The organism is Flavobacterium sp. Sd200, assembly GCF_009826935.1.
Taxonomy (GTDB): domain Bacteria; phylum Bacteroidota; class Bacteroidia; order Flavobacteriales; family Flavobacteriaceae; genus Flavobacterium.
Map to the genome: position 1 here is coordinate 115,343 of NZ_WUMN01000005.1, position 57,671 is coordinate 173,013.

A 57,671-nucleotide genomic window follows, 5' to 3' on the forward strand; every position below is an offset into this window, starting at 1 on the left:
CTGTATCGGCACACAGGCGTAGAGTTCCTTCATCAATCAAATCAATCATCATCATCAATCCGCCGTCTGTTGTGCCGGCAGCAGGCAAAATCATCATCAATCATCAATTCATCAATCAAAAAACGAACAGTTATGAAACAATTTTTTATTGCAGCATTTGCAGGCCTCATCAGTCTGGGTGCACAGGCACAGATAACCGAAGCAAGAACTGCACAGGCAGTAACAGCCATAGAGGTTAAGAACGGCATTGAAGTAGTGTTTACACAAAGCGACACTTTAGGACTGAAAGTAACGACAGATAAAACTGTAAATTTGGCTAACATTGTAACAACATATAAAAACGGTACGCTTAAAATAACCCTGCGGGACAATGACGATCAGGCAATAACACAAACCGTAGCAAAAGTATTTGTATCTCAAAAAAATGTAACCCATTTTACAGCCTCTACAGGTGCAGCAATACGGGTTGCAGGCAAACTCAATTTGACAGAGGCAGATATTAATCTATCATCGGGTGCTACATTTAGTGCTATTTTATCTACAACCGGCAGGTGCAGTATAGAAGCACAATCGGGGGGTGGTTTTAGAGGCATTATTAACAGTAAAGATTTTCATGCCAAGATAGTTAATGGCGGATATATAAGAACAGGTGGCAGTACTGATACTGCAAAGATTACATGCAGCAGCGGATCATTAAATGCCGGGAAATTTATATGTCATGAAGCCACAATACAGGCACAAAAGGCATCGTCAGTAAGCATTTATGCAAACAGCTCTATTAAAACCGAGGTAGATGCCTCATCATCGGTTACCTATTATGGAGAACCAATTAAAACAGATTTTGGCAGCAATGCCTATGCTGTAAAAAGGGACAGCTATAAACTGAACCTAAATTAATTTTAAATTTTGAGAACCTATGAATATTGAGAACACCAAAGCCCAGATGCGTAAGGGCGTTTTGGAATTCTGTATCCTCTCTGTATTAAAAGAAAAGGACGCTTATACATCTGAAATACTCGACACGCTTAAAAATGCTAAGCTACTGGTAGTTGAGGGTACTGTTTACCCACTGCTGACACGCTTAAAGAACGATGGTTTTCTTACCTACAGATGGGAAGAATCTACATCGGGGCCACCAAGAAAATATTACGGGCTTACCGATGAAGGACATATATTTTTAAAAGAACTTAACAACACCTGGACAGAACTCTCTGACGCAGTAAACATAATAACCAGCCAAAAAGCATAGCCATGAACAAAACAGTAAGTATAAATTTAGGAGGTTTCTTTTTTCATATCGATGAAGATGCCTACCAAAAGCTTAATCGCTACTTTGATGCAATAAGGCAGTCGCTTACACCAGACGGACGCGATGAGATTATGGGCGATATTGAGTCCAGGATCGCAGAGCTTCTCAGCGAAAAGCTTAAGAACGAAAAACAGGTAGTAAGCCTTCGTGAGGTTGAAGATATTATTGCCGTAATGGGCCAGCCGGAAGACTATCGTATAGACGATGAAAAAAATGCTGAAAATACCGGAGCGAAAAGCAGTTCTAACTTTAATTATAATTATAACTACGGTTACACTAAAACCAGGAAATTTTTCAGGGATACCGACAATGGAATGGTTGGCGGTGTATGCGCAGGCCTTGGTCATTATTTTGGTATCGACCCATTATGGATAAGGATAATTGCAATACTATCTCTATTCCTGTCGTTTGGTACCAGCCTGCTTATTTACCTGTTGCTTATGGTGCTTATACCTAAGGCCATAACAACATCTGAAAAGCTTGAAATGACCGGCGAACCTATAAATATTTCTAACATTGAAAAAAAAGTTAAGGAAGAGTTTAGCAACCTTAGCGATAAAATAAACAGTGTAGATTATGATAAACTGGGCAATAATGTAAAAAACGGTGCCGAAAAAGTTGGCACGGGCATCAGCAAATTGGTTTTAGGCATTTTTAAAGTATTTGCAAAAATAATAGGAGCTATCATTACTGTGTTTAGCGCCCTTATACTGGGTGGTCTTTTAATAACTCTAATACTAATGCTGTTCTCCTCTACTATGGTTTCTCCTTCATGGTATCCATACGTACTGAGTTATAACTACACGAATGTTCCTATGTCTATATTGTGCCTCATAGGGTTCTTTTCGATCGGGATACCGTTATTTGTCTTGTTTCTTTTAGGTTTAAAAATACTGGTAGACAACCTAAAACCTATAGGCAATTTAACAAGGCTAACACTATTGGCATTATGGTTAATATCATTAGCCGCAGCAATTTATTTAATACTGCTTCAGTCATCTCAGTTTGGAGTTGAAGGCAAAATGGTTAACAAGCAGGAAATAAACCTGAAAGAAGGTGATGTACTGGAAATAAAGTTCAAAAATAACGAGTTCTTTTCTAAATCGTTGCGCCGTGATTATTCTGATTTCAAAATACAGCAGGACAGCTTTGGCAATGGGGTTATGTACAGCAACCGTATACATTTTCAGGTACTAAAGACAGATGAGGCAAAACCTTACGTACAAATTGAAAAAGTTGCTGAGGGAGCTTCAATCTCTGATGCAAGAAAAAGTGCCGAAAACATTAAGTACAACTTTAAAATTGAGGGAAATACACTAACATTAGACAATTACCTTATTATGGGTATTGTAGGTGCGAATGCCAAATATCATGCACAGCGTGTGGAAATATTTTTGTACCTTCCCGAAGAAACTTTGTTCAAACCTGATGGTAGCCTGAAAGACTATGACGACACTGACAATGAGTTTTTTGACCTGTGGTTTGACGGCGAAGACTATATATATAAAATGGGCAACACAAAGGTAGACTGCCTTAACTGTATAGAAATGGCTGAGGCAATGGATATACCGGAGCCACCGGAGCCGAACATGTCTGACGCTGAAATAGAAGCTATGGACAGGGAGCTTGAAGCCCAGGAAAAAGAGATAGAAGCCAAAAGCAGGGAGTTTGAACTAAAAATGAAGCGAAAAGCCAAAAAAGATCAGGAAAAGATATTACAAAAACTTGATGAGGCAACTAAGGAGTAATTAAATAAACTAAAGTCAACTACTATTATGATAAAACTTATTGTACAAATTTCGCAAATAATAATTACCATCATAGCAACACTGTTATTTGCTTCATGCGGTTTTAACACTAAAACCATAGATGGTAGCGGCAATGTTATAAAACAGGATCGAAAAATCGAAGGTGCTTTTACACAGGTTACTGCTGAGGGCGGCCTTGAGGTTTACATTGTTCAGGGCAGCACAAGCACTGTAGTTGTGGAGGCAGACGACAACCTGCAGCCGCACATTAAAACCGAGCTAAAAGGCAGCGAATTAAGAATATCTACCGATGTTAATATTGGTAATGCCGAAGCCCGTATGGTAACCGTAACTTTGCCCAAAATAGAAGCTCTTGTGGCAAATGGCGGCAGTACTTTAAAAAGCAAAACAATGCTAAAATCTGACGATATAGATCTTTCTTCGAGCAGTGGCAGCAATATTGAAGCTAGTGTAGATGCAAAAAATGTAAGCCTTGAAACCAGCAGTGGAGCATCTTTAAGGGTAAGCGGCAAAACCACCATGTTAAAAACCGAATCAAGTAGTGGCAGCTCTTTAAATGCCGAATCTTTATTAGCTAAAGATGTAAAAGCCGATGCCAGCAGCGGAAGCACAACAACGGTTAATGCATCTGAAAGCCTTAGTGCCGATGCCAGTAGCGGGAGTTCTATCAATTATGTAAACACACCTAAAAAACTTTCAGCAGAAGAAAATTCGGGAGGTAGTGTGAGCCAGGAATAAAATCAACGAACAAGGGCAGTCTAAAAAGACTGCCCTTGTTCGTTGATAAAGATAATTCAAAGTTTATTCTGCTGCCGGTGTTGAGGCACTTTTAGTAAACTCTACCTTTTTAGATTTTGGTATTTTGGCAATGCAGTAGGGCGTTGTTAAAACCATAATGGCCATATCTTGTGGCGCTGTAGTAATTATCTGTACAGTAGCAACATCATCTGTAAGATTAACAGCTCCTACATCAATACTGTATCCTCCTGTATTTTTTTGTCCCATAAAAAGAGCCACCACATTATTTGATTTAAAATCAATCTCAGGTACATCACTAAGATTAAGTTCAGAATAAAGTGCGTTCAATTGACTTTGAGAAGTAATTACATCATTGCCCTGCTTCTCTCTTCCTCCAATGCTTTCCTTTTTCAAAACATCAAAAGTTCCTTCTCCGCCAATTTGAGGAGCGGCCGTTTTGCATGCCGCAACAACTATGGCAAATAAACCTATTGCTAAAAATCGTTTCATACAAATTGCTGTTTTAAAGCCCTGCGGTAAATGTTTTCGTATAGCGGAATTATTTTTTGAATATCAAACTCCTGTGCTACCTTAAGGGCATTTTGTTTAAACTGTGCTAATTTTATATCGTCTGATAAAATTGAAACTGCCTTTTGCGCCATGCCTTCAACATCTCCTACATTGCCCATATAACCGGAATAACCATCACGGTTAACCTCCGGCAATCCTCCGGCATTTGTAGATATAACAGGCACACCCACAGCCATAGCTTCTAACGCTGCAAGACCAAAACTCTCGGTTTGCGACGGGAGTAAAAACAGATCAGAGAAACAAAGTATCTCATTAATTTCATGACTATTGCCAAAAAACACAACTTTATCAGTAATTCCAAGTTCATCAACGAGGCTTTCGGCGGCAGCTTTTTCTGGTCCATCCCCTACCATCATTAATCGGGATGGTACTGTTTTTTGTATCTCAAAAAATATCTTTATAACATCGGGTATGCGTTTTACAGGCCTGAAATTGCTTATATGCGTTATTATTTTTTGATTGTCTGTAGCCATCATGGAGCGCTTGCAGGGATTTCCGGCTAATTTATCCTGGCTAACCTCAATAAAATTAGGCACTACAAAAATTTCGCGTTTAATGTCGAACAAACGATAGGTATCATCTTTAAGATCTTGAGATACTGATGTCACTACGTCGCTATGGTTAATACTGAAACTTACAGCAGGCTTATAGAATGGGTGGTTACCCACAAGTGTAATATCTGTACCGTGAAGCGTAGTTACCATTGGTATGCGTATGCCCTGCTCTTTCAGCATTTTTTTGGCCATATAGCCTGCATAGGCGTGAGGTATTGCATAATGTACATGTAACAGTTCAATATTATGAAGCTTTACCATATCTACCAATTTGCTGCTCAACGCCAGCTCATAAGGCTGATAGTGAAACAACGGATATTCAGGAACGTGTACTTCGTGGTAATGTATATTTGGATTTAAGGTAGCTAAACGGACAGGCTGCCTGTAGGTTATAAAGTGTATTTCGTGTCCGCGGCGCGCCAGTTCTAAGCCTAATTCGGTAGCCACAACGCCGCTACCTCCAAAAGTGGGGTAACATACTAATGCAATTTTCATGATGTGTTGTAATAAAGTAACGAAATTAACGAAAAAAAACGGCCAAAACCGTTTTTAAAGTATAATTAACGTAATAATTGCCCCGTTAAATCAATGTCTTTTTAAGTTAGATTCATACAGCTCTACCCATTGCTGTACGGTCATTTTACTTACCAGTTGGGCTATTAATTCAAAAGGAATATTTTCAGGTTTTTTAAACCGGATACAGCTTTTACCCATATCAAGTTTTGTTTTTACATGATTAGGATATTCAGCCACAAACCAATCATGCAGTTTCTTATCGGCATATATGCCCATGTGGTAAAGGGCAATAAAATTCTTTTGGGAGGCAATCCCTAAAAAAGGCAATGGCTGTTCCGGGGTGCAATGGTAACCTGCCGGATAGGTTTCATGCGGAACAGACCATCCAAGCATACCATACCCCATACCTTCTTTGTAGCCTTGTGGCAAGTTAGCATTAATAATACTGCGAAGTTTTTGCATTGCCTCTCTTCTTTCGGCAGGCAACTCATCAAGGTATTTTTTGGGAGACAGAGCTGTAGATTGCATCACTATAATAATTTTACATCAAAAATAGGAAAAAGTAACACAAATCATTAAAGACAATAGAGTAACCAAACAAATGCATTGATAAATAATAATCTGCCTTGCAATCCATTATAATAGTTGAAAAAAAAATACCCTTTCCGTTTAGGAAAGGGTAAGTTTATTAATATTTGGTTTAAAAGAACCTTAGTAAACCACTTTTTTAGTTACTGTCTGGTTTGATTCTGTACCAACCTTTACAATAAGTACTTGCTGAGACATGCTGATACCTGATAAAGTAATTTCGTTATCATTGAATTTATCAGAAGTAAAAAGCAATCTGCCGTTAACATCAAATACGTTTACTGTTCGAACAGTTTCACCTAAAGATGATATAGTTAAAGCGCCATTTTGTTTATAAACCATTACCTCATTACCAGCAGCGTTTGGAGCGGCTGTTCTAAGGGCAAACCTTGCAGCTGCTGTAGTATTTGCTTCTATTGTATTAGAGTTTACGCTGGTATTACCTGCTACGGCTCTAACCCTGTAGTAGTATGTAGTGGCAGCGTTTAAGCCTGAAACTTCCTGAGAGGTGGCATTTACCAAAAGATCTTCATAGCCTGTTACAAATGATGGTGTCTGACCGGCATAGTTGTGTGCACCAAGAGATGTTACATCGTCCTGATCTAATACATCCCACTCTGTTTCAAGTGTAGGGAAGCCTGATACAGGGTTTACGGTTACACCTGCGTGTACTGTTGATTTTCTTACAAGAGTTTTATCTACTGTAGAGTGTGTAGCTGTAGACCATGCAGTACCCGGATCTTCGCCAATGTTTCCAAAAATGTCAACATTAGTTGCTGTAGATATTCTGTAAAGAACAATAGCATCGTCTCCGTTAAAGTTTACGGCAGCGTTAACAGTAGCAGTACCGGTATATATAGTAGCAGCACTGTTTCTTATTACAAGTACATCGTCGTTTTCTAATATACCGCTAAGCAATACATCATTTGTTGCAGTTGTATTTCCGTTAGCATATAGTCTTACCCTGTAGTCAGAAAGATCAACATCTGCACCTGTACCATTGTATATTTCAATGTATTTGTTAGATGCGCTTCCCTCAACATATTCAGAGAAGAAAAGATCTGTAGCAGCGGTAAGGTTACCAAACGTAGGCGACTCACTTACATCAAGCCTGTAGCTGTCGGCACCTGCAACAGCGTTCCAGTTTGCAGTAAAGCTAACAGAGTCTTCATCTGTAGCATCTATAGCAACAGGAGTACCTACAGACGGTGTAGTTATTGTAGTTTGTATACTGTATGAAATTCCGCCATCGTTAACAGAATAAGCCCTTACATAATAAACTGTACCAGATGAAAGGCCAGTTAAAGATATAGTGTAAGATCCTAAACCTGTTCCTGAAGTTTGGTTTAATACACCTGAGGCATTTAGTTGCGGGCTTGGAGTAAGGCCGTAAACTACACCTCTTTCTTCTACAGGGGTACATCCTTCTGTAGTAACTTCTGCAACAATTGAAGCAGTAGAAATGCTTAAGGCATCAGCCGAAGTAAGTGATACTGTAGAGCGTGTATTAACACCTGCACCTATAACATTTGCAGTAACATCGGCAGCGCCGCCACCCGCTACAGTCAAGGTATCGCTGTAAGTAATTGCATCTATTGGTTCAAAACGAACATATATATCTGCCAGAAGTGTTCCACCAGATTGTGCTAATGTTAGTGTAGGTGTATAAGTACCTTCTTCAGTTTCAGAGAATGTAAAACCGTCAACAGGGCCTACAGTAATATCGGCTGTTGTAAGATTATGTCCTGATATTGTTAGTAGAGCAGGAATACTTTCCTGATTGATACATATAGTGCCAAAACTTGCAAGTTCTGATAGTGTAAGTTCAGGAGCTGTACTGGCTAAAGTAGTTACAGATATTGTATTAGAATTATCTGAAACGCTGCTGCCAGCTGCTGCCCTAACCCTGTAATAGTAAGTAGTAGAATGGTTTAAACCATTTACAACCTGAAGTGTATCATTTACAGTAAGGTTTTCATAGCCTGAAAGATAAGATGAAGTAATACCTCCATAAGTATGGCTGCCTAAATGAGTTACATCGTCTATATTAAACACATCCCACTCTGTTTCCAGTGTAGGGAATCCGCTTGTTGGGTTAACGGTTACACCTGCAGATACACCCGGTTTTCTAACAAGGGTTTTATCAAGGGTCGTGTTAGAAGTACTTGTCCAGGCAACTCCCGGATCTTCGCCGATACGGCCAAAAATATCTACGTTAGAAGCCGTAGAAACTTTATAAAGTGCAATAGCATCGTCCCCGTTAAAGTTCACGGCAGCAACTACAGTAGCCGCACCTGTATAGGCAGAAGCAGTGTTGTTTTTAAGTACTATAGTGGCACCGTTAGCAATTGTTCCTGTAAGTGCCACATCGTTTGTAGGAGTGGCAGCACCATTAGCGTACAGTCTTACTTTATAATCTGTAAGGTTTATTGCAGCACCTGTGCCGTTATATATTTCAAGATATTTGTTTGTACCTGATCCTTCTACATATTCTGAAAAGAAAAGATCTGTTGTTGGAGATGAGTTAACAAATGTAGGCGACTCACTTACATCAAGCCTGTAGCTATCGGCACCTGCAACAGTTGTCCATCTCGCAGTAAAGCTATTGGTTGTAACAGCAGTAGCCAAAGCAGCCACAGGAGCAGTTAAAACAGTTGGAGCGCCCCATGACAGCGATACGTTATCAAGTGCAATACCGTCACGGCTGCCGGAACCGCCAAGCTCTGTATAGCTCCAACGTATCCATACTGTGCCTGCTGTATTATCTACCGAAGAAAGATCTATGTTTACATAAGGCGTAACCGTACCTTCTGCAATTGTACCCGATGCATAGGCTCCACCCACTACAGCTGTATAGCCCGTAGTAGCCGATGTAGTACTAACTTCAAGGTTAAAAGAGTTGCTTCTGCCCTGCTCTCTAATTTTAATAACATCATAAGACAGAGACAATCCTGCTTTACCTGTGGTGTTTGAAATAGCAAGAACGATAGATGATGTAGAAAAAGCACTGCCTGAGCCAAGAATACCTATTTTTGATCCATAATTGTAGTTAGCCCCGGCTGTAGATGTACCCGTACCTACGGTCATGGCATTATCTGCCGTAGTACCGTTGTAAGATACCCAACCTGCCGGATATGTTGTGCCTGCAGCACCCGGAGTGGTATCAAAATTTTCTGAAAAAGGAGAAGTTGCAGGTAACGAAACCTGTCCCCATGACGCTGTTGCAGCCATAAATAATGACATCGAAAAGGCATTACGTAACGCCTTGCGTAAGAATGTTTTCATAAGTAATAATTTGTTGGAATTTATTGTTATGCAATTGCTTAACAAACTTAGCCAACAAATTTTCCCCCTACACTTAAACAAGGTTGTGTTAATGTAAGTGTATAATTATACTTTCTTAAGCTAAAAGTTATGAATTTAAAACCTTCGTAAATTTACAGACAACAATCTGTAAATTAACCAAATACTAATTTTTATTAAGTATATAATAACTTATTTATTCAAATAAGGCATACTAATGTTAACAAAACTTTTTACAGTAAGGATTGGCACCGAAGACTTTTCTTTTAATTCTATATAGTTATAATAAATTGCTGTTCAATTATTTAAAATCATTGACATTATAGTTTTCCTTTAAAAAGCTCAATACGTCTTTAGGATTTCGAACCAAAAGGGCTTCCAGGTTTGTACTTTCCCCATTTAATTCTCCCTGAGCAACTGCGGCTGCAAAACCTGCAAGCATTAAAACCATTTTTCTTGGAGTACCATTGCCTACAGCACCATCAATATATCTGTCGTAATTGGCATTGGTATATTTTATTTCCCTATCTATAATTTTTGATAGAAAACCAGCTATTTCTGCAAATGTTACTCCATTGGCACACAAATCATAAGTTTTGTTTTTATGGCTGTCAGAAACCAGTATGGCAGCAGCGGCTTCGGCCAGGTCATTTCTTAATGTAAACGCTACCCTCCCCTCTCCGGCAGGTAAAAATATTCCTTTTGTAAGCACGTCAGTTCCTAAAAAGGTGGGTAACAGATCCATATACAAACCATTCCTTAAAATGGTATATCGCATTCCGCTCTTTTTAATAGCATTCTCAGTTTCCAAGTGCGAATTCACCACAAACTTAATAGGAGAATCCGGCCTGTCGGTTTTGTGCAACTGGCTTGTATATACAATATGGTTTACCCCTGCCTTTTTTGCCGCTTTTACCACCTGCTTATGTTGCCTTCCTCTGTTAGTGGTTGTAGTACCCGAAACAAACAGAAGTTTCTCTATTCCATCAAAAGCCGTAAAAAGCGAATCATAATCATCATAGTCTCCATAAACAGTTGTTATGCCAAGCCTTTCCAAATGATTAATTTTTGTGGTATCTCTTGCCATTGCACATATAAGGTTGGTTTTTACCCCCATTTTAATCATAGTATCAATAACTGCTTTGCCATATTCTCCGGTCGCGCCTGTAATAAGTATTTTTTCCATTTTAAATTAAAACAATTTGATAATTAAAAATGCCGACATGCTGATTGCACATGCCGGCATTCAACCCAAAAACAAATTATGAAACCCCTATTTATTGTATAACATAATCTCTTGTATCTACCTCGGCAAGCCTGAAATAGCCAAAAGCAAAATTGTTAAAGTTTGACTGGTTTACAATATTGCCACGAACTACTGAAGGTGTTGGAGGCCATGGCCCGGTATCTCCGCCCGAAGCAATAATAAGCTTGTTCATGTATTGATAATAACGTTCTGATATTCCGTAGAGCCTGATGTTTACAAGATCGCCGGGTTTCAAATCTTCGTGCGAATAGTATTCAGGAGTCATGTTGCCCTGGCTGTTCTCGTCATCTTCAATAGAAAGTTCCGGAAATGCCGAACGTGGCGAACTTATATTAAAAAGGTAATAGTTTGTGGCAGCCGGATCGTCCTGATAATAAAATGTAATTTCTATTTCATCGCCTCCCATACCACCTTCATTGTCCTGCTCAATAGTTTCTTCAATGTTTGGAGTGGCTGTTAGGGTTTCGGTTGCAGTGTATGTTTCTCCGTTTAAAATAATAACCATTTGATAGGTTTCACCAACTACCGGTATAAAGTTGGTACAAATATATTCTCCTGTTTCAGGGGTTTCAGTAAAAGTAAACACATTACCTGCACTGTTGGTTACGGTTATATTTGCACCCGATACTGTTGGAAAATCGGGGCTATAATAACCTGTAGTGGTTGACAGCACTATTTTTTGTTCGTTGCCTGGTGTGCCTTTAACCCAGTCTATAGAAGCATCTATAACCAGTCTTGGCGCGGCAGTATCCAGGTCTACGGTAATTACATCTTCGCACGAAATCATTGAAGATCCTATTATCAGCAGCAATATCATTTTATATATTTTCATATTTGATCTTTTTAATTTAAACAGTGGTTCTTTTAAAATTTAAAGTTGTAGGTTACGCTTGGCATAATGCCGAATATAGACATCCTCCTCGCCTCGTTTGCTCCGGTATCCTGATTTTGCCCAAAGGTGTATGAAGCGGCGTTGTTTCGTGCATAAGCATTGTAAATACTAAACACCCACTCTCCCTGCCAGCCTTTATCTTTGTCAGGCTTTGGAATGTATGTAGCCGAAAGGTCTAAATGGTGATAGGCCGAAAGGTTGTCGGCATTTCTGGTACCATAATTGGCAACCGTTATGCCCTGATACCTGTATTTTCCGTCAGGAAAGGTTGCTGCTTTGCCACTCTGGAATGTAAAAATGCCTCCGAAAGACCATTTTTTGTTGAACTGGTAAGCCCCTGTAACTGAAAGGTTGTGGGTTTTGTCGTAATTGGCACGATACCAATCTCCGTTATTAATTCCCGGGCCACCGGCTATACCTCCCGGTGTGCGCTGTTCTGCCCTCGATAACGTATAAGAAACCCATCCGGTAAGTTTGCCTGTGTTCTTTTTAAGCATTAGTTCAAGCCCGTAAGCACGCCCCTCTCCATTTAGCATTACCCTTTCAATAGCTTTATTGGCAATAAGATCGGCACCATCAATATAATCAGATTTATTTTTTAACTTCTTATAAAATACTTCCGCTTCAAGCGAATATTTGTCATCTTTAAAGTTCCTGAAATAACCTGCCGCCACCTGATCCAGTATTTGTGGTTTTAAATACTGGTCGCTTGGTGCCCATACATCGAGCGGTGTTGCCGATGCTGTATTCGATATAAGGTGTATGTACTGGCTCATACGGTTATAGCTTGCCTTTATCGATTGGTTATCGTCAAGGGCATACGAAACTCCAAATCTTGGTTCGAAGTTGTCGAATCCTACAATCTTTTTATTGGAACCGTATTTTTTCGTACCAATAATATCTGCCTCTTCATATACCTGGAACTCCTGATTAAAAACCACCGGCTGATTGTTGGCATATATATTTCTGGTTTCTTCACCAAGCCTTAAAAAATTGCTGTAACGCAGTCCATAGGTCATCGAAAGCTTATCGGTAAACTTATGTTCTGCACTTATATAAGCAGCATTTTCCCATGCATATTTTTTTTCAAGCTGCTCAGGGTTTACACTCGACGTTCCGGCAAATGGTGTAATGGTTCCGGGGTTAAAGTTGTAGTAAATGGAATTGATACCGTAGTTAAGCACAAAATTGTTAGATACATAGTGCTTAAAATCATATTTAAAGTTATAGTTTTTAATTTCGGTTATGCCGTTAAGCCCGGCAAACTTTATCCTGATGCCATAATCGTAATCGCTGTAAATGGCAGATGCATTAGAAAAAAGCTTATCTGAAAAAATATGGTTCCAACGCACATTTATAAACGTGTTGCTGTAATCGTTTATAAGCGCATCGTTAAAATTCATATAGTCATAACCATAATAACCGGAAATAAAGAGGCTATTATTTTGGTTGAGCTTATAGTTTAGCTTAGCATTAAAGTCGTAGAAGTAAACCGAGTTTGGTTCATCGGCCAGTTTCAGGAAAAGATGCATGTAAGAGCCGCGGCCTGCTACCACAAAAGAGCTTTTTTCTTTTTGTATAGGTCCCTCTACCAAAAGACGGCTCGATACAAGCCCAAGCCCTCCTGTAACATGATATTCTTTATTGTTACCCTCTTTTTGGTAAATATCCAGTACAGACGATACCCTTCCTCCAAAATTAGCAGGGATGCCGCCCTTATAGAGTTTAAGATCTTTTATAACATCTGAATTGAAAACAGAGAAAAACCCAAACAGGTGCGATGTGTTGTACACAACAGCCTCATCTAAAAGCACAAGGTTACCATCTACAGAGCCACCCCTAACGTTAAAACCCGATGCACCTTCCTGGGCTGTAGTTACTCCCGGCAGTTGCAATATCGATTTTAAAACATCTACTTCGCCCAAAACAGCCGGCATTTTTTTTATGGTGGCAATAGAGAGTTTGTTTACGCTCATTTCGGGCTTGCGAATGTTAGCTTTAGTAGCGTTAGATGTAATTACTACCTCTTCTAACTGCTTGCTGTTCTCGGCCATTGCAAAATCCCGCTTTGTATTTGCCTGTAAAGAGACCATTTCCTGCACATCAGTAAATCCCATATAGCTTATGATAATAGTATAATCACCTTTTGGAAGCGTAACCGAATAAAAACCATAAGAGTTGGTTGTGAGCGACACATTAGCCTCAGGAATATAAATGCTTACCCCAATAAGCGTTTCGTTGTTAGACTTGTCTGCAATGGTTCCGCTCAATGTAGCCTTTTCCTGAGAGAGGGCACTGAGGACTGCGCCAAAGACCATTAGTAATGCAAAAACGATTTTCTTCTCCATATTTAATAATTTGCGTTAAAAGTTAAATCCGGAGCTAAACTAAATTTTTACAAAAGCCTTATTTTATATAATATACCAAACAGACTATTTACTATATTAAAATGCATATTGTCACTACTAAATAAATTTGCTGCTTTGGTTTAGTCATAAACAATACAGGACTTAAATCACAGACTTTTATAATGTACATTTAGCAGCTAATTTGGTATATGCCATTGTGTGTTTGGTATAATATAAACTTACGTGCCTGTTTTTTTAAAATACATTTGTATTATATATTTATATACTTATGAGTGAAACTTTACACACCCAAACAGTAGACACCAACTGGATGCTTTTGGTAATCATTTCTAAAAAATACAGGCTGTACAGGCACCTAATACTTATTGTATTTAGCATTATAGTTTTATACTACAGTCCGCCGGAATATGCCGAACCCTATGAAACCTACAGCCGGGCGGTTACTTTTTTTCAGATACTGTTGCTTGCCTACAGCAATATGTATTTTTTTGTACCTAAATTTTTATTCAGGAAAAAGTATCTGAGCTATGGATTATCAGTAGTTGCGGGTATGGTTGTTTCGGGTTTTATACATCGATCAGCTTCATGCTACCTGAAACCTCATTTACTGCCTAATGAAGAAGACACTGTTAATTTTATTACCTTTTCCTTCATGGTATTGGTTCTTACGGTTGCATCTGCATCGGTAAAATTATTCCAGCAATGGGTAGCAGATGCGCAGCTGATACACAGCCTGGAGCAGGCAAAAACCAATGCCGAACTCGAACAGCTTAAAAACCAGATCAACCCGCATTTTTTGTTCAACATGCTCAATAATGCCAATGTACTTACTAAAAAAGACCCGGAAAAAGCCTCTGAAGTACTGGTAAAATTGAGTGACCTTTTGCGCTATCAGCTTTATGACAGCTCGAGGGATAAAGTACTGCTAACGTCCGATATTCATTTCCTGGAAGATTTCTTAAATTTGGAAAAAGTAAGAAGAGATAATTTTGATTTCATCATATCTAAAGAAGGCGGCCTCAGTGGCGTACAAATACCGCCCTTATTGTTTATTTCATTTGTAGAAAATGCTGTAAAACATAATAACGATGCTTCAAGGCAATCGTATGTTCACTTATTTTTTGATATAATAGATAATGAACTGTATTTTAAATGTGTAAATTCTAAACCTGTTATAAAAGCTGTAAAAAAATCGGGAGGGCTTGGCTTAGCTAATATAAAACGCAGGTTGGAACTGCTTTTCCCGTCGTCTCATATGCTCAGAATAGAAGACGAGCAGGAAAGCTATACCGTTACCTTAATTATAAAATTGCAACAATGACCTGTATTATTGTAGATGACGAACCACTGGCGCGTGAAGCCATACAAATGCTGACTGAGCAATTTAGCCAGTTAGAACTTATTGGTTCTTTTAATGGGCCGGAAGCTGCCGGAATTTTTCTCGCTGAAAATAAAACCGACCTTATTTTTCTTGATATACAAATGCCGGGGGTTAGTGGTATTGAATTTGCGCGTACTATACCTAAAAATACATTGGTGATCTTTACCACTGCTTTCTCTGAATTTGCCACAGAAAGTTATGAAGTAGATGCTATAGATTATCTTATAAAACCTGTAAAGACGGAACGTTTTGCCAAAGCTGTAGAAAAGGCACAATCGTATCTAAAATTGCTTAACGCAGATAATAGCGAAAACAATATTGAGAGCGTTACCGATGATTATTTTTTTGTGAAAGCCGACCGCAGGATGTTTAAAGTGTACTTTAAAAACATACAATATGTTGAGGGACTCAAAGATTATGTGGTTATGCACACCGAAGGTCAAAAAGTTATTACGGGTATGAATATTAAAACTATTTTCGACCAGTTGCCTAAGAGCATGTTTGTAAGAGTTAGTAAATCATACATTATTAATATTAATCATGTCGATTCTGTAGACAACAATACAGTATATATTGGCCGGGCCGAAATTCCTATCGGTAACATTTACCGTGATTTTTTTTTTAATGAGTATGTTACTAAAAAGCTGCTTAGCAAGTAATTTTTTTAATTGTTTAAAAAAGACACCTTATGCTTTAGTATATGGTTCACAGTATGAAAGGATATAGTAAAATAAATTATTTGAAGAAATAGGTACAGCTTTCAGGAGAAGAAAACGAATAAATAGTGGGCAGAAATATTAAAAAATATTTTAGGCTAAAAGTTGCAAAACCAAATATGGTCTACATTTTTTAGTATAATAACAACACAAAAATATAATAATAAAAACTGAGTCCGACTATTTTCATTCAGAGAAAATTGATCGGACTCAGTATTGTATAATAACTTAAAAAATTACTTTTTTGCTTACAGTTCCTTTATTGGTATTAATTTCAACAAGTATCATTTGCTGTTGTATTTGAAGCCCATTTAAAACTGTTTCAGTAGAATTGATTCCTTCTTTTGTGTAAAGTTTCCTACCTCGTGTATCATATATAGTCACATCATTAATCAGTGCAGTAGCTGTTTTTATAGAAATAGTATTACCATCTTTAAATACTATTACACTATCGGGTTCAAATTTAGTATTGTTGTTACCTAATACATTTGCTGCATATACTATTTCAAACCTGTCATTAAAAACACCAGCACCGCTTGTAAAAACATAAGCATTTTCAAGACTGGTCACCGTACCCAAAACATTATCTTTTATATAAATATCCTGCCCCTGCAAAAATAGGCCGCTTGAATGGTCTATAGCTATGCTAAACGTTCCCGAAATATTTGTCCTAAAACCTAATGGCGCAACATCATTAACCTGAAACTGAGACCTTGCCTGAATGGAAAGATTTGTTTCCTCGGCAATTGAATATATTGAAATACTGCTGTCATCATTAAACTGTTGCCCATCATAACCATAATCTAAACCTAAAGTAGTATTATCCATATACACAATGGCTGTTTGGCTAAAACCATCCTGTCCATTCGTTAGATTTAACCACACGCCCGATGCATTATTTTGAGCCGTCCTGAAAAATGGCTGGTTGCCAGTTGCTGCAGCCTGCCTGCGCATGTCGTTTTTAAATTTAATGTATACACCACTGGTGTCTATTCTTGTTCTTATAATAAAGCCCTGTCCCTGCACTATATGCCAGTTCTCGTTATTCCCTGTATAATAATCTCCCTGCCCCAGGTCTCCTCCACCTGCAACATTAGCAATATAACCTGCAAGCGTTAAAGCCGCATAAGAAGGTGCATCGGCATTATTGCGCTTTCTCCAAAAATAAAGAGCTGACGTAGGGTTTATCATACTGACATTTTCATTAAAAAAATCAACTACACTAATTGGCGAAGGGTAAGGATTACCTACTGCAACATATCTGTTTCCATAATAAAAAGGGTAGTTTACATCGCCATTATTTGGTACACCGTTAAAAGTCCCCGTAAAGGTTATAGGGGTTGTGCCTGCATTATAACCCGGTGTAGCATTTCCGTTTGGCATTCGAATAAGGTAGCCCGTTGCAGGTTCAAAATTTGTAGCAGCAGCATCTACCGTCCAGTATTGTTCTAAAAATGCACCAGCCTCTGCATCGTAATCATAGCCGTACCTATAAAAACGTCCAATAGTGGTTTGTGGAGAAAAAGCCAATAGGTTTTGTCCTGCTACAGGCGATGACCACATGGTATAATCTAGTCTGTAAAGCGAATTGCTGTCTTTATGAACCGTAATGCTACCCGTATTGGTCACATTATCTAACTGCACCAAGGCCGCATTGTTATTTACGGTTAACGATGAGCCTTCAAAAACATCGACTGCTCCTTTTATAGTAAATGTATGCCCGGTATTAATAACTGTATTACCGGCAATTACCTCTAAAGAGCAGGCAGTAATGTTTTGAGAAGAGTTTAAATCTCCTTCAATAATGGCTCTGTATGCGACAGATTGCGGTACACCATTGTCCCAATTGCTGCCGTTCCAAACCGTGGTTACTGTACATTCTGTATTTCCCTGATATTCAAAAGCTCCTAAATCGATGACTTGGTTGTTATAAATACGTGAGTTGACGGAAAGGTCGGTAATTACAGAACTTAAATCCGGTGTTAGCCCTGCAGCATAATATTCGTTGTTTCCTGCATTTATGGCCGGGCTTACAACTTGCAGATTATAGTTACCGTAGGCAACATCTGCAAACATTGGATTGATATCTAAAATATTGTCAGCAGTATTGGGTCCTGCAATATCATTAGTCCCTTGTTCGATTATACAATTTTGTATGTTTACTGATCCCCCTACAGATGAATATATTTGTGATCCTGTATCATAAGGCACCGTGTTGCCCCACAGTATGCAATTATAAAGTGAAGGTGCAGCATTTTGATAAGTATGTAAAGCGCCGCCATTGCCACCTGTATTATTGGCAAGAGTGCAGTTATAGAACTTTATGGACGAACCGACATCGGCAAATACAGCCCCACCACTACCCGAATTGCCTGAAAAAAGACAATTTATTACTAACGTGGGCTCTCCGGCACCTGCATCATACATACCACCTCCCCATTCATAAGAAACATTATTCCTAAAAATACAGTTTTTTATTACAGGATGAGCATTTGCATTATAAATGCCGGCTCCCTGCCCCACGTTTGCACCCCCCGTAATTGTAAAGCCGTCAAGCACTGAGGCGTTTGTTAAACCATTGTTGTAGTTAGTAATTACTCTCCACGAATTACCATATAATACAGTTGGATTAGATGCCCAATTCCTTTCGCCTATCGACGGATTTCCTGTGGCAGGAAAACCACCATATATCTTTACACCTTCTTTCATAGAGAACGCCTGGTCAACCGCAGGCAGATAGGTTCCTGCGGCAACCCAAACTTCGTTACCGACAACAGAGGCATTTATCATGGCCTGTAAATTTCCTGAGGCATTTTGCCAGGTGTAGCCGTTACCCATTCCCCCCTCTTTTACATACCTAATGTTTACCACAGGCGTTTCCTGCAATTCGTATGCTCCCATATCTATGGTACCATTATTATAAAATCGTGCATTACCGGAAATATCTGTAGTAACAGCATTTAGATCAGGGGTTAGTCCGGCAGCATAATAGTCATTACTTCCTGTATTAGCGGCAGGGCTGTATGGATGCAGGGCATAGTTGCCATTAGCAGCATCAGCAAACATCGGATCGAGGCTGCCATCAAGGTTGTGGTTATTAGCATCGGCAGATACGCCCTGCACAATGCTGTAAAATATACCGGCACTGGAACCACTAATATTATAAATCCCTGTATCGTTGCCGGAAATGATTGTATTACGAATTTGTGGTACTGAATTATTGTAATTATATATTGCCCTTCCAACATTATTAGAAAAAGTACAATTTGTGATATAAGGTGATGAGTTTCCGTTCAAAATCCCTCCCCCATTATATGTAGATGAATGATTACCAACTATACTTAGATTTGTAAAAACAAGAGAAGTACAATCATAGCTTACTATAGCTCCGCCATCACCAGCTGTATTTCCTGTCAGGACAGTGTTTCTTATAAATACAGAAACACAGCTATGATTCATTATACCTCCTCCGGCACCACCCGAATTATTACTTATTAATGCATTTGCAATTATTAAAGATTCGCTGCCTATATTATAAATTCCTCCTGCCGCTGTTGTTGCAACATTATTGCTGATATTGATATTATACATATGTGGAGAGGAAGAATAATTACATACACCTCCTCCATATACACCATTGTTGCTGTGTATGTAAAGATTATTTAAAGTAGGCGATACCTCCCAGTTAAATATTCCCCCTCCATGATACCCGTTACCTCCGGTAATTGTAAAGCCATCCAGTACAGAAGTTAAAGTTAGACCATTTCGTGAATTTGAGATAACAGGGCCTTCATTACCCAGCAAAGTCGATATATTATTGCTCCAATTTCTATCTCCCATAGACGGGCTTCCTGTATTTGGAAAACCACCGTATATCTTTACCCCTTCTTTCATTGAAAAAGACTGACCCGATGCAGGCTGATAGTTTCCTGATGCAACCCAAACTTCGTTACCTGATGCCGAAGCATTGATCATAGCCTGCAAATCGCCCGAAGGGTTTTCCCAACTGAATCCGCTACCTGTAGCGCCCTCTTTAACGTAACGAATATTAATCTCTGCCGGATCCATATATTCATAGGCGCCTATTTCAATATTATTTGCAATTAGCCTTGGGTTTAACGCAGCATCGCTAATGATGTGAGAAAGATCAGGAGATTGTCCGGCTAAAAAATAATTATTCCCGGCATTTATTAGTGGACTACCTGATTGCAGATTGTAATTACCCTCTTCACTCAAACCGGGTGATAAAGAATTTATAAACATAGGATTAGTAGTACCTGCAAAATTATTATTAGCAGTATTTTCTTCCATCTCCTGGATTAAACTGTATGATATTTCGGGTACCGAATTATTATTTTGTATGCCACTGGAATTATTATAAATGACCGAATTCCGAATTTTTGGCGAAGAATTTGTAAACATCAATATATTTTCCCGATCACCTCCAAGGTTTCCACTAATTGTGACGTTAGTTAATACAGGCGAATTATTTGAATAAGTTAAGGCCGAATAACCTGTTAAAGAACTATTTCCGGTAACTGCAGTATTTGTTACTGTATGTGTACCTGCATAATTATTAATAGCACTGACACCGTTGGCACTATTTCCTTTAATTGTAACATTTGTTAAAATGGTAGAGGTACTTATGTTATATAAGCCGCCTCCTGAACTCTCTGCAAAATTTCCTGAGATTTTGCTATTAGTCAAAGTAATAAATGATGATTGATTATCCATTGCACCGCCAAATGTTGCAACATTGTTGGTAATGCTAAGATTGTTCATTACCGGCGATGAATTTTGATTAAATATGCCTCCTCCGTAGTTGGCACTATTTTGAGTTATAATAAGGTTATTTAATATCGGCGAGGTATTATTGTTATAAATAGCACCTCCACGATGCGCACCACCCAAGTTTCCTCCTCCTGTCAATGTAAATCCATCCAATACAGCGGTATTAGTAACAAAATTGTTATCGTTTCGTATAATTGAGTTATTATTACCCCTTAATGTTGTAACATTATTTTGCCAGTTACGCTCTGCCATAGTAGGATTTCCCGAATCTGGAAATCCTCCATAAATTTTTACTCCGTCTTTCATAGTATAAAAACTTCCCGATGCAAGTTGGTAAGTTCCAGCTGCAACCCACACCTCCCTGCCATATCCCGCATCATTTATAATACGCTGCAAATCGCCCGAGGCATTTTGCCAACTGGTACCATTCCCTGTTCCTCCCTGTTTTACAAAACGCATTATTTTATCGGGATTAAATTCGTAGGCTCCCATGTCTATAAAACTTCCTGCAATCCTGCTGTTCCCTAAATAATCAGTAGTTATATAAGAAAGGTTCGGCGTTTGCGACTCATTATAAAAACTACTGTTACCCATATTTATAACCGGACTTACAGATGATACGCCATAATTCCCTGGCAATTCTCCAACCAAATTTGGATTAATAAATAATGGATCAATACTTCCGTCCAGGTTATTATTTGCCGGATCTGCTGCCATACCCTGCACAAGACTATAGCTTATTGACGGTTGTGAATTTTCGTTAACAATCCTCGAAGGGTTATTATAAATTATGCTGTTCCTAATTTCGGGATATGAATTTAAATTATAAATTAATGCCCCATTAGCATTTGGACTTCTATTTGCTGTAATAGTAATATTTGTTAAAATGGGGGATGAAGAGTTATTATATAAAGCATCACCTAATCCTGTGCTGTAATTAAATGTTATTATAGCATTGGTTAAATGAACATTTGAATTGGAGTTATATATTGCCGAACCATTTTGGCTTGCAATACTACCTATTATTAAAACATTATAAATAGAAGCTGTAGAATTCAAATTATAAATACCTCCTCCATAAGTAGCACTATTCCTGTCAAAAAGAATGTTAGTAATTACAGGAGATGAATTATTATTATATATACCCCCTCCATAAGTAGCTGAGCCAAATGCTATTTTAAACCCATCCAGTAGTGCTGTATTATTAAGATTATAATTTATTACAACACTTGCCTGATTACCCCGAAGAACAGTCATATTATTTTGCCAGTCCCGTTCTTCAAAACCAGGGGTACCTACAGCAGGAAATCCTCCGTATATTTTAACCCCGTTTCTCATAGAAAAAGATTGTCCGGAACTACGCTGGTAAGTACCCGCAGCCACCCAGACCTCACTCCCGGCTGAGGATTCATTTATCATAGCCTGTAAATCGCCCGAGGCATTAGCCCAACTGCTGCCACTGCCTGTTGCTCCTTGTTTTACATAGCGTATGGTTTGTGCAAAAAGTGTTGTACTAAATAGCAGAAAAACGTAAAGCAGTATGCTTTGCCGTTTTATAATAGTAAAGTTTACATCCATAAAAGTATTGTTTAGTTGTGTATATGTATTTGATAGTTATGCAGCAAAAAGTTTGCGCAAGCTATCAATCACTATCTAAACAGGCTATAACAGATGTTTCAAATACTATAAAAATCGTTTCAGCTAACCATTGGGTGTATTTATAAACTCCTTAGGTGTAAGGTTATAGTACTCTCTGAACGATTTTGTAAAATAAGAAGGGCTACTAAAACCACTTTTATATGCTGCCTCGGTGCTACTGTAGTTTTCCCTTAAAAACTGTGCTGCCCTTTTTAGTCGGTACACTTTAATAAGCTCTCCGGTACTCATACCTGTAATAGTTTTTATTTTGCGGTGCAGACTGGTGCGGCTCATATTAACCAGTGGCAATATCTCTTCAACACCCAACAATGCATTGTCAAGATTATCTTCTAAAATTTTGTAGAATTCCTGTAAAAAAATGTCGCCAGAACTTTCTTCCTGTGGCAGTGGTGCAGCGTTAAGATGCTTTAGTTTTTGCTGTATAAACTCCCTTTGTTTTTTCTGACGGTTTAAATGATTTTTTATTCGCAAAAGCAGTTCAGTAACACTAAATGGCTTTGTAAGATAATCGTCTGCTCCATAAGTTAAGCCTTCGATCTTACTCTCAAAATCGGCCTTCGCTGTAAGCAACATTATCGGTATGTGTGCCGTTCGAATATCTGTTTTTAATTCCTGCACCAATGTAAAACCATCCATAATAGGCATAAGCACATCGCTTATTATAAAATCGGGCATTAATTGTAAGGCTGTTTCCAATCCTTTTTTCCCATTTAATGCAACATAGGTTTTATAAAAAGGTTCAAGATTTTGTATCATAAAATCGCTTATCTGTTGATTGTCCTCAACAAGTAATACCAATGGCCTGTTTGTAGTAAATTCTTCTTCAAAATCGTCAGCAGTTAATAGTTTTTCAGTTTCTTTTTGAGCAGGTAACATCTCTATAATTTCCTCATAGGGCAGGGTAATCGTAAAAATAGTTCCTGTTGCATTATTTTCCTCATAATTTGCAGCCGTAACTGTTCCTCCCTGTACCTCTGTAAATTCTTTTACCAATGCTAAACCAATACCTGTGCCTGTATTATTGTCCTGATAACTATTATCAATATCAGCCTGATAAAAACGATTAAAAATATTTTGCAACTGACTTTGCTGAATACCCATACCCGTATCTTTTACAGTTATAGTAACAGTCCGGCCGTTCGTTACAAGAACTACCTTTACCCTGCCCTGTTGGGGTGTAAATTTAATGGCATTACCCACAAGGTTGTGCACTATCCTTTCGAGCATGTAGTGTGCAAATACATAATTAAAGTTTTTACCGTCCTTTATAAAAATCAGATCTATATTTTTTTTGTTAGCTTCTTCTCTAAAAAGGTCAATTACATTTTGTAAAGTCTCTGCAATATTCCCCTTCTTTAACTGCGGTTTCATAGCCCCGGCTTCCAGTTTGGCAAGATCTAAAAGCTGGTTGGTTAGCCCCAGTAATTGTTCGCCATTTTTATAAATAGTAGTAGCCATAGCAAGACTTTGAGGTAATGTGAGGGTTTGTTTAAGTTTTTCGGCAGGACCCAAAATTAAAGTCAAAGGTGTGCGCAGCTCGTGGGTAATGTTGCTAAAAAAACGGGTTTTCATTTCATCAAGCTCTCTTAACTGGGCTGATTCTTTTTCTTTAAGCAACATATTTTGCCTTACCATCACCTGCCTTATACGGTACTGAATGTATAGCCAGATCAAAAGTACCGCGAGGGCGGCATAAAAAACATATGCCCACCAGGTGGCCCACCATGGCGGATTTATTATTACCTGCAAGGTTTTTATATGACGGCTCCATTTTCTGCTGGTATTACTTGCATTTACCTTGAGCATGTAAGAACCGGGCGGAATTTTTGTGTAGAACGCCTCGTTATTGTTACCTGCAACAATCCAGTCTTTATCAAAACCTTCAAGCTGGTACCTGTACAGAATATCTTCCGGATGATTATACTGCAATCCGGCAAACTCAAAAGACAGCGTATTATCGTTATATGTTAGCGTTACATTTTGCAGAGTATTTATTGTGGCCGTATTATTAGAATATTTGGCTGCATTAAAAGCTTTGTTGTTTACTTTTAATCCTGTTAGTGCCACAGGCGTATTAAACATATCCTGCTGTACAGACTTAGGATCGAATAATGACCACCCTTCTAACCCTCCAAATATAAGTTTACCATTCGGGAGTTTGAGATGATGAAAACGGTTAAACTCATTGCCTTGCAAGCCATATTCAAATGTATAATTAAGGGTTTTAAAAGTGGTAGGATCAAACCTACAAAGTCCTTTATTAGTGGTTATCCATAAATATCCGTAATCATCTGAAAGTATAGAATAAATAGTATTATCGGGCAAACTTTCAGAAACTGAGAATACACGACTCCTAAAAGTTTTTTTATTAAAGCATATCAGCCCATGGTAACTGCCAATCCATAGCAGGTTTTTATCTACGCTGTGCTCAATTCCTAAAAGATGTGTTGTGGGCAGCCCTTTTTTTAGCTGATGTACTTTTTTAGTATCAAGATCTACATACAGTAATCCGTCTGCTTGAGTAGTCATCCAAAGCCTGTTGCCTTCTGCATAAATATCTTCTGTTAAAACAGGGCGATCATAAAGATCTCTTATGTAAAAAGCAGGTAATAATAAATCCCATTTATCTGAATTAGCATTATATTTAAAAATATTGCTATTATAATCAGCAACAATTGGAACGTCTCCTTTTATAAATGTTATACCCTTAATCAGCGGGCGGAATTTTTCAAGATCTTTACCATAGGCGGGCAACGGTGGCAAAACCTTTTTTTGTTTACTTTCAGGGTTATAACAAAAAACAGTTTGCTTAAGGGCTAACCAAAGTCTTCCTTTACTGTCATAATCAGAGCGTATGTGATATCCGGAAGACGATAAGCTTTCATTACCTTCCTGCCAGGAAAAATCATTTTGTGCCGATAAATCAAACTGGCTTTTCCATACATCTTCGGCAAAATTTTCTTTGTATGGATGGGTTTCAAAATATGCGGAAAAATCTAAAACATATATACCTGAAGCATTGGTTCCTATCCATAACAAACCCGAACGGTCTACTAAAAAACAGCCGGCAAAAGATTTGTCTTTGGCCTTAAGGGTAGTTATATAAGTTATGCCCTTTTTATTATAGTTATATATACTGCCATTAGCTTCAAAAAAGACATCTCCTTTGGGAGATAATGCCAACCATTTAACACCTATTGGAGAATTGGATGTTAGCCTAACCTTTTTAAGCAACATACTATCAGCATCTAACAAATAAAGATACCTTCGGTCTCCCCAAATAATAGTTCCGTCGGGTTGTTCAAGCATACCCAAAACTTCACTTGGAGTGGTTGTATCTTCAAGATCCAGATCCAGATTAAGCAATTTTTCAAATCGGTTTTTCCTGGCATTAAACCTGTAAAGGCTGTGCTGTGCTAAAACCCATATCTTTTTTTTACTGTCTTCAAAAATACTACGTATTATATCGCCTTCTAAACCACTGCTTTGAGTATAGCGTATAATCTTTTGGTTACTGTCTATTTTAGTAACCCCATTCTTTAAAGATATGCTCCAAAAATCTTTATTTTTTGTAACAATCCATCCCCTGCGCAAAAACCTGAATGAAGCATCTTTATAAATAGAAGGGGTAATAAAATGAGTGATCTCTTCGGTAGCAAGGTTCATTACATCTACCTCATTACTTTCATATTCTATCCATAAGTCGTTATCATGTCTTTTTATACCAATAACAATGTTAGATGCCAGTGATGTAGTGTCGTTAAATTTATTTTGAAAAAGTTTGAATTCCCTTCCGTCATAACGCGAAAGTCCATTACGGGTGCCTATCCAGATAAAACCATCTTGATCCTGAACTAATCCGGATACAAAAGATTGCGGCAAACCGTCGGCACTGGTAATTGTGCGTATGTTTTGTGCATACAGAGAACTGAAAAACACAGAAAGTATTACTATTAAGCAACCAATACTTCCATTTATTACAATGCAATTGAGAAAAGTACAAATCCTTATTACTTCTCTTTTCATTTAAGGGTTTTATTCAAAAATTTATTATTGATGGTATTCAACCACGTAAAAATAAGCAATTTGAAAGTTTTAGGGTAATTTTAATACACTTGTTTATGGTATAATATGTCAAAATGTGTTCAATATTTGAGCCCTATAATGCCATTCAATATTTCTATTTTACAACATACTTATCTACAATATATGGGGTTACTTTTTTTAATGTTTCCCCGGCTACAGGATGCAGCTTTGATATTTCAGGGTTTCATCATTTAAATGAACAATGGTGTTGCTCATAACTGCTACTGTTGACAGTACATATAGCAGAGTTTGAATTTACAGTCAGTAATACCATAAAATAAAAACATATCTGTCATAACAGGCATTCCCTGAACCGATAGTATAGTAATTAATGATAACAAAATACTTCTACCAAAATTTATATAATTCAGATTTGCTTCAAAATCTATTTGCTAAATTGCAGTTATGAAAGTGCTGATAATAGAAGATGAACCTGCAATAAGCCAAAGCATTAAAGAATACTTTAAGCCAAATGGCGTTCAGTGTGAAAGCGCAGCCACAACCCGTGATTCGCTTGATAAAATAAGCATGTATGAGTACGACTGCATACTGCTGGACCTGATGTTGCCCGATGGGGATGGCTTTGATATACTTAAAGAGCTAAAACTTCAAAACAAAACAGAAGGTGTTATTATTATCTCAGCAAAGGAAACGCTTGAAACACGGATTGAGGGCTTTAATTTAGGGGCTGACGATTATCTTACCAAACCTTTTCACTTGTCTGAATTGCTGGTTCGTATGCAGGCACTAATACGCCGTAAGAACTTTAATGGCAGTAACATTATTACTTTTAACGAAATTTCGGTCGATTTACTTGGTAAGAGCGTAACGGTAAATGACATTAAGCTGGACATAACCAAAAAAGAAATAGATTTGCTGCTGTATCTTATAGGCAATCAAAACAAGGTACTGAGTAAAAGCGCTATCGCCGAACACCTGAGTGGAGATATGGCCGATATGCTCGATAATCATGATTTTGTATATGCTCATATAAAAAACCTTAAAAAGAAACTTACCTCAGCAGGAGCCGGAGATTATATAAAAACCGTTTACGGCTTGGGGTACAAATGGCAGGATGAGTAAAACAAAGCTATTAAACAAAACCACACGCAGTTTCCTGCTCTATGCCATAATTATTTTACTGGCATCGGCACCTGTATTCTATTATATATGTCAATGGCTGTATGTGTACGAAACAGATGAGGTTTTACTTTTTCATAAAGGGGCATTTGAACAAAATGATAATAACCTAAGCCAAACAGACATTGCTAACTGGAACAAATACAACCGCAATGTAGAAATTGTTCCGGACAGAGGGGTTATAAAAGATTCTATTTTTGGCACTATGGAGCTTGACCCCGTTTCTAAAGAAATGGAGCCTTACAGGGTGTTGTGGGGACCAGTAAATATTAATGGGCAACGATATACGTATATAGAAAAAAGTAACCTTGTTGTTATGGAAGGCATGGTAGTTAGCATTGCGGCTATGTTCCTATTTATTATTGCAATACTGCTTACCGGCATTATTTATATATCCCGAGCTTCTGCCAGTAAAATATGGAAACCTTTTTATGATACCCTACGCAAAATACAGGATTTTGAAATTGACAAAAACCATCCTCCTCTTTTTACTTCAACAGATATTTCTGAATTTGATTCACTAAACAAGAGTATTGACAGGCTTATCGAAAAAAATACTGCGATATACAAAAGTCAGCGCGAATTTGTAGAAAATGCAGCGCACGAACTGCAAACTCCTTTAGCTCTCTTTCAAACTAAAGTAGATATATTGGCTCAATATGAGGGACTTTCACAACAACAATCTGAACTTATTGATTCGCTCAATGATGATATTTCAAGGCTTAACAGGCTGAATAAAAATTTGCTGCTGCTTTCTAAAATTGACAACGACACCTATCTGGACAAACAGCCGGTAATAATAAATGATATTGCAGAAAAACATCTTGATTTCTTTAAGGAACAAGGCGCGCCAAAAAATATTTCTTTTGAACTGGATACAAGTATTACGTTAAAAATAAATACAAACCCAGCCTTATCTGAAATATTAATAAACAACCTGTTCCTCAATGCTATAAGACATAATATTCAGGATGGGAAAATAATTATCAGAACAGCTGCCAACAAATTGTTTTTTTCTAATACAGGAACTGCAACTGCCTTAAATACAGATAAGTTATTTAACCGCTTTTCTAAAACAGATCCATCAGCACAGGGCAACGGGCTTGGCCTTGCCATCATCAAAAAAATTGCAGAACTAAACGGATGGGAAATAGACTATAGCTTTACTCAAAATATGCACAATTTTACAGTAAGATTCCCTTAATTCAGATTTGCTTCTAAATCAGTTCGCAACTTCGCCATATCAAAAAACGAAGTACCATGAAAAGAAGCATCATTATTTATTTAGCACTGTTAATGCTGTGTTTTTATCAAACAGCAACAGCACAGGTAAAGGCGGTAACTATTTCCGGCACAGTAACTGAAACAGATAGCTCAATACCTGTAGGTTATGCCAATGCTGTTATAAAATCGAAAACCAATACAGTTATAACAACTGCTATCACTAACGAAGAAGGAAGCTTTACACTGTCTCCTATTCCGCCCGGCAACTACCTGCTCGAAATAAGTTTTATGGGTTATAAAACATTTACAAAAGAGCTGTTTGTGGGTTCGCTTTCGGAATTTCTTAATATAGGTAAACTACAGCTTACAACAGATAGCCAACAGCTTGACGAAGTAGTTATAACGTCCCGGCAGGATGAAATAGGCAATAAACTGGACAAAAAAACATTTACACTTGCCGATAACATTGCCCAAAGCGGCGGTTCTGTATTACAAGCCATGCAAAACCTGCCGGGCGTTACCACCCAAGATGGTAAAGTACAGCTTCGAGGCAACGATAAGGTAATGGTGCTTATAGACGGAAAACAAACTGCATTAACAGGGTTTAACGGGCAGTCGGGACTGGAGAACCTGCCTGCATCGGCCATAGAAAAAATTGAGATTATTAATAACCCTTCTTCTAAATACGATGCCAATGGTAATGCGGGTATTATAAACATCATCCTGAAGAAAAATAAAGATGAGGGGTTAAACGGCAAAGTGGGATTAGCATCAGGCTTAGGGGCGCTATGGCAACGTAAAGGTAACCTCCCAACCATTCGTCCGCAATACCAGCTCACTCCAAAAATAAATCCTTCATTGTCGCTTAACTATCGTAAAGAAAAGGTCAACATCTACTTTCAGGGTGATTACCTGTATACCGAAACGCTGAATAAAAATGAATTTGTAACCCGTACTTATGATGACGGCACTATAATAAATCAGCAAACCAAACGCAACCGTAACACTCATTTTACCAACCTTAAAACGGGTATTGACTGGAATTATAATGATAACAACACTCTGGCTTTTTCGGCACTTTTTGGTAGTGAAAAGATAATTGATAATGGAGATGAACCCTTTTTTAATGCTGATTATTCCGAGCGCCTGAGGTTATGGCAATTTCTTGAAGATGAGTTGAAAACTAACTTAATGGCATCTGCTTCCTACCAACATAAATTTAAAGAGGCAGGGCATGTGCTCAATGCAGGTGTCAACTACACTTTCCATAGGGAAGATGAAAAATATTTTTTTGATAATATGCTCCCCGCATCTACAGGAAGGGATGCCTTTAAGCTATTGTCAGATGAAAACGTGCTCGATGTAAATCTCGACTACATAAAGCCTTTAGCTTCGGGCAGGTTTGAAACCGGATTTAAATTTCGCAATCGTGTAATTCCTACCAATATGCAATTCTTTCCCGGTCAAAACTCAGTAATAGATGCCAATGCAGGGGGAAAGGCAACCTATGAAGAATCGATACCAGCTGTCTATGGCAATTATATTTATGAAACTAACCGCATTGAAGCCGAAGCAGGTGTACGTGTAGAGTATCTTGATCTTGAATATGAAGTGAATCCTAATCACCCTGTTTACCGTACAGACGGCTACCATTATCTGGAGCCATTTCCATCACTGCGCTTCTCTTATAAATTAAACGATAGTCACAAGCTGTCATTATTTTATAACCGCAGGGTAGACCGCCCGAACGAGGTAGATATTCGCATATTTCCCAAGTATGATGATGCCGAGATTATAAAAGTGGGTAATCCCGGCCTGCGCCCTCAATTTACCAATACTGCCGAATTGGGTTACAAAGCCAATTTTGAAAAAGGATATTTCTTTGCCTCGGCATACTACAAACAGGTAGAGGGCACCATTACACGTATTGCCACAACCACTCCGGGCAGTACACTTATTTATAATGTTTTTGAAAATGCAGGTAAAAGCAACATGATAGGGTCTGAAGTTATGTTCTCTCACAAACCTGCGTCTTGGTATTCTTTTAACCTCAACGCAACACTATACCGCAACACCATTGATGCTTTTAGTGTCGAGATACTGTATCCTGAACCCACAAATTATTCGGCCACAAAACAACAAATAACATCAGGCAATGTTAAGTGGAACAATACTTTTACCTTCTCTCCTACCCTTACTGGACAACTTATGGCGGCATGGCTTGCACCGGATATTATTCCGCAGGGAAAAACTTTGGGGCGTTTTTCTACCGATATTGGCCTGAAGAAAATTATACAAAAAGGTAAAGGCGAATTGTTTTTAAATGCTACCGATTTGTTCAACACACTCGTTATCCGTAAAGAAGTCCAGGGCAATGGCTTTAGCTATACGAGCAAAGATTATTATGAAACGCAGGTAATACGTTTTGGTTACAGTTACAAATTTTAGGCAACATTAGAAATTCTAATTTAATTCAAAATTGGGTTAGAAACTTGCATCATAAATTTAGTCTGCAATGTTTCAGAAATTAAATAAATCGGGTAGATTTTCGGTTTTAGTGCATTTTGTTGGTTGGTTCCTTGTCGTTTGCCAGTTGCTGAGGGTTTGCTTCTTCATCTGGCAATATGATGAGGTTTCGTGGAATATATTAAATGTATTACAAACGTTGCTTACCGGCCTTTTTTTTGACTTAGGCACAGTAGCCTTTGTATGCATACCTGCGGTTATTTACTACACGCTAACGCCAAACCGTTTTGCAGGCAGTTGGGCAGATAAAACGTTGATCTGGTTCTTTACTTCACTTACTGTAATCATTATTGTATTTACTTTTTTTGCCGAGATTACTTTTTGGGATGAATTTAAAACACGTTTTAACTTTATAGCCGTTGATTATCTCATTTATACCCATGAGGTGGTTGCAAACATTAACCAATCCTATCCGTTGCCTTTACTTATAGGCGGAGTTTTATTAATAAGTGGTGGCATATTGTTTTTATTTTATAAAAGTGGTGCTTTTACTATTTCTTTTACAATAAAGGCGGCATTAAAGCAGCGTCTGTACACACTGGGATTAACTCTGGTTACAGCATTTATTTTCGGCTTTTTTATAAACAACAGCATGGCCGAATGGAGCAGCAACCGCTATAATTCTGAAATATCTAAATCCGGCATCTATTCATTTTTTGCTGCTTTCCGCAATAATCAAATGAAATATACCGAGTTTTATACACAAATAGACAACAATAAAGCATTCAGCTTTATACGTAAAAAACTTGGAGGAGATAATGCTATTTATATCAAGAAAAATTATTCAATACACCGCACAATAACAGACAACTTCCCCTCTGAAGAAAAGAAAAATATCGTGTTCATATTGGTTGAAAGCCTAAGCGGCAGTTTTATGAAAGAATTTGGCAATACCGAAAATATTACCCCATTTCTGGACAGCCTTGCGCAAAAAAGTTTTTTTTTCAATAACCTGTATGCCACCGGTACGCGAACTGTTCGAGGCATGGAAGCCGTAACTCTTTGTATTCCGCCTACACCGGGGCAAAGCATTGTAAAACGCCCGGATAACGCAAACCTTTATACTGTAAACAGCGTGTTTAAAGCTAAAGGATATGACAGCAACTTTTTTTATGGAGGAGATGGTTACTTTGATAATATGAACGCCTATTTTGGAGGTAACGGTTTTACTATTTACGACCGCGGGCACGGCAGCGTGCTTAGCGATAAAAATCAGGCCGTGCGCAATCACATTGAAGACAACGAGGTAACCTTTGAAAACGCATGGGGCATTTGCGACCAAGATATTTTTAATAAAATGCTTAAAGTGGCAGATAAACAATATGCTACGGGGCAACCGTTTTTCAATTTTGTAATGACCACCTCTAACCACAGACCCTATACTTATCCGTCCGGAAAAATTGATATTCCATCGGGCACAGGGCGTTCGGGCGCAGTTAAATATACTGATTTTGCATTGCGTGAGCTTTTCGCTAAAGCCAAAACAAAGCCCTGGTTTAAAAATACGGTATTTGTAATTATTGCAGACCACTGCGCCAGTAGTGCCGGTAAAGACGAAATAGATGTGGCTAACTATCACATACCAGCCCTCATTGTGAACCTGCCCGAAAGTGACAATCAAAAAGTTAATAAGCTTTGCTCACAGATAGACCTCTTTCCAACACTGTTTGGTTTACTGCACTGGAATTATGAGTCGGATTTCTTTGGAAAGAATGTGCTTAGAAATGAATTCGAGGAACGTTCGCTCATGGGTACATACCGTAAGCTGACATTAATGAAACAGAATAAAGTAATGATTTTGTCTGACCAGCGCAGGCAGGCTTTTTATTCCTGGAACAAAAATGACAACAGCCTGAACGCTTTGCCTATGGAACAATCATTTTTAGAGGAAACCATTGCCTGGTACCAAACAGCCGACTATCTTTTCAACCACAAGCTCCTGAAATAATATCACTGTTCAGGAAAAATTCAAAATCAGTACAGACTTTAGCTAAAAAACAACGCCACATTATGAAATAAAATTACGCTAACTCTTTAAATTCCCTTACCATGAGAAATGCCGTAATTTTATTCGCCTGCCTTCTAACCGCACAACTTTGCAATGCACAGGCTGACACTGTAAAAACTTATGCTGTACAAGACAGCGTAAAAGTTGATACCATACAAAAACTTAAGTTTAATTACAAACAGCTTATTATACCCTCTATACTTATAGGCTATGGCGTTATAGGCATAGAAAGTGATCAACTGAAAAGTTTTAACACACAGATAAGGGAAGAAGTAAAAGAAGACATAGATCAAAAAACGTCTATAGACGATTTTAGCCAGTGGGCACCTGCTGCATCAGTATTTGCCCTCGATGCTTTTGGCGTAAAGGCAAAGCACAGCCTTCGAGACAGAGGTGTTATGCTCGCCACCTCTTATGTTATTATGAGCAGTACTGTTTTTGCTTTAAAATCAATATCGCATATAGAACGCCCCGATGGTACATCTAAAAACTCTTTCCCTTCCGGGCATACTGCAACCGCCTTTGCCGGAGCAGAATTTTTATGGCAGGAATATAAAGATAAATCGGTTTGGTATGGTATTACCGGATATGCGGTTGCAACAGGCACAGGAATATTCAGGATATACAATAACCGCCACTGGCTTACCGATGTAGCAGCTGGAGCAGGTATTGGTATATTAAGCACTAAGATTGCCTATTGGGTAAATCCTTTCATCAGTAAAACTTTATTCGGCAAAAAAGAAGAAACACACCCCACATCCTTTATTATGCCATTTTATGATGGTAAAAATGCAGGAATAGGTTTTGTAAAAACATTTTAACAAGAAAAGCCATAGATTTTACATGGATTTTTTTAAGGTTGTCGGTTAGATTCCAATTTCAAATAAAACACATCTAAAAAGTGGTAAAAGAGTAAAATCCCTGTCGCAACAGGGGTTTTGTATCTTCCTGTAGCGAAGACGGGAGTCGAACCCGTAATCTAAGAGGTTGAATTATTACATACCCCAATTATTTTGAAATTCGTCAAATGTTGTTAAAGATCCTTCATACAGAGTTGCAACCTCTTTGCTTCTCACTGTTTCCTCAAAACCGATTGCCGAAGTTCCTGCTTGTATATGAATTGAGAATGCGAAACCTGGTGTCTCCATAAACTCTTTTTTATCCAATTTATTTAGAAGGTAGTTATTCATGTAAAGATTTGGTTCATTTTGTTCGACCGCTCGCCAATAATTCGAAAATTTATTATTCCCGTTTTGTGTCTTCGCAATGAATATCTCTAAATCGTGAATTGTAGCATCCAATTCTCCAATGAATTGATTTACATATATTCCGATTAGGATTTGATTGTTTAATCTATCGTAATATCTAATCTTATAAGCCTTTTCGAGTATGGATAAGAAACCCGGATCGAATCTCTCTGTGATGTCATAGATGTTTGCCAAAGCATTCTTTAGTTTTTGAAGATTGTCAAAATGATAATGATAATTTTTGTCCTCTATAGAATGAAATACTATTATAGATTTTAGATACTTTTCTACAGCTGTACTCGCTAGAGTAAGTCCTTGAACTACAAATTCATTATTTAGAAGAAACCGCGCTGCTATATAATCGCGATAAGCTAAATCATTGAGAGATGCGCTAACAGAGCATTTCTCGAAAAATGTAAGGGAATTTTTCATGATGTCAGAATGATGTTGGTATTAGTTAATACAGTGTTATGCTTGGTCAACTAATGTTCTACAATACTACACAAAAATAGAACTACGGTTGAATATTGTTGTAAAAAAAATTATTGTTGAACTTTTAAAATTAAGTTAATGAATAAATTAGCAGCTAAAAAAGTAAGTATTGGTGATTATCGCTGAGATTACGCATATCACAAAATGTTTTAGCATTGTTTTAGCAAGAAATACAAAGAGCTTTCAGATTTCTATGAAAGCCCTTATTTTACTCGTAACGATGCCCAAAAAATATCTAACTATTTTGAAAAGGATTTAAAAAAATTACTCAGGATAAAAGATTTTAGCAACTAAGATTTTGCATCTAAATTATAGTTTAACCACCCCATCATTAACAATTACATAGACCATATTATCCTCAGTAGGTTGCATCACATGAGTCCCTGTAAATTCTCCAAAAGCAGGTAATATCATTTGATTTTCGCTCATAAAAAAACAAGGCAGTTTGAGTACCTGCCTACCCATGCCCCGTAGCCTAACTGCCGGGTGAATATGCCCACAAAACGTGAAATAACCCTCGCGAGTTTCTGGGTGGTGGGTAAGCAGGAAACCGTCTTCGGTAGCCCATTCGCTAACGGTTTTAATGCCCAGTGCTTCATATTTTTTGGGATTAATGATGTCGTGGTTACCAGCAATCAGTACAATAGGCAGGTTGGTTTTGCTTACCCAATTGCTAAACAAATCCCATTCAAGGTTAAGCGAACTGTGAAAGAGGTCGCCTAAAAAGCAAATGCTCTCAGGATTAAAATAGGCTATTACTTCATCAAGCTTAAGAAAATTTTTATGAATAACACCACTTGGTATGGCCGCCCCGAACTTACGGAAATGGCTTACCTTGCCCAAATGTGCATCGCTGATAAGCAACAAACGCCGTTGTACCCAGTACACCGCACCGGAGCAATGCAGGATAAAGTTTTGGTCTTTTATATTTATTTCAAATGTCATTTAAATTATGATATCTATATTATTGCGAGAAATGATTATTACATTTTTGAATTACTTTATATTTTAGCGTAATAATATATTTAAGCCCAACCAATATGAGATATATAATTGCTTTCTTCTTCCCATGGTTATCATTATTTTTTCAGGGAAAAATAATAAGCGGTATTTGTTGCCTTATTCTGCAATTGACCCTTATAGGATGGATTCCGGCATTTATATGGGCTTTTACATCTCTTAACAGGATGTATGCAGACAGGAGGACAAGTAAAATAATAAGAGCAATGAATAGAAACAGATAATTCATTTCATATAACTCGCCGTCATCTTTTTTATCCTTTCTGCCAGCGTTTCGCTTGACAAACGTTCCCGTAACCTGTCAGTAATAATCGGGAAGCTGAACGGTGTAGGCTTTTCACATTGTTTCCAAACCACTTCCTGGTGTTGTATCCGTTCTAATGCAAGGAGCAAACGCCCTTCTTCAAGCTGGTGTTCAAAGGTTTCTCTATACGCCTGCTGAAACAAAAGGTTGTTTGGCTCATAGTCCCTAAATACCTCAAAAATAAGCTGGCTGCCACTTTGCAGGTGCTTGGCCTTAACCACCTTACCCGGATAGCCTGTAAAAACCAATCCTGCTATAACCGCAATATCCCTAAACTTGCGCCGTGCCATTTCGGTAGCATTAAGGCTGTGCTGTAAATCAGTGTGCAGGTGTGTGGGTGTAAAAAGGTCGTTATCCAAAACCTGTTGCATGTCTATTTCCTTGTCGCTGAGCAGTTCAAAACCATAGTCGTTGTATGCTAAAGAAAACGTGATGGGTGTAAGCAAACTAATGCGATACGCCATTAAGCTCGCAAGGGCTTCATGCACATAGCGGCCTTCAAACGGATAAAAAATGGCATGGTAGCCCTCCCGGGTTTTGAAGGTTTCTATAAGAAACTGGCTGTCGTTAGGCACAATACTCTCTTTGCGCTGCCGCGTAAAAACGGGTAACAACGCTTTCAGTTCAGGTGTTTGTGTATCGGTATTGGCAGAATACAATTCTTCCCGAAGCAGTTCGCTCATTTGTGCCGAAAGGGTAAGTCGCCCGCCCATCCAGCTGGCGTGTTTTGCCTTAGCCCCGGGGCTGGCAAGGCGCACCAGTACTTCCATATTTTTTACACGGTAAAGTTCCAGTTTTCGCCCGGCAAAAATAAACGTATCGCCGGGGTTCAGTTTTGATATAAACCATTCCTCTATAGAACCAATATAACCGCCTCCCATAAACTTCACATTCAAAACCCCATCGCTTACAATGGTGCCTATCTGCATACGGTGGCGCAGCGCAATGCCGCGATTGTTGACTTTAAACTTACCATCGGCCTCGATTTCAACTTTTTTATATTCATCATAGGCCTGCAGGCTCTGGCTACCGCGGGTTATAAAGTTCAGGCAAAACTGCCAGTCGGCATCGGTCATGGCCTGATAGCAGAACGTACCCTGCACTTCTTTAAAAATATCTTTAGGGTAAAAGCCATCGCTCACAGCAAGCGTTACAAGGTACTGCACCAACACATCCCAACTGTTAAGGTATGGCACGCGGTCTTCTACTACGGTATCTTTTACCGCACGCCGCAATGCCGAGGCTTCAACCAACTCAATAGCGTGCGTGGCTAAAAAGTGTACGTTGCTTTCCTGTCCCGGGCGGTGGCCGCTACGCCCGGCACGCTGTAAAAAACGTGCCACGCCTTTGGGGCCACCCACCTGTATAACCGTTTCTACCGGAGCGAAATCTACTCCCAAATCCAGGCTGCTGGTACATACTACGGCTTTAAGGCGCTCATCGCGAATGGCCTGTTCTACCCAAAGGCGGGTTTCTTTAGCAATGCTGCCATGGTGCATGGCAATTTCGCCTGCAAATTCAGGGTGCTTTTCCAGTAGCGCCTGATACCAAATTTCGCACGCACCGCGCACATTGGTAAACACCAGTGTGGTTTTGCTTTTTTTAATAATGCCTGCCACTTCATCCACAAGGTGCAGCCCCATGTGCCCGCGCCAGGGGTAGGCATCCATTTTTTCGGGGATGATGGAATGGACATTTATTTTTTTGTTGATGTGCGCCCGAATGAGCACACTGTTTTCCAATGCTTCCGATCGCGGTCCCAGCAGCACTTCCATGGCCTGCTGCAAATTACCTATGGTTGCCGAAATGCCCCAAATGCGCATTTTTGGAGCAACGGTTTTCAGCCGACTCAAAGCCAGTTCTACCTGAACGCCGCGCTTGGTGCCCAGCAGTTCGTGCCACTCGTCTATAATAATCGCGCCACAGGTTTTAAATACACCAGCATAGTCTTTAGAAGCCAGCATAAGCTGCATACTTTCGGGAGTGGTAATAAGCAGGTCAGGGATTGTCTTTTTTTGTTTCGCCCTGTCTGCTGCCGTTGTATCGCCTGTACGGATACCCACGGTGAGTTGCGTGCCAAGTTCATCAGCAACACGTTGTGCGGCCTGTTTTATTTCTACCGATAATGCGCGCAGCGGCGTAATCCAAATGGCTTTCAGGCCGGGTTTGTGTTTGGTTTTATAGTCGGGATTGTTTTTAATGTAGTTCAGCACCACCGGAAACCACAGTGCATAGGTTTTACCACTCCCCGTAGGAGCGTTAAGCAGGCCATTTTTGCCCTGCAAAAAAGCCGTCCACGTTTGCTGCTGAAATGGGAAAGGCCTCCAGCCACGGGCCGTAAACCAATTTTGCGCTATGTTGAAAAGTTGTTCCCTGTTCATTTTTTAGTTTAAGGTTTCAAGTTTGAAAGTTTCAGGTTTGTCAGGCCGCAAAAACTCAGTCGAGTGAAGCTAACTTTATAAACTTTCGACTTTCAAACTTTATGACTTATTTCGGTATCATCTCTTTCAAATCCTCTATGCTGTTTGCTTCTTCAATGGTTTTGTCATGGCGCCAGCGGAGGATACGTGGAAACCGAGTAGCCACACCGCTTTTATGCCTTCCGGAAAATGCTATGCCTTCAAACCCGATTTCAAAAACCAGCTTAGGGGTAACGCTGCGCACGGGTCCGAAACGCTCCAGTGTATTTTTCTTAATGTAATCGTCTACCATGCGAAACTCAGCATCGGTTAAACCGGAATAGGCTTTTGCGAAAGTTACAAGCTCGCGGGTGCCGTCTTCTTTATCTTCCCAAAGAGCAAAGGTATAATCGGTAAACAGGTTAGCACGGCGACCGCTGCCCCTCATGGCGTATGTAAGCACGGCATCGATACTAAAAGGGTCGAGTTTCCATTTCCACCAGTCGCCTTTTTTACGGCCTACACCATAAACCGAATCGTTCCGTTTAAACATAAGCCCCTCGCTGCGCAGTTCGCGTGCCTTTGCTTTTTCGTGCAAGGCGTGTTCCCAGTTATCAAGTTGTATTCTTTCAGATAGTTGCAATGGTAAAGCATAATCTTTTACGCTGTGGTACAGCTCTTCCAACAGTTCCCTACGTTCAATATACGGCAGGTTTCGGATGTCTCTCCCCTCCCACTCCAACAAATCATACGCGCGGATTATAACTGGAGTTTTTTTGAGCAATGCAGGAGTTACGGTCTTACGTCCAATGCGGGTTTGCAGGTCGTTAAACGAACCTATAGCATTATTAATCCAGGGCAGTATTTCTCCATCCATCACAGTACCATTTGGGATAACATTTAGAAAAGTGTTAAATTCCGGATACTTGTCCGTAACAAGTTCTTCGCCACGGCTCCATATAAACATTTCACCGTTGCGTATAATCGTTTGACTACGGATACCGTCCCATTTATGTTCGGCACTCCATTCGGTAACGTTGCCTAAATCCTGCGGTTCGCCCTCAACGGCATGTGCAAGATAAAACGGGTAAGGGCGGCTCAGATTATCCTCCTCTTTTTCATTGAGCACCAAATCTTCAAAGCTAACGGTTGAGGGATTCCATTCACCCATGAGCTTGTAGGCGAGTATATCTTCATTTACACCAGTAGCTTTGCCCAGTGCGCGGGTCATTAGATTTTGGCTTACGCCAATGCGGAAACTTCCGGTAATGAGCTTGGTAAATACAAAACGTTCGTAATAATTCAGGGTGAGCCAGTTAGTATGCAGGTAGGCTTTTTTCTCCTCATCGGTTTTCTTCTTCAGGGTAATCATTTCCTGTACAAACTCGGTAAGGGTTTTATCAGAATGATTTTTAGACGCAGGGATGACCAGGGCAATGGTTTCGGCAAGGTCGCCCACTATGTGGTAACTGTCTTCAAACAGCCATAACGGAATATGGGCGAGTTCGGCAGCCCAAAGCCGTAATAGGTTGGTATTAATCGGGCGCGGTGGCCTGCGGTGCGACAGTATGGCAATAGTCCATACCTTATCACTATTGCTTGCTGTGCGAAAGTATTGCGTAAGGGCATCGACCTTTACGTTTGTCTTGTTACTACTGTCTAACGTTTTTATAAGTTCGGCAAAGAGCTTCATACCACATCCCCTTCCTCCGAAACGGTTTCGGCTTCTTTATCGCTTTCGCCCTCATCGCCTTCATATTGGGTATGTTCGGTACGGGCGTCATAACCCAGCTCACGCAAATATGTACTGAAGATATCGCTGTAGCCGTGGGTACATATAATTTTTTCGGCACCGGTGGCTTGTATGCTTTCCAGCAGTCCTGCCCAGTCGCAATGGTCGCTCAGCACAAACCCCCGGTCTATGGCACGCCTGCGCCTTGCTCCGCGAAATGCCATCCATCCGCTGGCCGCCCCTGTAACATAAGGTGTCATTTTTCGTATCCACGGAGTGCCGTGCGCGCTGGGTGGTGCCAGTACAATGTTGCCCAGCAGGTCTTCTTTTTTAGTTTCGCGGGTTATAAGGGTGGTTTCGGGAAAATCCACCATTTGGCGGAGTATTTGCGTCATGTTCTCTACCGCGCCGTGGGTATATATTTTGCCTATAGATGGGTCGAGGTATTTAAGCAACCGTTGCGCTTTACCAAGGGTATAGCCAAAGAGTACCGATGTTTGCCCATCGGCTTTGTTTTGTGCCCACCAGTTATTTATGTCGTTCATTACCTCTGCCTGTGGCGTCCATTTAAAACAGGGCAGGCCAAAAGTATTTTCGGTAATAAAGGTGTGGCATTTTACCACTTCATATGCGGTAGAAATTCCGTCGTCTTCGGTTTTGTAATCGCCTGTAAATACCCACACTTCGCCTTTATATTCTACCCGAATTTGTGCGCTCCCTATAATATGCCCGGCAGGATGAAAACTGAACGTAACCCCATTTATGGTAAAAGTTTCGCCCCATGCCTTGCCGCTAACGTTAATGTTGCCCAAGCGGTGTAGTATAATGGGCACGTTCATGTGGTGGGTTATATAACTGCCATGCCCATAACGGGAGTGGTCGCTGTGCCCGTGGGTAATAATGGCTTTAGGCACTGCACGCCATGGGTCGAGGTACACATCGGCCTGTGCGCAGTAAATGCCTTTATCGTTAAATGCCAGCAGGGGCTGTTTCATAGCGTAGTTTTGAACTCTTAAAGTTACAAAGGGAGAATACTATGATGCATGGCGGTTGTAGAAATTTTAACGGTTGTTTTCCTTTTTAAAGTGTAGGCTGTAATATATAAGTAAAAAAACCTTTCAGTTTCCTGAAAGGGGTTTACTACATTTTGTAGCGTTAGCTAAACTGTATCGTAAATTGCTTTCAAAAATTGTACTTTAGTAGATGATTCACAGGTGAAAGCAGCTTACGATGTAAAGCTTACACCTGTGAATTGCTTTCAAAAATTGTACTTTAGTAGATGATTCACAGGGTTATGCAGGTGGTCAAAACATCGTTAATGTTGTGAATTGCTTTCAAAAATTGTACTTTAGTAGATGATTCACAGGTTCTGTTAGCCATTTTATTTTTTCCATTATGTTGTGAATTGCTTTCAAAAATTGTACTTTAGTAGATGATTCACAGGAAGCGGCCTCCGATTCTAAAAAAGCAATAGGTTGTGAATTGCTTTCAAAAATTGTACTTTAGTAGATGATTCACAGGTTCATTTTAGCCTTTTGATATTTTATGTATGTTGTGAATTGCTTTCAAAAATTGTACTTTAGTAGATGATTCACAGGACAGCCCACAGGAGTAGTTTTTCAGATGTTGTTGTGAATTGCTTTCAAAAATTGTACTTTAGTAGATGATTCACAGGATATATGTTTGTTTTAGTGTCATCAGCAGGGTTGTGAATTGCTTTCAAAAATTGTACTTTAGTAGATGATTCACAGGTGCTGCTAAAAACACAGCCTAACCATCGTTGTTGTGAATTGCTTTCAAAAATTGTACTTTAGTAGATGATTCACAGGACATTATAACTGAGGTGTTCCATAGAACGGGTTGTGAATTGCTTTCAAAAATTGTACTTTAGTAGATGATTCACAGGTCCTTGGCGGCCAATCGCTCCTGTTCAGCGGTTGTGAATTGCTTTCAAAAATTGTACTTTAGTAGATGATTCACAGGGTCGGGCTAAAAAAAGGAGCAAATACCTAAGTTGTGAATTGCTTTCAAAAATTGTACTTTAGTAGATGATTCACAGGCACAAAAAATACAATAACAAAATAAAATAAGTTGTGAATTGCTTTCAAAAATTGTACTTTAGTAGATGATTCACAGGAACGTACGTCAAATGTAGAGTTATTTTTTCGTTGTGAATTGCTTTCAAAAATTGTACTTTAGTAGATGATTCACAGGAAAAATCTAATCCTCTATCCCTAAGCTGTTGTTGTGAATTGCTTTCAAAAATTGTACTTTAGTAGATGATTCACAGGAGAGCGGGCAAAAAAGGAGCAAATCCTTAGGTTGTGAATTGCTTTCAAAAATTGTACTTTAGTAGATGATTCACAGGTCATTAACTGCTGTTTCATCGATTGATTGCGTTGTGAATTGCTTTCAAAAATTGTACTTTAGTAGATGATTCACAGGACATTTCACGACCCGTCCTGCGTTGAACTCGTTGTGAATTGCTTTCAAAAATTGTACTTTAGTAGATGATTCACAGGGTGCGGTGTTCTGTTTAAAATAAATACTAAGTTGTGAATTGCTTTCAAAAATTGTACTTTAGTAGATGATTCACAGGGATAAGTTTTACTCAACTCATGCGCTTAGTGTTGTGAATTGCTTTCAAAAATTGTACTTTAGTAGATGATTCACAGGACCGCCACACTACAATAAAAAAGTTTTTTTGTTGTGAATTGCTTTCAAAAATTGTACTTTAGTAGATGATTCACAGGGTGCTATACAGAACGGTACAGATGGTATTAGTTGTGAATTGCTTTCAAAAATTGTACTTTAGTAGATGATTCACAGGGCGCCCATGCGCGTCTTCTGCAAAATTTCGTTGTGAATTGCTTTCAAAAATTGTACTTTAGTAGATGATTCACAGGGACCGCCACACTACAATAAAAAAGTTTTTTGTTGTGAATTGCTTTCAAAAATTGTACTTTAGTAGATGATTCACAGGAGCATTCGACAATGCTCTGTATTCGTTGCTGTTGTGAATTGCTTTCAAAAATTGTACTTTAGTAGATGATTCACAGGAGGTATTATCTCAACCCCTTTAACTGTTATGTTGTGAATTGCTTTCAAAAATTGTACTTTAGTAGATGATTCACAGGCGGTGCCAACCGTTTGCAAAGCCTTTAACAGTTGTGAATTGCTTTCAAAAATTGTACTTTAGTAGATGATTCACAGGAGTTTAAAGGTTCGGTATAAACATGCTCTGGTTGTGAATTGCTTTCAAAAATTGTACTTTAGTAGATGATTCACAGGCAGACCAAGGCAGGTGTATCATGAATTTTGGTTGTGAATTGCTTTCAAAAATTGTACTTTAGTAGATGATTCACAGGGATGGCACAGTTCCCTTTGACATTGAACCCGTTGTGAATTGCTTTCAAAAATTGTACTTTAGTAGATGATTCACAGGAGTGCTATTCTGTCTCCGTTTCTAAGTCTGGTTGTGAATTGCTTTCAAAAATTGTACTTTAGTAGATGATTCACAGGGCATATTCCGTATTTCCATATATCTCTTAGTTGTGAATTGCTTTCAAAAATTGTACTTTAGTAGATGATTCACAGGGAGATATGATATTATAGGAAGCGAAGATGTGTTGTGAATTGCTTTCAAAAATTGTACTTTAGTAGATGATTCACAGGTATTGCCGGGGCTTATCACAAACCATCCTGTTGTGAATTGCTTTCAAAAATTGTACTTTAGTAGATGATTCACAGGCTACAGGAATTTGTGTAAGAAGGATGTTCAGTTGTGAATTGCTTTCAAAAATTGTACTTTAGTAGATGATTCACAGGTTCACTTCCTGAAACATCGTCACTAACTGCGTTGTGAATTGCTTTCAAAAATTGTACTTTAGTAGATGATTCACAGGCCGCCACACCACAATAAAAAAGTTTTTTTTGTTGTGAATTGCTTTCAAAAATTGTACTTTAGTAGATGATTCACAGGGGGATAAATCTGCAACCTCTAAGGAGGTTGGTTGTGAATTGCTTTCAAAAATTGTACTTTAGTAGATGATTCACAGGCTTTAATTTGGTCAATTTCAGTTGCTAGGTGTTGTGAATTGCTTTCAAAAATTGTACTTTAGTAGATGATTCACAGGAAGCGTTGACAGACGCTAACGGGGATATAGGTTGTGAATTGCTTTCAAAAATTGTACTTTAGTAGATGATTCACAGGTATTTTTTGCAACCCAATCAAATGACTTTTGTTGTGAATTGCTTTCAAAAATTGTACTTTAGTAGATGATTCACAGGGCAGCCATTACCAAGCCCCGAAAACGCGATGTTGTGAATTGCTTTCAAAAATTGTACTTTAGTAGATGATTCACAGGAGTAAATCCTCTGTTTTTGTCCTTGTGTCTGTTGTGAATTGCTTTCAAAAATTGTACTTTAGTAGATGATTCACAGGTTGATGCTGAGGCTAACGACGGAGAGACTAGTTGTGAATTGCTTTCAAAAATTGTACTTTAGTAGATGATTCACAGGCAAAGTACACCTCCTGTATTTTCAGCGCCAGTTGTGAATTGCTTTCAAAAATTGTACTTTAGTAGATGATTCACAGGATTCCTGATGGAAAAGAAAACGAGTTTGAGGTTGTGAATTGCTTTCAAAAATTGTACTTTAGTAGATGATTCACAGGCAAGTGAATGTTTACTATATTTACCTGTCTGTTGTGAATTGCTTTCAAAAATTGTACTTTAGTAGATGATTCACAGGGCAGTTGCTCAAATGGGTAGAAGCGTAGGTGTTGTGAATTGCTTTCAAAAATTGTACTTTAGTAGATGATTCACAGGTACTGCTTAATAATTCTATTTTTGAGGCTAGTTGTGAATTGCTTTCAAAAATTGTACTTTAGTAGATGATTCACAGGTATCATACTTCAAAAAGGTTAATTTGACTGGTTGTGAATTGCTTTCAAAAATTGTACTTTAGTAGATGATTCACAGGGGACATGAGGTGTATGACTTTAAGAACCCTGTTGTGAATTGCTTTCAAAAATTGTACTTTAGTAGATGATTCACAGGCCGCCCGACCTGTCTTTTGACGCCCTTTGGGTTGTGAATTGCTTTCAAAAATTGTACTTTAGTAGATGATTCACAGGGAAAGCCTTTAAAACAATCTAAAGCACTGCGTTGTGAATTGCTTTCAAAAATTGTACTTTAGTAGATGATTCACAGGTAATGCCGGCTATAGCAATGGCCGCTACTTGTTGTGAATTGCTTTCAAAAATTGTACTTTAGTAGATGATTCACAGGCCTTGTAGAAAAAAGGAATTAAGTGTTTTCGTTGTGAATTGCTTTCAAAAATTGTACTTTAGTAGATGATTCACAGGTACAACTGATACAACCACAGTCAGTGCAGGTTGTGAATTGCTTTCAAAAATTGTACTTTAGTAGATGATTCACAGGTGTCTTGTCGTCTAATATATTGAAATACAGTTGTGAATTGCTTTCAAAAATTGTACTTTAGTAGATGATTCACAGGTTTTTTCTTATCTCCAACACAGTTTGCGCTGTTGTGAATTGCTTTCAAAAATTGTACTTTAGTAGATGATTCACAGGTGTTCCCACTAATCATTTCTTGACCACTAGGTTGTGAATTGCTTTCAAAAATTGTACTTTAGTAGATGATTCACAGGCAGCGTTTGAGCTATATTTTTAATGCTGGTGTTGTGAATTGCTTTCAAAAATTGTACTTTAGTAGATGATTCACAGGGTTTATGACTACGATGATAACATTGACCTTGTTGTGAATTGCTTTCAAAAATTGTACTTTAGTAGATGATTCACAGGTACAACCCTGAGCACCTTGATAACTATGTCCGTTGTGAATTGCTTTCAAAAATTGTACTTTAGTAGATGATTCACAGGGCGTGCTGTTAATCCATGCAATAACCTCGGGTTGTGAATTGCTTTCAAAAATTGTACTTTAGTAGATGATTCACAGGTGCCAAAGCAATTAATTGATAACCCTTTTGGTTGTGAATTGCTTTCAAAAATTGTACTTTAGTAGATGATTCACAGGCTTAAATTCTGGATAACGCTCTTGTGAATGTTGTGAATTGCTTTCAAAAATTGTACTTTAGTAGATGATTCACAGGTATTTTAGCATTGTGTTTGCCGATTGCAATGTTGTGAATTGCTTTCAAAAATTGTACTTTAGTAGATGATTCACAGGTATCGCTGGTCGGCTGTCACTCAGCGGCAGTTGTGAATTGCTTTCAAAAATTGTACTTTAGTAGATGATTCACAGGGCCATGGTCTGAGGGATCAGGTACAGCAGAGTTGTGAATTGCTTTCAAAAATTGTACTTTAGTAGATGATTCACAGGTAACGCTTATCAAGAGCTTTGTAGGCTACTGTTGTGAATTGCTTTCAAAAATTGTACTTTAGTAGATGATTCACAGGTTTGTTTTTTTCGCAATTTCTAACCGGATGTTGTGAATTGCTTTCAAAAATTGTACTTTAGTAGATGATTCACAGGATACCCGACATAAAAAACTGGTATCCTGTCATTTACACTTTTAATTAGAATTAAAAAAAGCACTCTTTTTTGTTCTTCACTTTATATACAATCCCAAATTTTAAATCCTAAAACAATTCAAGTTGTTGACCAGGTGTATCTTTTGCCATTTCTTTTTGAGCATAAAATATTTCCATCATGCCAAACTGCTTATCCGTTATTTGCATAATACCCACTTTTCCCTGTTTGGGCAAAAAGCGTTTTACCCGTTTTGTATGCACATCGGCGTTTTCCCGGCTGGGGCAAAACCGCAGGTAAATCGAAAACTGAAACATTGTAAAACCATCGTCTAGCAGGTCTTTCCTAAACTTTCCAGCTGCTTTGCGTTCTGTTTTAGTTTCGGTAGGCAAATCAAAGAAAACGAGTACCCACATACTACGGTATTGGTTAAACCTTGAATAGTAATCGGCTTCCATAAGGCATCATACTGTAATTTCAAATACCGGATACAGTATTTTCCTGCTTATGCCTGCGTAACATTCATACAGGCTGTTTGTAGTGCGGCTCATGGCCACCATAAGTGGGCTGCGCTTTCCTTCTAAAACCACGTCCATAGCAGGTATGGTTAACAGTTCGGCCTTTAGCTGTTGCGTCAACTCTTCATAGCCCCCACCTCTATGCGTAATATCATATACTAGAGCATCTACATAAATACGGTAGGGTTCCATAATATCATCTGCAAGGCAAAAGGAGTTGTATTTATTGCTGTGAAAAATCCCCACCGATGGTAACAAACCCGTACTTATCAGTGCACGGGCAGTTACGGCCCTCAATATGGCATAACCATAATTTAGCAATCCGTTTGGGGCTATACCCTTTTGGTTACGGCTAAACCCTTCAACATGATTAAAAAGGCTCTGAAAATACAGCGCTGCAGCAATAGCCTCGTGGTTTTCGGTATCTCCACTTTTTACCTCATCAGCCCAGCGCATTAGTTTTCTTGAATCTTTATTCCTTGCTGATAGATGGAATGCCTGATTACTTATCTTCGCACTAATGGTTTGCTGCCAGAGGTTCTTTTTAAGCGGCACACTGGAGTTAAGCTGATGCCTGAATCGCTCGGTCTGTTCGCTATGCCCCGTTAAGGGTTGTAAGAGGGCATTAGGTAAATGTTGCTTATCACAAGTTATTATAGAGGTTTTATTTTCGATGAGCTTACAGATAAGCCCATTAGTAAGGGTAATCTGCGGATGTTCCAGCACAAGATAACCCAAATCTTCAATAGGGATCGTAACCGGTGGCTTATCTTCATCAGGAAAATTAACTACCAGTTGCTCATTCTTAGTATTTAGATAAGCCGGGTTGGCAAAAAAGAGCGTACGTTTTACCATAATTATCTTTATTAATATTCACCAACTTGCACTATATCCCCTAAGTGATTAATTCTGACTTTTACAATATCTTTAAACGGTGTAAGCCCCTTTATTGACTTGTAAGCAATACCTTGAAGTTCTTTAGTATCTATAACAGATGTTTCTAAATGATGCCTGAATACATATTCACGTACCACGGCGGTTCCATAAATTAATCTTGATAATTTCTGAACCCTAAAAAGATTAGGACTTATAAGATTTTTATTTTCATGACTTAGAAGATTCAATTCTGAAGGGTTAAAACCCGTTTCCTCATTTGGAAATACAAAATATTCATTCTGCTTCATTGTAAATAATAACCGCCATCCTAAATGAGAGTTGTAATTTTTATCAACTACAGAAATCTTCTGTTTAGCCCTGGTTACAGCTTCAAAAAAAGAAACTATTCTGTCCTGAAGTTTACCTGATTCATCAATATATATAGCCACATGGTGGTTACTGCCTGTGCTTATAAAATCTACAGGAATAGGATTGTTATTTTTGTCTAAAATATCAATACCCAAATGATCTTTCTTAGTATGCAACGCCCCGGCGTTCTTTATACCGCTTATCTTTACCCGTTTTATAGAAATGCCTTTTTCTTTATTAAGCCATATCGGATTTTTCTCTATATCAGTAAAGGCCTTCTTTGGATCATTACCAAACTCCTCAAGCCTCTGTAGCATGATCCGTTTTATACCTTCATCAAGTATTTTTTCAATGCTTTTAAGGTCCTTGAAATTTTCCGGAGTAATGTCTTTCCTTATAGAATAATCCTCCTCAAGCCATATTAGTTTTACCTTTTCAGGAACTCCCAGCGTTTTTTCACTACTAATATAAAGCGGGTTTTTAGACAAGGCATTTTTTCCGCCAAATGCTTTCTTAGGGTCGTTGTCGTTTTCTGCCAATCGTTGTAAAAGCAGTTTCTTATATTGGGGGTTACTTACCATTTTAATGGTTGCTTCATCAAACTTAGGGCCTATCTTCTCTTCCTTGCCGTTGTAATATCTATACTTTCCATATACAGTTTCATTATGCAACTGACCGCGTGGGGTAAGCTCCGGTTTTACCAGTTCACCTTTAGCGGTTTTTATATGGTTTCGGTTTATAGTTACCACTTTGTTCTTTGCCTTATGCGATATCAGTACGCTTTCAAGGTGCGCTTTAGCCTGTTCCCTGAATTTCGGCATGGGTAAGTTAAACACACGCTTACTGTTATCGCGGTCCTCTCTCACTCTGTGGGTTTCTTTTTGCTCAATGCCAATGATATGGGCATGGTCTTTATGTCCTTCACTCTTTGCATTAAGATGGTTAAGGTATTGTATAAAACTCTGTTTGGTAAAGGCTACAGTTAGGGCGTCCATGGCATGATGGCGGTGGTCGTTACGTTTAGTCCAGTCTTTAATTACTTCTTTAAGCGAACCGTCTTTCTTTTCTAAGAACTCCGTAAGGCCTTGGGCTTTGTACTTTTCAAAATTCAGTTCCTGCATTATGTTAATAAGCCCCCAGTCTTCGCGGAGCCTGTCGGTAATCTGGCCCGAAGTAGACACTACCACACGAGTGATATCATACAGCATATTCTTGGCCTTTTTGGCAATATACTGGCTTTCGCGCAGGTCACGGGCTATAAACCCATCCCTTATTTCGCTTTCTTTTTTTAACAATTTCTGGTATTTAGCTTTAGAAATACCCTCCTCTTTTTCTTTCCCTTTTACCCCGAAGTCAAAAAGCATTTTTACCCTCGCTTCATATTCTGCGAGACCTTCAGCGCCGTATTTACTGTCTATATAATCGTGAGCTGTACGGTTACCTTTTTCAAGATTATCTTTCTTGAATACAAGCGTTTTATTAGAAAAACTATCATCAAACAACCTCGATTGCGGCAGGATATGGTCTACATCGGTAAGGGAACTAAAAATCATTTCGGGTCTTATATATGTGTTTGTATACAAATCTTTATAGCCATTGTTTTTAAGTTCGCTATAAAGCTTGTAGCGTACAATATCATTACGCACAGGGTTTTTAATGCCAAATTTCGACTGCAGCACCTTAACTATCTTATCATGCTCTGCCTTGGCGCTGTTGATGTTGCTGCTAAGTTCTGCACGTTCCTTAGCATTCTTTTTCAGTTCGCGTGCCAGCTCTATACGCACCTCATCAAATTTAAAGTCGCGTGACTGCCCGGCGGATTCAAGCTTATCATTTTCGGTATCTATTAATGTATTTACCACGTTAACCATTTGGTTCAAAATCTTTTCTACCACAGGGTTACGCAGGCTGTTTTTTTTGAGTAATTCAAGTTTCCCTTTCAGCGGGCGGTTTGCAATCTCATCGCGCGTAAGCGAAGCCGCAGAATGATTGTAACCAGCATTGGCACATGCGGTGCTATAATTGTTATCTTTGATATATGGGTATATCTTCCGCATAGCCTTAGTACTCAGGCTGCCATAATCATCACTCAGCGGAATGTTTACCAATATCTTTGCGTGCTCCGGTTTAAAACCAAATTTTTCACACAATTGCTTTTTCAGGCCAATGTTATCGTTGCCGTAGGTAAAAATTTCGTCTTCAGAATACTTTTTGGTATCGTCTTCCGCCGAATACAATAAATGCCAAAGCCGGTACTGCGGTTGCTGCTCAAATGCCTTGCCGTCAAGCTCCGCATCAAAATTGAGGATACCTGTATCAATACCCAGTATTTCAAACATGGGTACTATGGCTTCCTTAATTTGTGCGGGGGGTAACGGTATATCTTCAGGCTTTATAACATCGGCATCAGGTTGTTTAAAGGTGCCGCGCACATCATACCCCTCTATGTCGAGTATTTTCATATATGCTTCATAAAATGAACGCGCTGTCCTGTTACCTTCAAGCATATCGTAATTAGCCTCCCACTGCTTTGGCTTATAGCCTAAAAACGCAATGGCAGCGGCAGCCGAAAGATTGCCTTTAAGGTTGAGTTCGTCAAACAGCTGCTGCTTGGCCGCTTCATCAGGTATATACTTTTCTTTGGTTTCCTTATTACGGAACTCCAAGTTTTGTAACACCTGCCATATTTTGAATTCCTGGAATAGCGGCGACGATTTTGGCGCTACCTTAAGCCCTATGGTTTGTTTTACGGTTTTGCCATCTTTAATTCGCTCTACCTCTTTACTCTCAAACTCACAAAAACTTACCAGCCCTTTTTGTGATTTTAGCTTACGCTGGTAAAAAATAACAATATCCCTTACCTCATCTTTCAATGCCTCTGTAAGTTCGGGGTGGTATTGTGCCTGTGTTTGCCAAATGATTTCAAACTCATCAAGATAGTCTTGGCGGTAAAACACCTGCCCCTTAAGGCGCGTATGTGGGTTATCGGCTAGTTGCTTATACAGGTACTGCCCAACCGTTTGTTTATTAAAGTACAGCTCTTTACTGCGGTCGCTTATAGCCCCAAGGTAACCGCTGGAACTGCTAAGGTTCGCATTTATTTCAGTCACCACATAAGCGGCCTCCTCTTTAGCCAGCTGCTTTTCTACTGCTTCGGCCCGCCATTTGTAGGCCTGCAGGCGCTTTTCTTCCCGGGTGCCTTTGTTTTCGGCTGTATTAAAATTATAGTTACCCCAAAACGCTGCCGATGTAACACGTTGCCCTTTGCCCTCTATATTTTTCCTGAAGGCATCGGTAAAAATCTCCGGGTAAAACTGCTTTTGGAATTCCCAAACCTTGTCAAACTCGGCCTGCAAATCCGACCGATAAAAGTCAGGCACCTGTTTTTTACCTTCTTTAAGCAATATATAAGTAAGCTGACCCGGCGTAAGCCCCTCGTCATACAGGCGTTTGGCTATTCCCATGCCGTCTACCAGTTGCCCTTCTTCTTCGTTTTTTGCACGGCGGCTGCTTTTATAACCACGCTTCTTGTTTATGGCAAGCAGCACACGGGCAAGTTCATCTTTTTCTACACGCTGTGTAGCAGCCTGGCTACGCAACATAAAGGTAGTATGTGTAGTATTCTTACCATCTTCGGCGAGCAAAGCATTATCATCTATAATATTTGCTTTCTGCAAAACATTTATAAGGTTATTGCGGCGGTCTTTAAAACGGCTAAGGTTGCGGCGGGCAGAACGTTTTAAGGTCCTGTCGGCATTTACCGATACCGGTCTGCCTTTTTCAAAATTCGTCTGTTCATCGGTAGTAAGCGGGTTTACCCTTACTCCAAGCTTTTGTATAGACGATTGCTCCGGCGTTTCGCCCTCTACAATATATGCGAAACCGATAGAAGTTGTGCCGAGGTCCAGACCTAAAATATTTTTCATGTATAATTACTTTGTTTATCAATATTAAAATAAATCAAAAAAGAATTACAAAAAATAAGGAAATCCTCATATTAAGCATTTTATTTTTCTCCGAAAGTTAAAAATTAAATACTTCTTTAACATCCCTATTAATGGGTATTTTACTACATGATTGTTGTATGTATAAAATATTTAATTACCTTGCAGTACAATTTGAAAGCAATTCACAATAAGGATTATTCCGTTGTGAGAACATTTAGTGCCTCGACTACCTTCGGGGCTTTTTTTATGCCCTAAATTTAAGGATACCAACCATTGAAACACAATAAACTGTGTACCGTTAAATCAAAAAAACATAATAAAAACAAAAAACCCTTTCAGTTTCCTGAAAGGGTTTTACTACATTTTGTAGCGAAGACGGGAGTTGAACCCGTGACCTCAGGGTTATGAATCCTGCGCTCTAACCGACTGAGCTACCTCGCCATTTTGTCAAGCATTCATTGCCTGAATGCGGGTGCAAATATAGAACTTTATTTAAAGGCTGCAAACATTTTTTTACAAAAAAAATTATTTTACTAAATGCTTTTTTTTGAAAGGTAATTATTATATATTTCCAAAAATTTTTACACCAATGGACGAAAAAATTAAATACGAACTTGAATTTCCGATAACTTCATCGCCACAACTTCTATATCAATATATTTCTACTCCATCGGGCTTATCTGAATGGTTTGCCGATAATGTTAATTCACGTGGAGAGTTCTTTACTTTTATATGGGATGATGCAGAGGAAAAAGCCAGGCTGTCTTCTAAAAAAAGTGGCGAAAAAGTTAAGTTCCGTTGGATTGATGAGCAGAACAATGATGGCGATTATTATTTTGAGTTACGTATCCTTGTAGACGAAATTACTAAAGACGTATCGTTAATGGTAGTTGATTTTGCTGAGGCAAAAGATCTGAGCGAATCAAAACAGTTATGGGAAAACCAGATATCTGATCTAAAGCATGTTTTAGGTTCTGTTTAAAACATTAATTTAATTACAGTATATTTGCCCTGAATTTTCAGGGCTTTTTTTATGATCAATTATAACGGCAGCATCGTTGCCGAATCTAACATATCCATCCACCAAAACAGGGCATTCTTATATGGAGATGCCATTTTTGAAACCTTAAAAGTTTTAGACAATAAGGTTCTTTTTCTTGAAGATCATTATTTTAGGTTAATGGCCTCGTTGCGCATTGTAAGGATGGAAATACCTATGAACTTTACAATGGAGTACATGGAAGAACAAATTTTAAGTTTGATTAGCGCTCTTCCGTCAGCCGCTTCTTTCAGAGCCAGAATCACATTTTTCAGGGAAAACGGAGGGCGTTATTTGCCTGCAACTAATGACACCGAGTATATAATTACTGCCGAAAATCTCGAAAACCCTTTATATAGCTTTACAAACACTGCTTATGAGGTCGAATTATTTAAAGATTATCATGTAACCAAACAACTCTTAAGCACGCTTAAAAGCACCAATAAGATGGTACAGATAACCGGAAGCATATTTGCCAGCGAAAATGGTTACAATAATTGTCTTATTATTAACGAAGACAAAAACGTGGTTGAAGCCCTGCAAGGCAATATATTTATGCTTACAGGTTCTAAACTGGTTACTCCCCCCCTTTCTGACGGTTGCCTTAACGGAATTATGAGAAAGCAGATCCTGGCTATTGCAGCTAAAGTTGAAGGCCTGGAAGTTGCAGAGGCATCAATATCTCCTTTTGACCTGCAAAAGGCCGACGAGCTTTTTATAACGAATGTTATTACCGGGATACAGCCTATAACCAAATACCGTAAAAAAGAATTTGGCAGCACCATTGCTACCGACTTATTAAAAAGACTTAATGCCAAAATAAGGTTTAGCTAAGCTTTACATACATAAAACACCAAACCCTGAATAATTGATATTCAGGGTTTGGTGTTTTAAAGAGCAATTACTTTATTAGAAATTGAACTTATAAGAGGCTCCAAGTAAAAACTGGAAGCCCTGCACAGGATAATTTAACCATTTTTGGTAGTCCTGACCGATAATATTGTTAAGCTTTAAAAAGCCCGTAAGACGATCGCTGTATTTATAGCCTGCATGTGCATTAAGATCAAAATAATTGTCAAGGGTTACAGTTTGCAAAGTGTACAATGTTGGGTCTGTAACATCAGTAACACCTATCCTGTCTTTCCTGTCGCCCACAAAAAATACGTTGACACCAGCATACCATTTTTGTGTAATATCTGCATCAAGGCTTGCGCCCACTTTTATTTCGGGCAGGTTCCACGCTTCTGCCTGATCTGTGCTGTAGCTGCTGTAGGTGCCGTTAATGCCAAAGGCTATTTTTTTAGACAGATTAGCTTTTAACTCTCCAAAAAAGCTAACTGTTTTTAGTTTATCATACACCAACCCGAAAGAGTTACCATAAGAATATCCTTTAAGATCCCTATCCGGCAGTATTTCCAAAGCGTTATTGTTTACAAAAAACGCCCTGTCATCTTCACTTTGGTAAGATCCGCGAATGTTGTAAGCTACACCCTCTGCTACTTTTCCTTTAAGACCCACATAAATATCATATTGCTGATTGGTAGGCATAACAGGCAGTGTTGGCGAAACAAATGGGTTTTGCGATACAAAATCGGCATACGAATTTTGCTTTAAACCACCTTCTGCCCCTCCATAGGCAACCAATAAGTCGCCCACAAGCTTGTATGAAGCCTTAATTTGGGGATATATGAAAAACTTGTTGTCTTTATTATCGTTAATCTTGCCCATGCTGTAAAACACCCCGGCTCCTAACTGAACTGATACATCTCCCTGTTGAAACAAAATAGATGGTTGTACACCTAAATTAAAATTACTGTAGGTCAGGTCGTCGTTAGTGTAATAGTTCTTCTCAAAATCGCCCCCTGCATAATCGGCAATAATATCTACCTTCACTTTCTCGCTGGCAACATCCACATCAAAAGAAGGCTTTATAAAAAAGCGGTTCTCGGCAGAACCAAACGCATCCCAAAAACGTTTGTACTGTGCACTTGCCTCATGAAAAAAGCTGTCTTTGGTAGTAACTTTTCCTCCTATATAAAAAGTATGATAAGTTTGCTGCTCATCTATACTGTTTACAGTAGCTTCATCAAACGTGCGGAACTCTAATGGCAGTCCGTACCAGTTGTACACCTGATGCTGATAACCAAGATCGGTATTCCAGTTGTAGTCCTGTTGCCTGCTGCCATAGGTAAGGTCTAAGCCGGTGTTATAATACTTGTCATCAAGCAAAACATCTTTTATGCCTCCCTGCGACGATAAATGACGTAGCATTCCGCCAACATATTGCCCATCATTAAGGTTTTGGGTAACAAAAAGCTCGGCGTTGATAGTACCGTAGTTTCCCAATCCTAAAGTCGCATAGTTATTAAACAGCTTTTCGCGTGCTTCTTTATCTACCGCGGCTGCCTTACCTTTTGCGGGCGCAAAGGTAGAAGCCACCGGAAACGAAAAAATATTATATTTTATCTCCTCTTTAGGGGCGTCTTTCTCATCCTCTATAACAGGGGTTTCCTTTATTTTAAATGCATCAGATATTGTTGGTGTGTAAGGTTTAACCACATTTACCACCTCTGTACCAATGTTCTCGTCTTTTTTTTGTGCATGTGCTCCCTGCAGGCCTGCAAATGCAACCAATACGGCTATTTTATACTGAAACTTTATCTTCATGGCTTTACTTAAATTAATTTTGGACAGATGAGTTGCGTTTTCCTTCTTCTCCTTTAATCCTGCTCAGCTCGGCCTGGGCTTCTTCAACCACATCCGGGTAGGCAGTAAAATTCTTGATAACGCTTTCCAGTATATAAGTAGCCTGGAAACTATCTTTTAATCCGTAAAAGTTTTTAGCCATTATTACAAGGCCTTTAGCTCCAAAATATTTGTAGCCGGAATAGTCTTTAGATAATTTTTGTACAACAGTGTTACTTGCATCAAATTTGCCTTCTTTATTTTTAAAATAAGCATCATAATACAATGCCTCGGCAGCAAGTTCTCCTTTAGCAATGGTTAACAATTTGGCATAGGCCGCTTTTGCCTTAACCTCATCGTTAGTTTTTATGGCAGATCGCGCCACGATGATCTGGGCATCGCTCTTCACACGGTCTTCGGTTTTATTGTTAGCCAAAACCTTATCGGCATACACCACTGCATTGGTATAATCTTTTTGTTCATAATAACCTTTCATAAGGTTAGACTGGGCAAAGGTTACGTTTTGCGGATAGTCTGCTTCTGCCTCAAGGCGTTTAAGAACCGGGATAGCCTTAGTGTAGTCGTTAGCCTTTAAATGAATTTGCGCTAACCTTGCCAGTGCCTGCTCTGTATATTCACTACGTGGTTTAGACACTACAAACTCATAGTTAGGTACTGCATTACTCTCCAATCCATCGGCATAATATGACTGCGCCAGATAAAAGTTAGCTTTAAGCGACGATATTCCGTTAGGGAATTGCGCCACATAACTGCTTAACGATGCAATGGCCTGCTTGGTGTTATTTTGCAGATATTGCTTTTCGGCAGCTTCAAATGCAGTGTTATCAAGGTCGGAATCGCTAACATCAACAAAATCGAGGGTTTTAACCCATGCAGCATATTCTTCGGTACGGCCACTGTCAACATAAATAAGTCGGGAGGTTTCTACAGCCTCCATAGCCTCCGGTGTATTAGGAAACTTTTGCACTACCTCTTTAAATTTGGCAAGCGCTTTGGCATCCTGTTCAGAGTTATAATATATAAGAGCCTGGCGCATTAGCGATTTACTTACATAAGAGCTCTCTTTATAATTCGCAATA

34 protein-coding genes, 1 tRNA gene and 2 CRISPR repeat arrays (2 of these 37 running past the window's edge) are annotated in these 57,671 nt (G+C 38.9%); of the genes, 14 read left to right on the forward strand and 21 right to left on the reverse strand.

Annotation, left to right across the window (positions count from 1 at the left end; translation table 11 throughout):
- Positions 1–97, reverse strand: the 5' portion of a protein-coding gene (locus GR160_RS19505; RefSeq protein ID WP_255478524.1) for a hypothetical protein. The gene continues 35 nt to the left of window position 1, outside the view; the window shows 97 of its 132 coding nt (coding positions 1–97); it begins with the start codon at positions 95–97; the stop codon falls past the left edge of the window.
- Positions 98–132: 35 nt separating this feature from the next.
- Here GR160_RS19505 and GR160_RS14110 point away from each other — a divergent pair, with 35 nt between their 5' ends.
- Genes GR160_RS14110 through GR160_RS14125 form a run of 4 tightly spaced genes read left to right on the forward strand, consistent with a single transcriptional unit; the run spans position 133 to position 3,816 of the window.
- Positions 133–897: a GIN domain-containing protein gene (locus GR160_RS14110; RefSeq protein WP_160750534.1), complete on the forward strand. Its 765-nt coding sequence runs from the start codon at positions 133–135 to the stop codon at positions 895–897.
- 19 nt (positions 898–916) lie between these two features.
- Positions 917–1,249: a PadR family transcriptional regulator gene (locus GR160_RS14115; protein ID WP_160750535.1), complete on the forward strand. Its 333-nt coding sequence runs from the start codon at positions 917–919 to the stop codon at positions 1,247–1,249.
- Positions 1,250–1,251: 2 nt separating this feature from the next.
- Positions 1,252–3,057 (forward strand): PspC domain-containing protein, encoded by a 1,806-nt coding sequence (locus GR160_RS14120; protein ID WP_160750536.1) that lies wholly within the window; start codon positions 1,252–1,254, stop codon positions 3,055–3,057.
- A 27-nt stretch (positions 3,058–3,084) separates the two neighbouring features.
- Positions 3,085–3,816: a head GIN domain-containing protein gene (locus GR160_RS14125; protein WP_160750537.1), complete on the forward strand. Its 732-nt coding sequence runs from the start codon at positions 3,085–3,087 to the stop codon at positions 3,814–3,816.
- A gap of 63 nt (positions 3,817–3,879) precedes the next feature.
- On the opposite strand, the gene GR160_RS14130 is transcribed toward GR160_RS14125, so the two are convergent.
- The 7 genes from GR160_RS14130 to GR160_RS14160 all read right to left on the reverse strand — a co-directional run bounded on the left by GR160_RS14130 (position 3,880) and on the right by GR160_RS14160 (position 13,875).
- On the reverse strand, positions 3,880–4,326 hold the full coding sequence (locus GR160_RS14130) for a protease complex subunit PrcB family protein (protein WP_160750538.1): 447 nt from the start codon (positions 4,324–4,326) through the stop codon (positions 3,880–3,882).
- Positions 4,323–5,456 (reverse strand): N-acetyl-alpha-D-glucosaminyl L-malate synthase BshA, encoded by a 1,134-nt coding sequence (bshA, locus tag GR160_RS14135; protein ID WP_160750539.1) that lies wholly within the window; start codon positions 5,454–5,456, stop codon positions 4,323–4,325. Before bshA ends, GR160_RS14130 begins: the two co-directional genes overlap by 4 nt.
- A 90-nt stretch (positions 5,457–5,546) precedes the next feature.
- Complete coding sequence (locus tag GR160_RS14140) at positions 5,547–6,005, reverse strand: DUF1801 domain-containing protein (protein ID WP_160750540.1); 459 nt, start codon at positions 6,003–6,005, stop codon at positions 5,547–5,549.
- Positions 6,006–6,188: 183 nt separating this feature from the next.
- Positions 6,189–9,350, reverse strand: a complete 3,162-nt coding sequence (locus tag GR160_RS14145) for a lamin tail domain-containing protein (RefSeq protein WP_160750541.1) — start codon at positions 9,348–9,350, stop codon at positions 6,189–6,191.
- Between the two features lie 319 nt (positions 9,351–9,669).
- Positions 9,670–10,554, reverse strand: coding sequence for an SDR family oxidoreductase (locus GR160_RS14150; RefSeq protein WP_160750542.1), 885 nt, complete (start codon positions 10,552–10,554; stop codon positions 9,670–9,672).
- A gap of 91 nt (positions 10,555–10,645) precedes the next feature.
- On the reverse strand, positions 10,646–11,467 hold the full coding sequence (locus GR160_RS14155) for a DUF4249 domain-containing protein (protein WP_160750543.1): 822 nt from the start codon (positions 11,465–11,467) through the stop codon (positions 10,646–10,648).
- 32 nt (positions 11,468–11,499) lie between these two features.
- A complete protein-coding gene (locus GR160_RS14160) occupies positions 11,500–13,875 on the reverse strand; it encodes a TonB-dependent receptor (protein ID WP_160750544.1) in 2,376 nt (791 codons plus the stop codon).
- A gap of 289 nt (positions 13,876–14,164) precedes the next feature.
- Between GR160_RS14160 and GR160_RS14165 the strand changes: the two genes are divergently transcribed.
- Together GR160_RS14165 and GR160_RS14170 are read left to right on the forward strand one after the other, a co-directional pair.
- Positions 14,165–15,217 carry a sensor histidine kinase gene (locus tag GR160_RS14165; RefSeq protein WP_160750545.1) on the forward strand — a complete coding sequence of 351 codons (1,053 nt, stop codon included), beginning with the start codon at positions 14,165–14,167 and terminating at the stop codon, positions 15,215–15,217.
- Positions 15,214–15,936 (forward strand): LytTR family DNA-binding domain-containing protein, encoded by a 723-nt coding sequence (locus GR160_RS14170; protein WP_160750546.1) that lies wholly within the window; start codon positions 15,214–15,216, stop codon positions 15,934–15,936. Before GR160_RS14165 ends, GR160_RS14170 begins: the two co-directional genes overlap by 4 nt.
- Positions 15,937–16,221: 285 nt before the next feature.
- Here the strand turns inward: GR160_RS14170 and GR160_RS14175 are convergent, their stop codons facing one another.
- Both GR160_RS14175 and GR160_RS14180 read right to left on the reverse strand, forming a co-directional pair.
- On the reverse strand, positions 16,222–22,362 hold the full coding sequence (locus GR160_RS14175; protein ID WP_160750547.1) for a choice-of-anchor Q domain-containing protein: 6,141 nt from the start codon (positions 22,360–22,362) through the stop codon (positions 16,222–16,224).
- Between the two features lie 123 nt (positions 22,363–22,485).
- Complete coding sequence (locus tag GR160_RS14180; RefSeq protein ID WP_160750548.1) at positions 22,486–26,469, reverse strand: ATP-binding protein; 3,984 nt, start codon at positions 26,467–26,469, stop codon at positions 22,486–22,488.
- 465 nt (positions 26,470–26,934) lie between these two features.
- Between GR160_RS14180 and GR160_RS14185 the strand changes: the two genes are divergently transcribed.
- From GR160_RS14185 to GR160_RS14205, 5 genes are all read left to right on the forward strand, one after another.
- A complete protein-coding gene (locus GR160_RS14185) occupies positions 26,935–27,612 on the forward strand; it encodes a response regulator transcription factor (RefSeq protein ID WP_160750549.1) in 678 nt (225 codons plus the stop codon).
- Positions 27,605–28,873 carry a HAMP domain-containing sensor histidine kinase gene (locus GR160_RS14190; protein ID WP_160750550.1) on the forward strand — a complete coding sequence of 423 codons (1,269 nt, stop codon included), beginning with the start codon at positions 27,605–27,607 and terminating at the stop codon, positions 28,871–28,873. Before GR160_RS14185 ends, GR160_RS14190 begins: the two co-directional genes overlap by 8 nt.
- Before the next feature lie 56 nt (positions 28,874–28,929).
- Positions 28,930–31,341, forward strand: a complete 2,412-nt coding sequence (locus tag GR160_RS14195; protein WP_160750551.1) for a TonB-dependent receptor domain-containing protein — start codon at positions 28,930–28,932, stop codon at positions 31,339–31,341.
- Positions 31,342–31,408: 67 nt separating this feature from the next.
- Positions 31,409–33,367, forward strand: a complete 1,959-nt coding sequence (locus GR160_RS14200; RefSeq protein ID WP_160750552.1) for an LTA synthase family protein — start codon at positions 31,409–31,411, stop codon at positions 33,365–33,367.
- 101 nt (positions 33,368–33,468) lie between these two features.
- Positions 33,469–34,248 carry a phosphatase PAP2 family protein gene (locus GR160_RS14205; RefSeq protein ID WP_160750553.1) on the forward strand — a complete coding sequence of 260 codons (780 nt, stop codon included), beginning with the start codon at positions 33,469–33,471 and terminating at the stop codon, positions 34,246–34,248.
- A gap of 174 nt (positions 34,249–34,422) precedes the next feature.
- Here GR160_RS14205 and GR160_RS14210 read toward each other — a convergent pair whose 3' ends face one another.
- Both GR160_RS14210 and pdeM read right to left on the reverse strand, forming a co-directional pair.
- Complete coding sequence (locus GR160_RS14210) at positions 34,423–35,106, reverse strand: hypothetical protein (RefSeq protein ID WP_160750554.1); 684 nt, start codon at positions 35,104–35,106, stop codon at positions 34,423–34,425.
- Positions 35,107–35,475: 369 nt separating this feature from the next.
- Positions 35,476–36,111 (reverse strand): ligase-associated DNA damage response endonuclease PdeM, encoded by a 636-nt coding sequence (gene pdeM / locus GR160_RS14215; protein WP_160750555.1) that lies wholly within the window; start codon positions 36,109–36,111, stop codon positions 35,476–35,478.
- A gap of 95 nt (positions 36,112–36,206) precedes the next feature.
- Between pdeM and GR160_RS14220 the strand changes: the two genes are divergently transcribed.
- Positions 36,207–36,410, forward strand: coding sequence for a YqaE/Pmp3 family membrane protein (locus GR160_RS14220; protein ID WP_160750556.1), 204 nt, complete (start codon positions 36,207–36,209; stop codon positions 36,408–36,410).
- Between the two features lies 1 nt (position 36,411).
- On the opposite strand, the gene GR160_RS14225 is transcribed toward GR160_RS14220, so the two are convergent.
- The 7 genes from GR160_RS14225 to GR160_RS14255 form a co-directional block, all read right to left on the reverse strand.
- On the reverse strand, positions 36,412–38,871 hold the full coding sequence (locus tag GR160_RS14225; RefSeq protein ID WP_160750557.1) for a ligase-associated DNA damage response DEXH box helicase: 2,460 nt from the start codon (positions 38,869–38,871) through the stop codon (positions 36,412–36,414).
- 106 nt (positions 38,872–38,977) lie between these two features.
- Positions 38,978–40,582, reverse strand: coding sequence for an ATP-dependent DNA ligase (locus tag GR160_RS14230; RefSeq protein ID WP_160750558.1), 1,605 nt, complete (start codon positions 40,580–40,582; stop codon positions 38,978–38,980).
- Entirely contained in the window at positions 40,579–41,616 is a 1,038-nt protein-coding gene (locus tag GR160_RS14235) for a ligase-associated DNA damage response exonuclease (protein WP_160750559.1), read from the reverse strand. The genes GR160_RS14230 and GR160_RS14235 overlap by 4 nt, the downstream gene beginning before the upstream one ends.
- Positions 41,617–42,172: 556 nt before the next feature.
- Positions 42,173–42,604: a CRISPR direct-repeat array (repeat unit 47 nt; unit sequence GTTGTGAATTGCTTTCAAAAATTGTACTTTAGTAGATGATTCACAGG).
- 1,030 nt (positions 42,605–43,634) lie between these two features.
- A CRISPR array of direct repeats spans positions 43,635–47,140; the repeat unit is 47 nt; unit sequence GTTGTGAATTGCTTTCAAAAATTGTACTTTAGTAGATGATTCACAGG.
- A gap of 107 nt (positions 47,141–47,247) precedes the next feature.
- Positions 47,248–47,595 carry a CRISPR-associated endonuclease Cas2 gene (gene cas2 / locus GR160_RS14240; RefSeq protein WP_160750560.1) on the reverse strand — a complete coding sequence of 116 codons (348 nt, stop codon included), beginning with the start codon at positions 47,593–47,595 and terminating at the stop codon, positions 47,248–47,250.
- Positions 47,596–47,601: 6 nt separating this feature from the next.
- Entirely contained in the window at positions 47,602–48,510 is a 909-nt protein-coding gene (gene cas1 / locus GR160_RS14245; protein ID WP_160750561.1) for a type II CRISPR-associated endonuclease Cas1, read from the reverse strand.
- An 11-nt stretch (positions 48,511–48,521) separates the two neighbouring features.
- Entirely contained in the window at positions 48,522–52,826 is a 4,305-nt protein-coding gene (cas9, locus tag GR160_RS14250) for a type II CRISPR RNA-guided endonuclease Cas9 (RefSeq protein WP_160750562.1), read from the reverse strand.
- 388 nt (positions 52,827–53,214) lie between these two features.
- Positions 53,215–53,288 (reverse strand) — tRNA-Met (locus GR160_RS14255).
- 148 nt (positions 53,289–53,436) lie between these two features.
- On the opposite strand from GR160_RS14255, the gene GR160_RS14260 reads away from it, so the two are divergent.
- Together GR160_RS14260 and GR160_RS14265 are read left to right on the forward strand one after the other, a co-directional pair.
- Positions 53,437–53,829, forward strand: a complete 393-nt coding sequence (locus tag GR160_RS14260; RefSeq protein ID WP_160750563.1) for an START-like domain-containing protein — start codon at positions 53,437–53,439, stop codon at positions 53,827–53,829.
- Between the two features lie 51 nt (positions 53,830–53,880).
- The gene (locus GR160_RS14265; protein WP_160750564.1) at positions 53,881–54,720 is read left to right on the forward strand and encodes an aminotransferase class IV; all 840 of its coding nucleotides are present in this window, start codon (positions 53,881–53,883) and stop codon (positions 54,718–54,720) included.
- Between the two features lie 75 nt (positions 54,721–54,795).
- Here GR160_RS14265 and GR160_RS14270 read toward each other — a convergent pair whose 3' ends face one another.
- Both GR160_RS14270 and GR160_RS14275 read right to left on the reverse strand, forming a co-directional pair.
- Positions 54,796–56,553 carry a TonB-dependent receptor gene (locus GR160_RS14270; RefSeq protein ID WP_160750565.1) on the reverse strand — a complete coding sequence of 586 codons (1,758 nt, stop codon included), beginning with the start codon at positions 56,551–56,553 and terminating at the stop codon, positions 54,796–54,798.
- 13 nt (positions 56,554–56,566) lie between these two features.
- Positions 56,567–57,671 carry the 3' end of a tetratricopeptide repeat protein gene (locus tag GR160_RS14275; protein ID WP_160750566.1) on the reverse strand. 1,925 nt of this gene lie beyond the right edge of the window, so only the last 1,105 of its 3,030 coding nucleotides appear in the window; its start codon lies off the right edge, out of view; its stop codon occupies positions 56,567–56,569.

Excerpts from the sequence above, each read along its gene's own strand:
- GR160_RS14110 (WP_160750534.1), top strand. The coding sequence starts at position 133 with ATGAAACAATTTTTTATTGCAGCATTTGCAGGCCTCATCAGTCTGGGT.
- GR160_RS14115 (WP_160750535.1), top strand. The coding sequence starts at position 917 with ATGAATATTGAGAACACCAAAGCCCAGATGCGTAAGGGCGTTTTGGAA.
- GR160_RS14120 (WP_160750536.1), top strand. The coding sequence starts at position 1,252 with ATGAACAAAACAGTAAGTATAAATTTAGGAGGTTTCTTTTTTCATATC.
- GR160_RS14125 (WP_160750537.1), top strand. The coding sequence starts at position 3,085 with ATGATAAAACTTATTGTACAAATTTCGCAAATAATAATTACCATCATA.
- GR160_RS14130 (WP_160750538.1), bottom strand. The coding sequence starts at position 4,326 with ATGAAACGATTTTTAGCAATAGGTTTATTTGCCATAGTTGTTGCGGCA.
- bshA (WP_160750539.1), bottom strand. The coding sequence starts at position 5,456 with ATGAAAATTGCATTAGTATGTTACCCCACTTTTGGAGGTAGCGGCGTT.
- GR160_RS14140 (WP_160750540.1), bottom strand. The coding sequence starts at position 6,005 with ATGCAATCTACAGCTCTGTCTCCCAAAAAATACCTTGATGAGTTGCCT.
- GR160_RS14145 (WP_160750541.1), bottom strand. The coding sequence starts at position 9,350 with ATGAAAACATTCTTACGCAAGGCGTTACGTAATGCCTTTTCGATGTCA.
- GR160_RS14150 (WP_160750542.1), bottom strand. The coding sequence starts at position 10,554 with ATGGAAAAAATACTTATTACAGGCGCGACCGGAGAATATGGCAAAGCA.
- GR160_RS14155 (WP_160750543.1), bottom strand. The coding sequence starts at position 11,467 with ATGAAAATATATAAAATGATATTGCTGCTGATAATAGGATCTTCAATG.
- GR160_RS14160 (WP_160750544.1), bottom strand. The coding sequence starts at position 13,875 with ATGGAGAAGAAAATCGTTTTTGCATTACTAATGGTCTTTGGCGCAGTC.
- GR160_RS14165 (WP_160750545.1), top strand. The coding sequence starts at position 14,165 with ATGAGTGAAACTTTACACACCCAAACAGTAGACACCAACTGGATGCTT.
- GR160_RS14170 (WP_160750546.1), top strand. The coding sequence starts at position 15,214 with ATGACCTGTATTATTGTAGATGACGAACCACTGGCGCGTGAAGCCATA.
- GR160_RS14175 (WP_160750547.1), bottom strand. The coding sequence starts at position 22,362 with ATGGATGTAAACTTTACTATTATAAAACGGCAAAGCATACTGCTTTAC.
- GR160_RS14180 (WP_160750548.1), bottom strand. The coding sequence starts at position 26,469 with ATGAAAAGAGAAGTAATAAGGATTTGTACTTTTCTCAATTGCATTGTA.
- GR160_RS14185 (WP_160750549.1), top strand. The coding sequence starts at position 26,935 with ATGAAAGTGCTGATAATAGAAGATGAACCTGCAATAAGCCAAAGCATT.
- GR160_RS14190 (WP_160750550.1), top strand. The coding sequence starts at position 27,605 with ATGAGTAAAACAAAGCTATTAAACAAAACCACACGCAGTTTCCTGCTC.
- GR160_RS14195 (WP_160750551.1), top strand. The coding sequence starts at position 28,930 with ATGAAAAGAAGCATCATTATTTATTTAGCACTGTTAATGCTGTGTTTT.
- GR160_RS14200 (WP_160750552.1), top strand. The coding sequence starts at position 31,409 with ATGTTTCAGAAATTAAATAAATCGGGTAGATTTTCGGTTTTAGTGCAT.
- GR160_RS14205 (WP_160750553.1), top strand. The coding sequence starts at position 33,469 with ATGAGAAATGCCGTAATTTTATTCGCCTGCCTTCTAACCGCACAACTT.
- GR160_RS14210 (WP_160750554.1), bottom strand. The coding sequence starts at position 35,106 with ATGAAAAATTCCCTTACATTTTTCGAGAAATGCTCTGTTAGCGCATCT.
- pdeM (WP_160750555.1), bottom strand. The coding sequence starts at position 36,111 with ATGACATTTGAAATAAATATAAAAGACCAAAACTTTATCCTGCATTGC.
- GR160_RS14220 (WP_160750556.1), top strand. The coding sequence starts at position 36,207 with ATGAGATATATAATTGCTTTCTTCTTCCCATGGTTATCATTATTTTTT.
- GR160_RS14225 (WP_160750557.1), bottom strand. The coding sequence starts at position 38,871 with ATGAACAGGGAACAACTTTTCAACATAGCGCAAAATTGGTTTACGGCC.
- GR160_RS14230 (WP_160750558.1), bottom strand. The coding sequence starts at position 40,582 with ATGAAGCTCTTTGCCGAACTTATAAAAACGTTAGACAGTAGTAACAAG.
- GR160_RS14235 (WP_160750559.1), bottom strand. The coding sequence starts at position 41,616 with ATGAAACAGCCCCTGCTGGCATTTAACGATAAAGGCATTTACTGCGCA.
- cas2 (WP_160750560.1), bottom strand. The coding sequence starts at position 47,595 with ATGGAAGCCGATTACTATTCAAGGTTTAACCAATACCGTAGTATGTGG.
- cas1 (WP_160750561.1), bottom strand. The coding sequence starts at position 48,510 with ATGGTAAAACGTACGCTCTTTTTTGCCAACCCGGCTTATCTAAATACT.
- cas9 (WP_160750562.1), bottom strand. The coding sequence starts at position 52,826 with ATGAAAAATATTTTAGGTCTGGACCTCGGCACAACTTCTATCGGTTTC.
- GR160_RS14260 (WP_160750563.1), top strand. The coding sequence starts at position 53,437 with ATGGACGAAAAAATTAAATACGAACTTGAATTTCCGATAACTTCATCG.
- GR160_RS14265 (WP_160750564.1), top strand. The coding sequence starts at position 53,881 with ATGATCAATTATAACGGCAGCATCGTTGCCGAATCTAACATATCCATC.
- GR160_RS14270 (WP_160750565.1), bottom strand. The coding sequence starts at position 56,553 with ATGAAGATAAAGTTTCAGTATAAAATAGCCGTATTGGTTGCATTTGCA.